Source organism: Paenibacillus sp., from assembly GCF_035645195.1.
In the GTDB taxonomy this organism is placed as follows: domain Bacteria; phylum Bacillota; class Bacilli; order Paenibacillales; family YIM-B00363; genus Paenibacillus_AE.
This window is the reverse complement of the sequence record NZ_DASQNA010000042.1, coordinates 57672-102435: the sequence shown is the minus strand read 5'-3', so window position 1 is coordinate 102435 and position 44764 is coordinate 57672. Positions and strand designations below refer to the sequence as shown.

Annotated in this window: 50 protein-coding genes, 1 pseudogene and 1 riboswitch (1 of these 52 running past the window's edge); of the genes and pseudogenes, 32 read left to right on the top strand and 19 right to left on the bottom strand. The window is 61.1% G+C overall.

Features of this window, described 5'->3' with window-relative positions; all coding sequences use genetic code 11:
* Positions 1 to 384: 384 nt before the first annotated feature.
* The 4 genes from VE009_RS24505 (at position 385) to VE009_RS24490 (ending at position 3009) form a co-directional block, all read left to right on the top strand.
* Positions 385 to 1053, top strand: a complete 669-nt coding sequence (locus tag VE009_RS24505; protein WP_325012321.1) for an NAD(P)H-binding protein — start codon at positions 385 to 387, stop codon at positions 1051 to 1053.
* Between the two features lie 135 nt (positions 1054 to 1188).
* The gene (locus tag VE009_RS24500) at positions 1189 to 1689 is read left to right on the top strand and encodes a VOC family protein (protein ID WP_325012319.1); all 501 of its coding nucleotides are present in this window, start codon (positions 1189 to 1191) and stop codon (positions 1687 to 1689) included.
* Positions 1690 to 1760: 71 nt separating this feature from the next.
* Positions 1761 to 2675 (top strand): alpha/beta hydrolase, encoded by a 915-nt coding sequence (locus VE009_RS24495; protein WP_325012317.1) that lies wholly within the window; start codon positions 1761 to 1763, stop codon positions 2673 to 2675.
* A gap of 103 nt (positions 2676 to 2778) precedes the next feature.
* Complete coding sequence (locus VE009_RS24490) at positions 2779 to 3009, top strand: hypothetical protein (protein ID WP_325012315.1); 231 nt, start codon at positions 2779 to 2781, stop codon at positions 3007 to 3009.
* Between the two features lie 14 nt (positions 3010 to 3023).
* Here the strand turns inward: VE009_RS24490 and VE009_RS24485 are convergent, their stop codons facing one another.
* The 3 genes from VE009_RS24485 to VE009_RS24475 all read right to left on the bottom strand — a co-directional run bounded on the left by VE009_RS24485 (position 3024) and on the right by VE009_RS24475 (position 4418).
* The gene (locus VE009_RS24485; protein WP_325012313.1) at positions 3024 to 3419 is read right to left on the bottom strand and encodes a hypothetical protein; all 396 of its coding nucleotides are present in this window, start codon (positions 3417 to 3419) and stop codon (positions 3024 to 3026) included.
* Positions 3420 to 3532: 113 nt separating this feature from the next.
* Positions 3533 to 3826 carry a hypothetical protein gene (locus tag VE009_RS24480; RefSeq protein WP_325012311.1) on the bottom strand — a complete coding sequence of 98 codons (294 nt, stop codon included), beginning with the start codon at positions 3824 to 3826 and terminating at the stop codon, positions 3533 to 3535.
* Positions 3798 to 4418, bottom strand: coding sequence for a DUF3990 domain-containing protein (locus VE009_RS24475; protein WP_325012309.1), 621 nt, complete (start codon positions 4416 to 4418; stop codon positions 3798 to 3800). The genes VE009_RS24480 and VE009_RS24475 overlap by 29 nt, the downstream gene beginning before the upstream one ends.
* 311 nt (positions 4419 to 4729) lie before the next feature.
* Between VE009_RS24475 and fucU the strand changes: the two genes are divergently transcribed.
* Entirely contained in the window at positions 4730 to 5164 is a 435-nt protein-coding gene (gene fucU, locus VE009_RS24470) for an L-fucose mutarotase (protein ID WP_325012307.1), read from the top strand.
* A 54-nt stretch (positions 5165 to 5218) separates the two neighbouring features.
* On the opposite strand, the gene VE009_RS24465 is transcribed toward fucU, so the two are convergent.
* Entirely contained in the window at positions 5219 to 5788 is a 570-nt protein-coding gene (locus VE009_RS24465; protein WP_325012305.1) for a 5' nucleotidase, NT5C type, read from the bottom strand.
* A gap of 233 nt (positions 5789 to 6021) precedes the next feature.
* Here VE009_RS24465 and VE009_RS24460 point away from each other — a divergent pair, with 233 nt between their 5' ends.
* The 7 genes and pseudogenes from VE009_RS24460 to VE009_RS24430 all read left to right on the top strand — a co-directional run bounded on the left by VE009_RS24460 (position 6022) and on the right by VE009_RS24430 (position 11907).
* Entirely contained in the window at positions 6022 to 6720 is a 699-nt protein-coding gene (locus VE009_RS24460; RefSeq protein WP_325012302.1) for a nuclease-related domain-containing protein, read from the top strand.
* Between the two features lie 77 nt (positions 6721 to 6797).
* Positions 6798 to 6938 (top strand): DUF6904 family protein, encoded by a 141-nt coding sequence (locus VE009_RS24455; protein WP_325012300.1) that lies wholly within the window; start codon positions 6798 to 6800, stop codon positions 6936 to 6938.
* A gap of 695 nt (positions 6939 to 7633) precedes the next feature.
* Positions 7634 to 7708 (top strand): annotated as a pseudogene (locus VE009_RS27305) (SEC-C metal-binding domain-containing protein); the annotation flags it as partial.
* A 273-nt stretch (positions 7709 to 7981) separates the two neighbouring features.
* Positions 7982 to 8707 (top strand): NAD-dependent deacylase, encoded by a 726-nt coding sequence (locus VE009_RS24445; protein WP_325012296.1) that lies wholly within the window; start codon positions 7982 to 7984, stop codon positions 8705 to 8707.
* 12 nt (positions 8708 to 8719) lie between these two features.
* Complete coding sequence (locus VE009_RS24440; protein ID WP_325012294.1) at positions 8720 to 9568, top strand: transporter; 849 nt, start codon at positions 8720 to 8722, stop codon at positions 9566 to 9568.
* Between the two features lie 84 nt (positions 9569 to 9652).
* Positions 9653 to 10654, top strand: a complete 1002-nt coding sequence (gene dapF / locus VE009_RS24435; protein WP_325012292.1) for a diaminopimelate epimerase — start codon at positions 9653 to 9655, stop codon at positions 10652 to 10654.
* A 155-nt stretch (positions 10655 to 10809) separates the two neighbouring features.
* Complete coding sequence (locus VE009_RS24430) at positions 10810 to 11907, top strand: GRAS family protein (protein WP_325012290.1); 1098 nt, start codon at positions 10810 to 10812, stop codon at positions 11905 to 11907.
* 59 nt (positions 11908 to 11966) lie between these two features.
* On the opposite strand, the gene VE009_RS24425 is transcribed toward VE009_RS24430, so the two are convergent.
* Positions 11967 to 12140: a hypothetical protein gene (locus tag VE009_RS24425; protein WP_325012288.1), complete on the bottom strand. Its 174-nt coding sequence runs from the start codon at positions 12138 to 12140 to the stop codon at positions 11967 to 11969.
* 188 nt (positions 12141 to 12328) lie between these two features.
* On the opposite strand from VE009_RS24425, the gene VE009_RS24420 reads away from it, so the two are divergent.
* Together VE009_RS24420 and tynA are read left to right on the top strand one after the other, a co-directional pair.
* On the top strand, positions 12329 to 13201 hold the full coding sequence (locus VE009_RS24420; RefSeq protein ID WP_325012286.1) for a hypothetical protein: 873 nt from the start codon (positions 12329 to 12331) through the stop codon (positions 13199 to 13201).
* A 247-nt stretch (positions 13202 to 13448) separates the two neighbouring features.
* Positions 13449 to 15467 carry a primary-amine oxidase gene (gene tynA, locus VE009_RS24415; RefSeq protein ID WP_325012284.1) on the top strand — a complete coding sequence of 673 codons (2019 nt, stop codon included), beginning with the start codon at positions 13449 to 13451 and terminating at the stop codon, positions 15465 to 15467.
* A gap of 61 nt (positions 15468 to 15528) precedes the next feature.
* Here tynA and VE009_RS24410 read toward each other — a convergent pair whose 3' ends face one another.
* The 3 genes from VE009_RS24410 to VE009_RS24400 are packed head-to-tail and all read right to left on the bottom strand — an operon-like array spanning position 15529 to position 19314.
* Positions 15529 to 16404, bottom strand: a complete 876-nt coding sequence (locus VE009_RS24410) for a VOC family protein (protein WP_325012282.1) — start codon at positions 16402 to 16404, stop codon at positions 15529 to 15531.
* A 32-nt stretch (positions 16405 to 16436) separates the two neighbouring features.
* On the bottom strand, positions 16437 to 18629 hold the full coding sequence (locus tag VE009_RS24405) for a sensor histidine kinase (protein ID WP_325012280.1): 2193 nt from the start codon (positions 18627 to 18629) through the stop codon (positions 16437 to 16439).
* On the bottom strand, positions 18607 to 19314 hold the full coding sequence (locus VE009_RS24400; RefSeq protein WP_325012278.1) for a response regulator transcription factor: 708 nt from the start codon (positions 19312 to 19314) through the stop codon (positions 18607 to 18609). Before VE009_RS24400 ends, VE009_RS24405 begins: the two co-directional genes overlap by 23 nt.
* A gap of 298 nt (positions 19315 to 19612) precedes the next feature.
* Between VE009_RS24400 and VE009_RS24395 the strand changes: the two genes are divergently transcribed.
* From VE009_RS24395 to VE009_RS24375, 5 genes are all read left to right on the top strand, one after another.
* Entirely contained in the window at positions 19613 to 20830 is a 1218-nt protein-coding gene (locus VE009_RS24395) for an MFS transporter (RefSeq protein ID WP_325012276.1), read from the top strand.
* Position 20831: 1 nt separating this feature from the next.
* Positions 20832 to 21497 carry an exopolysaccharide biosynthesis protein gene (locus VE009_RS24390; RefSeq protein ID WP_325012274.1) on the top strand — a complete coding sequence of 222 codons (666 nt, stop codon included), beginning with the start codon at positions 20832 to 20834 and terminating at the stop codon, positions 21495 to 21497.
* Complete coding sequence (locus VE009_RS24385) at positions 21494 to 23086, top strand: M1 family metallopeptidase (RefSeq protein ID WP_325012272.1); 1593 nt, start codon at positions 21494 to 21496, stop codon at positions 23084 to 23086. The genes VE009_RS24390 and VE009_RS24385 overlap by 4 nt, the downstream gene beginning before the upstream one ends.
* Before the next feature lie 52 nt (positions 23087 to 23138).
* Positions 23139 to 24200, top strand: a complete 1062-nt coding sequence (locus tag VE009_RS24380; protein WP_325012270.1) for an aldose epimerase family protein — start codon at positions 23139 to 23141, stop codon at positions 24198 to 24200.
* A 131-nt stretch (positions 24201 to 24331) separates the two neighbouring features.
* Positions 24332 to 24586, top strand: a complete 255-nt coding sequence (locus tag VE009_RS24375) for a hypothetical protein (RefSeq protein WP_325012269.1) — start codon at positions 24332 to 24334, stop codon at positions 24584 to 24586.
* 74 nt (positions 24587 to 24660) lie between these two features.
* On the opposite strand, the gene VE009_RS24370 is transcribed toward VE009_RS24375, so the two are convergent.
* Together VE009_RS24370 and VE009_RS24365 are read right to left on the bottom strand one after the other, a co-directional pair.
* A complete protein-coding gene (locus tag VE009_RS24370; protein ID WP_325012267.1) occupies positions 24661 to 25071 on the bottom strand; it encodes a (deoxy)nucleoside triphosphate pyrophosphohydrolase in 411 nt (136 codons plus the stop codon).
* A 17-nt stretch (positions 25072 to 25088) separates the two neighbouring features.
* Positions 25089 to 26003: a phosphatidate cytidylyltransferase gene (locus VE009_RS24365; RefSeq protein WP_325012265.1), complete on the bottom strand. Its 915-nt coding sequence runs from the start codon at positions 26001 to 26003 to the stop codon at positions 25089 to 25091.
* A gap of 90 nt (positions 26004 to 26093) precedes the next feature.
* Between VE009_RS24365 and VE009_RS24360 the strand changes: the two genes are divergently transcribed.
* Positions 26094 to 26642: a hypothetical protein gene (locus VE009_RS24360; RefSeq protein ID WP_325012263.1), complete on the top strand. Its 549-nt coding sequence runs from the start codon at positions 26094 to 26096 to the stop codon at positions 26640 to 26642.
* A gap of 41 nt (positions 26643 to 26683) precedes the next feature.
* Here the strand turns inward: VE009_RS24360 and VE009_RS24355 are convergent, their stop codons facing one another.
* Positions 26684 to 26893 (bottom strand): hypothetical protein, encoded by a 210-nt coding sequence (locus tag VE009_RS24355; RefSeq protein WP_325012261.1) that lies wholly within the window; start codon positions 26891 to 26893, stop codon positions 26684 to 26686.
* 120 nt (positions 26894 to 27013) lie between these two features.
* On the bottom strand, positions 27014 to 28216 hold the full coding sequence (locus VE009_RS24350; protein WP_325012259.1) for a GGDEF domain-containing protein: 1203 nt from the start codon (positions 28214 to 28216) through the stop codon (positions 27014 to 27016).
* 158 nt (positions 28217 to 28374) lie between these two features.
* On the opposite strand from VE009_RS24350, the gene VE009_RS24345 reads away from it, so the two are divergent.
* Positions 28375 to 29508 (top strand): glycosyltransferase family 4 protein, encoded by a 1134-nt coding sequence (locus VE009_RS24345; protein ID WP_325012256.1) that lies wholly within the window; start codon positions 28375 to 28377, stop codon positions 29506 to 29508.
* 2 nt (positions 29509 to 29510) lie between these two features.
* Here VE009_RS24345 and VE009_RS24340 read toward each other — a convergent pair whose 3' ends face one another.
* Positions 29511 to 30302 carry a glucose 1-dehydrogenase gene (locus tag VE009_RS24340; protein WP_325012255.1) on the bottom strand — a complete coding sequence of 264 codons (792 nt, stop codon included), beginning with the start codon at positions 30300 to 30302 and terminating at the stop codon, positions 29511 to 29513.
* A 110-nt stretch (positions 30303 to 30412) separates the two neighbouring features.
* Here VE009_RS24340 and VE009_RS24335 point away from each other — a divergent pair, with 110 nt between their 5' ends.
* Positions 30413 to 30820 (top strand): hypothetical protein, encoded by a 408-nt coding sequence (locus VE009_RS24335; RefSeq protein WP_325012253.1) that lies wholly within the window; start codon positions 30413 to 30415, stop codon positions 30818 to 30820.
* A gap of 21 nt (positions 30821 to 30841) precedes the next feature.
* Positions 30842 to 31252 (top strand): hypothetical protein, encoded by a 411-nt coding sequence (locus VE009_RS24330; RefSeq protein WP_325012251.1) that lies wholly within the window; start codon positions 30842 to 30844, stop codon positions 31250 to 31252.
* Here VE009_RS24330 and VE009_RS24325 read toward each other — a convergent pair.
* Positions 31199 to 32242 (bottom strand): hypothetical protein, encoded by a 1044-nt coding sequence (locus VE009_RS24325; RefSeq protein WP_325012249.1) that lies wholly within the window; start codon positions 32240 to 32242, stop codon positions 31199 to 31201. The genes VE009_RS24330 and VE009_RS24325 overlap by 54 nt on opposite strands.
* A gap of 128 nt (positions 32243 to 32370) precedes the next feature.
* Between VE009_RS24325 and VE009_RS24320 the strand changes: the two genes are divergently transcribed.
* Positions 32371 to 33327, top strand: coding sequence for a copper amine oxidase N-terminal domain-containing protein (locus VE009_RS24320; protein ID WP_325012248.1), 957 nt, complete (start codon positions 32371 to 32373; stop codon positions 33325 to 33327).
* Positions 33328 to 33399: 72 nt separating this feature from the next.
* Here VE009_RS24320 and VE009_RS24315 read toward each other — a convergent pair whose 3' ends face one another.
* Complete coding sequence (locus VE009_RS24315; protein WP_325012246.1) at positions 33400 to 34137, bottom strand: hypothetical protein; 738 nt, start codon at positions 34135 to 34137, stop codon at positions 33400 to 33402.
* Between the two features lie 313 nt (positions 34138 to 34450).
* Here VE009_RS24315 and VE009_RS24310 point away from each other — a divergent pair, with 313 nt between their 5' ends.
* The 5 genes from VE009_RS24310 (at position 34451) to VE009_RS24290 (ending at position 37643) form a co-directional block, all read left to right on the top strand.
* Positions 34451 to 35026 (top strand): xanthine phosphoribosyltransferase, encoded by a 576-nt coding sequence (locus tag VE009_RS24310; RefSeq protein WP_325012244.1) that lies wholly within the window; start codon positions 34451 to 34453, stop codon positions 35024 to 35026.
* Positions 35027 to 35173: 147 nt separating this feature from the next.
* On the top strand, positions 35174 to 35506 hold the full coding sequence (locus tag VE009_RS24305) for a hypothetical protein (protein ID WP_325012243.1): 333 nt from the start codon (positions 35174 to 35176) through the stop codon (positions 35504 to 35506).
* 91 nt (positions 35507 to 35597) lie between these two features.
* A complete protein-coding gene (locus VE009_RS24300; RefSeq protein WP_325012335.1) occupies positions 35598 to 35852 on the top strand; it encodes a hypothetical protein in 255 nt (84 codons plus the stop codon).
* Positions 35849 to 36646, top strand: coding sequence for an adenosylcobinamide amidohydrolase (locus VE009_RS24295; RefSeq protein ID WP_325012241.1), 798 nt, complete (start codon positions 35849 to 35851; stop codon positions 36644 to 36646). Before VE009_RS24300 ends, VE009_RS24295 begins: the two co-directional genes overlap by 4 nt.
* A 775-nt stretch (positions 36647 to 37421) precedes the next feature.
* Positions 37422 to 37643, top strand: a complete 222-nt coding sequence (locus VE009_RS24290; RefSeq protein ID WP_325012239.1) for a YqzE family protein — start codon at positions 37422 to 37424, stop codon at positions 37641 to 37643.
* 29 nt (positions 37644 to 37672) lie between these two features.
* On the opposite strand, the gene VE009_RS24285 is transcribed toward VE009_RS24290, so the two are convergent.
* The 3 genes from VE009_RS24285 to VE009_RS24275 all read right to left on the bottom strand — a co-directional run bounded on the left by VE009_RS24285 (position 37673) and on the right by VE009_RS24275 (position 41613).
* Positions 37673 to 38608, bottom strand: a complete 936-nt coding sequence (locus VE009_RS24285; RefSeq protein ID WP_325012237.1) for a hypothetical protein — start codon at positions 38606 to 38608, stop codon at positions 37673 to 37675.
* Between the two features lie 117 nt (positions 38609 to 38725).
* Positions 38726 to 39775, bottom strand: a complete 1050-nt coding sequence (locus VE009_RS24280) for a YqhG family protein (RefSeq protein ID WP_325012235.1) — start codon at positions 39773 to 39775, stop codon at positions 38726 to 38728.
* On the bottom strand, positions 39772 to 41613 hold the full coding sequence (locus VE009_RS24275; RefSeq protein ID WP_325012233.1) for a DEAD/DEAH box helicase: 1842 nt from the start codon (positions 41611 to 41613) through the stop codon (positions 39772 to 39774). Before VE009_RS24275 ends, VE009_RS24280 begins: the two co-directional genes overlap by 4 nt.
* 227 nt (positions 41614 to 41840) lie before the next feature.
* Here VE009_RS24275 and VE009_RS24270 point away from each other — a divergent pair, with 227 nt between their 5' ends.
* Together VE009_RS24270 and VE009_RS24265 are read left to right on the top strand one after the other, a co-directional pair.
* Positions 41841 to 42686, top strand: a complete 846-nt coding sequence (locus VE009_RS24270; RefSeq protein WP_325012231.1) for a biotin/lipoate A/B protein ligase family protein — start codon at positions 41841 to 41843, stop codon at positions 42684 to 42686.
* Positions 42687 to 42757: 71 nt separating this feature from the next.
* On the top strand, positions 42758 to 43192 hold the full coding sequence (locus VE009_RS24265) for a DUF4362 domain-containing protein (RefSeq protein WP_325012229.1): 435 nt from the start codon (positions 42758 to 42760) through the stop codon (positions 43190 to 43192).
* 70 nt (positions 43193 to 43262) lie between these two features.
* Positions 43263 to 43346: riboswitch (cyclic di-GMP riboswitch) on the top strand.
* A 199-nt stretch (positions 43347 to 43545) separates the two neighbouring features.
* Here VE009_RS24265 and VE009_RS24260 read toward each other — a convergent pair.
* Positions 43546 to 44100: an HD-GYP domain-containing protein gene (locus VE009_RS24260; protein WP_325012333.1), complete on the bottom strand. Its 555-nt coding sequence runs from the start codon at positions 44098 to 44100 to the stop codon at positions 43546 to 43548.
* 82 nt (positions 44101 to 44182) lie between these two features.
* Here VE009_RS24260 and VE009_RS24255 point away from each other — a divergent pair, with 82 nt between their 5' ends.
* On the top strand, positions 44183 to 44764 hold the 5' portion of the coding sequence (locus tag VE009_RS24255; protein WP_325012228.1) for a tyrosine-type recombinase/integrase. The gene runs 357 nt beyond the window's last position; 582 of the gene's 939 nt are visible here — the first part of the coding sequence; it begins with the start codon at positions 44183 to 44185; the stop codon falls past the right edge of the window.

The following is a 44764-nucleotide window of genomic DNA, read 5'->3' as shown; positions in this document are numbered from 1 at the left end:
AATGGGCGCGAGCGGGGTCCGCCTGCGGCGAATAGCCGCAAAACTGCGCCAAATGGGCGCGAGCGGGGTCCGCCTGCGGCGAATAGCCGCAAAACTGCGCCTAATGGGTGCGAGCGGAGTCCGTCTGCGGCGGATAGCCGCACATCTGCGCCTAATCGGCGCGAGCGGGGTCCGCTTGCGGCGAATAGCCGCAAAACTGCGTTTAATGGGTGCGAGCGGGGTCCGCCTGCGGCGAATAGCCGCAAAACTGCGCCTAATGGGTGCGAGCGGGGTCCGCTTGCGGCGAATAACCGCACATTTGCGCCTAAACTCCGCCGTCCGCGCCTCCTTTTTGCGAAGCCTCCTCCCCATGCTATGATGAGGAGAACAAAGGAGGCCCGAACCATGGAGCAAACGAAACACGCGGTGCTGCTCGGCGCGACCGGGCTGATCGGTCGGCACGTATTGGAGAGGCTGCTCGCGTCGCCGGCGTATGACACCGTCACGGCGGTCGTCCGCAAACCGCTGACCGAGCATCCCAAATTGCGGCAAATCGTTCTCGAGCATTTCGATGCGATGCCGGCGGACGCGTTCGAAGGCGCGGAAGACGTGTTCTGCGCGCTGGGCACGACGATGAAGCAGGCGCGGACGCGGGAGAAATTCCGCCAAGTCGACCACGACTATCCGCTCGCGGCGGCCGAACGCGCGAAGGCGGCCGGCGTGAAGCGCTACCTGCTCGTGTCGGCGATGGGGGCGGATCCGGCATCGAAAATTTTCTACAACCGGGTGAAAGGGGAAACCGAAGCGGACATCCGCGCGCTTCAGATCCCGATGCTGACGATCGTCCGCCCGTCGCTGCTGCTGGGCCAACGAGAGCGATTGCGGCTCGGCGAAACTTTCGCTGAATGGTTGAGCCGCCCGCTGTCCCCTTTATTCCGCGGCCCGCTATTCAAATACCGTCCCATCGAAGCGGCCGCCGTCGCCGCCGTCCTCGTGCGCGCCGCCCAAATGTACACCCCTGGGACGCACGTGTACGAAAACGATCAACTGCACCGCATGGCGCCGAATTCGTGATCGATTACAATAAAGTCCTAAGACTAATGTTGCAGCGCCGCCTCGGCCTTCTTGCCGATGAGCGGCGCTTCTTCTTTCTATATCATGAAGGTATCGAAACATTGATGCGCCTGTAGAGAAGGAAGGAGAACAGACATGGAAACTATTAGACTTTCCAAGAGGAGAGCGGAACAACAAGGACAGCCGATTCGGCATTACGGACTATTCGAAGCGCATTTGGCCGTAGCCGATTTGGAACGTTCGGCGGCTTTTTACGAGCAAACGTTGAATTTGCCCTTGGCGCATACGGACGCCCGCGGCGCTCGATTCTATTGGATCGGGGGACCCGGCGCCACGATGCTGGGGCTTTGGAAGACGGAGCCCGGGCTGATCGTGCGGAGCCATATCGCGTTCCGCACGACGCCGGAGGAGCTGCCGGACGTCATGGACTCGCTCCGCAAGCGCGGCGTCGCGCTCCGCAACTTCCGGAACGACGGGGAAGAGCCTCTGGTCTTCGCCTGGATGCCGGCCGTATCCATATATTTCGAGGACCCGGACGGACACTCGTTGGAATTCATCGCGATGCTTCCCGGACGACCGGCGCCCGAGCTGGGAGTCGTGACGCTCGAAGAATGGCATCGGCACACGGCGGGTTGACTCGGATTCATTTCCGAGGAAATGAACGAAACTGAAAAATTGTTAAATTACATAAAGAGAGGAACCGTACGATGAACACGTTAACTGCCGCGACGGCGGCAACCCCTTTATTCAAGTCGATACAACACGAACTCGATTACATGGCCGCCTACGAAAAGACCTTGGAACTCTGGAACGTCCCGGTCGAATCGATGCGCGTCCGAACCTCGTACGGCATTACGCATATGCTCGTGTGCGGCCCGAAAAACGGACAGCCTATACTGCTGTTCAACGGCTTCGGATTCAGCGCCGCGATGTGGTACCCGACGGCCGAAGCGCTGGCCGCATCCGGGCGCCGGGTGTATGCCGTCGACGTGCTCGGCGAATTTAACCGGAGCGCGGCGTCGCGGCATTTCCATGCCAAGCTCGATTACGTAGGTTGGCTCACCGAGCTGATGGATCGACTCGGTCTGGAGAAAGCCGTCTTCGGCGGACACTCGAACGGCGGCTGGCACGCCTTAAACTTCGCGATCCATGAACCGTCCCGCGTCGAAAAGCTCATCCTGCTGGCGCCCGCCGCCTCCTTCACGAAGTTCAACAAACAATTCGGACTTCGCTTGTTCGCCGCCAGCCTCATCCGCACGCGAAGCATGATCGTCGACTCGTTCTGTTCGTGGTTCGTCGGTCCGGGCAAAACGGTCGATCCGAGGCTGTTCGAGCAATTTTACCGCGGTCTCGTCGGCTTCGGTTGGAAGCACAAGATTGTAATCCCGTCCGTCTTCTCCGACGAGGAGCTGTCGCGCGTGACGATGCCCGTATTGCTGCTGGTCGGAGACCGGGAAGTCATCTACGACTACCGCAAAGCGATCGCCGGCGCGAAACGGACCGTTCCCCACGCGCGAGCTTGCGTCGTTCCCGGCGCGGGGCATGCGCTGTCGATCGAATGCGCGGACCAAGTGAACGGCGAGATCGCCGCTTTCCTGACTAACGAATCGAACAATCATTGACTCGCCGGCGGCGGGTCTTTTTTGGCTAATAACAGAGAAGGGGTTCATGCTATACTGGGAAAATAAGGATTATGGTAGATTGCTAGATGAGAGGGGGGAGATGATGGCACGAACTTACAAATCGGAGGGCAGGCGGCTTGCGCACCTCGTGCGCGCCGCGTTCGCCGCGATCGCGGTGCTCCTGTTTATGTACGCATTCCCGACTTGGGATCGGGAGTACATGGCCATCGTGCTCGCTATCGGCTGGATCGCCGGGGAATTGGCGGGAGCCTGGTGGATCCGTCGGCGCCGGGCGTACGCGAAGCGGACGCAGAGCCGAAATCGAACCGTATAGGCGGAACCCGTGCATTACGCGTTCAACGCCACGAACAAGCAAGCGGCGAAAGCGGTTCCCGACAGCGGGGTCATGACCCGTTTTTCTTTGACGCTTTGCGAAGCGAGATTACCCAGCGTATTGAGCCCCAGGAGTCCCGTGATCGCCCAAACGAAGCCCTGCGTCGGCAGCGCCGCCCCGATGTCCAGCACGCGTGCGTGTACGAGAAAGACAAGCCCCATCGTCACGAGGACAAAGGCGGACAGCAAGCTCATTCTGCGCAACCGATTCGGCAGCACGCCGCGATGCCGGCCGCCCCAGCTGTACTCCGCCATCGGGAAGCCGAGGAAGAGCAGCACTTGAAAACAGGCGATGCCGGCCAATAGAACGGCGATCGCAATCGATGCCGCATACAGCGGAATGTCGTTCATGCGAGAATCTCCTTTGCAGCCGAATAAAGATACGATTCGCGGGCTTCCGGCGAGAATCCTTTGGAAGTCCTCTCCAGTCGGTCAAAAAAACCCGCCTTAACCGGCGGGTCGTTTTAGTGAAGCGCGCTTTTCGATTTTCGCACCGGCTTCTTCGCGCTCTGCGCGGGGCGATCCAACTCCCGGATCCGCTCGATCCAACGCTCCGGCGTCAGCCCGTTCGCCTGCGCCTCGTGAATCCAGTCCGCGTAATCCTCGCAGTTGTAATGCTTCTGCAGCAGCTCGAGCACCGGCGCGTAGTCGGCGCACAGTCGGACGGCATCTTCATGACGGTACTTCTTCTTGTCGACGAGATGCTCCACCATCCCTTGCTCGAAACGATCAAGCTCTTCGTACGCTTTGATAGTCATGATACGTCCACCTGCCTTCCGTACGCAAATAATAGCCGACGAGCCGGAGACTGTCCTCCAGCCGTTCGTTCGCGAAGACGACCTGGTTGCCGAGCCGCAGCGGATCCAGCTTGCGCCCGCGTCGATCTCGCGTAATTTTGTCGCTGAACCAATGGACGTCTTTCCCTAATTTTACCGCATCCCTCACGATCATGCCAGTGTCATTGTCCGCCATCGGCCCGATAATGAGGTCCGGATGCTTGCGGCACGGATCCGCATCCTTCCGGTCGTTCGTTCGATGACGGAAGACGAACTCGGCCCACTCCAGCTCCGGCGACATGAAAATACGGGGAAACACGTCGATCCGTTTCGGCAGCAGCTGAATTTTGAGCACGCACGGCACCGGCGTCTCAAGCCCTATGTAATTCCTGGCCCCCTGGATGGCCCATTTCATCGCTTGCTGCATGCTGATGGTCGTGTAGAACCCTTCCCCGAAATCGCGATTCGGACGCCAATACGCCCGATTCAGCAGCTTGTCTTGGAACGAAGACAGGTACAAGTCCAACGTTCCATGATATAACACGGTCGGAAATCCGACTCGGTCCCGATCCATTATGTACCCCCTTTGGCAATTGTTTACCATATTATAACACGAAGGTCCGGTTCTAACGGTACGCAGTGTCCATTAATTGGGGCAAACGGGTCGTTTGCAGAGGAACGGGTTTCCGCAAACGGGGATAGAACCGATCGCACGAAAAATAACGGACAACCGGATGCGTTATTTACGGTGCGGAGGCATTTACAGTCGGCCGCGCCCAGGATAAAATGAGATAATAGAATATGATAACAAACGATAGATTACGGTATTAGTGGTTTCCGTCCCCGATGCGGGACCCCATGAGCGAATAGGAAGGACGGATCGTTATGTTGAAACACATCCCTCCGATCATTTCCCCTGAACTGATGAAGATCATGATGGAAATGGGTCACGGCGACGAACTCGTGCTGGCCGACGGCAATTTCCCCGCCGCGAGCAGCGCTCGACGTCTTCTTCGCGCCGACGGTCACGGCGTGCCCGAACTGCTGGACGCGATTCTCGCCTTTTACCCGCTCGACACCTACGTCGCACATCCCGTGACGCTGATGGCTGTCGTCCCGGGCGATTCCGTCGGGCAGCCGGCGATTTGGGACGAATACCGCTCCATCGTGAGCAAGCACGGCGACGACCGCGGGTTCGAATACGCGGAGCGGTTCGACTTTTACGAACGGGCGAAAGAGGCGTATGCGATCGTCGCGACGAGCGAACGCGCGCTGTACGCGAACATCATTTTGAAAAAAGGCGTCATCCCCTCGCAGTAAGCCAAAACAACCTTAGCCGGCAGCGGACTAAGGTTGTTTTCATGAAAGGGACGTTTACATAGCAGCGCGCGTTTGCAGCATTTCGTCGACCCGTTCCTTAGCGCCTTGCCAAGACGTCATGACCGGGAACGGATATTGCTCCCGCGCTTTCAAATTCCAAGGATGCGGAATGCACAGCACCTGCTTGCCGCGCTCCATCGCGGGCAACAAATTGTGCGCGCCGTCGTCGATCAGCAAATCGAACTCCAGCAAATACTTCCGTTTGCATACGAAAAAGTTGTCGAACGGGATGAACGGCATATGGCGCTGCAGCCAGTTCCATTTCTCGTGCACCGTCTTCGGCCTCGCCGCCGTCACGATGATTACGTCGTAGTCGCGGTGAAGCTTCTCCATTTCTTCCACGACATGCTCGTCGAACAGCTCCAACTCCTCGTACAACCCCGGCCGCTGGAAAAACACTTCCTCCGTGCATTCCGGATGCCGCAGATGGTCCGTGTTCCACTCCAGCATATCCTCGTATCGGAGAGGGTGGGTCGGAAAGTGGATGTTGTTGTAGTGAATAGCGCGTTTGACAAGATGGCAAATCGTATCGTCCATATCTACGGCAATGATGGGCTTCCTCATCGGCTTCGGCTTCCCTCCCTTTTTCTGTAACTTCAGTATAGCATCTGAGATTGCGATTCGCTTCTTTTTGGGTGCGGAGCAGGGGATTCCGGTCTTGCGCTTATCTTCCTGGTGCGAATGAACCGCCTGCAAGCGGATTGTTTGTGGTAATATTTTACTAAGTTAATAGCTGGGAAGTTACAAGTCGAACGCATTTGTCTAACTTATTCTTAATTCATAAAAGGAGATGCAGCATGCTATCGAAACTACTACGTATTTTCGGACTCGGACCGAAGGCTGCCCCGGAGACGGACAAGGCGCGCAAACCGAGGAAAGCGAAGCCGAAAGTCGCTCCAGAACGCATCGGCGAACTTGGCGAACATAAAATCAATATTCAATTGGACCAATTGCCGAAAGCATGTAAATTCGTTTCCGACCTGATGGTTCGCAACCCAAAATCAAGAACCGGCTTTGCGCAGATTGATCACGTCGTCGTGACGCCGTACGGCTTGTTCGTCATCGAAACGAAAAATTACAACGGCGAAATCAAAGGCGGTCGCGAGGACAGGCAATGGTCGGTCGGCGGCCGATTCAAAATGTACAATCCGTTAAAGCAAAATCAAGGACATATTAAGGCGCTGGAGAACGTACTAGCGAATCATGCGCCGCTCTCGTTCATCTCCCTTGTCTCCTTCACTATGCGCTGCCGATTCAGCATCGACCCGGCGCTGCGGAAAATCGAATCCGACGAGTTAGTCGTTTACGACGTAGAGTTAAGCGAATTTATTCAACGCAAGCTGCTTCGCCAAAAGGCGATCCATGCGGAACCGCTCCTGTCCGACGCCCAAATCTTGCACATCCATCAAGCGTTGATCGAAGCGAATGTCACCGATCCCGCTTTGCGTCGGGAGCACGTACTAAAGCTGCAAGGCAATGCGGCTGGGAAACCGTAAGAGAACGCAAGGTTAACGGACGCTGTGTTATTATTAAGGGAAATTCCGCCCTATGCTTACGAAGGAGCAGTAGACAGATGGCGAAACGGTTCGCCGATCGGAATGACGATTATTACGACATGAAGAATGCTGTCCAGGAGGCGGCGGCCGAATTCGGGGTTCCTCGGGATGCGATCGAATTGGAAGGTTGGACGTACCCGGACGAGATCGACTGGTGAAAGACTGACAGCATAAACGAGAAGGAGCGGCCAATATGACGCTGACGGCGCTGAACGAGCAAATGCAAGAAGGGTACAAGCTTTCGCTGGAAGGCGAGCTCGCGGCGGCGTGCGACGCTTGGATGCGGTTGTGGCGCGGCATCGAGTGGGAGATGGAAGCGCGAGGAATCGGCTCGATCGAGGAGTTCGAGCCGATCTTCGACGGGGATCAATATCTTACGAAATGGGCGAACGATTTCGATATCGCGCTTTATAATGCCTCGTTGGAGGATAAGGCGTACGCGAAGCTGCGCGCGGATTTCTGCACCGCGTATTTGCGGAGAATCCCGGAGGACGGTCCGGACGGGTTGAATTTCCGCAAAGCGATCGCGGAAGCGTATTTTCGGCTCGGGAAGGCCGGCGAAGGCGAGGCGGCGTACCGCGCGCTGACGGAGGATCGTCCGACTTGGGCGTGGGGCTGGATCGGCTGGGCCGAGCAGTACGGCAGTTACGGCGAAGAGGAGAACCGGGATCCGGAACGGGGGATCGCCCTCCTCAAGCGAGCGCTCGAGGTAGACGGGCTGGAGGATCGGGAGTTCGTACTGGAGCGGCTGCAGGACATGTACGAAGAAGCGGGGATGATGGAAGAGGCGGAAGCGATCCAGCCGCTCCTCCCGCGCCGCCAGTCGGACGAGCCGATTCCGTCGATTGCCGCGAAGGCAGGCCGGAACGACCCATGTCCATGCGGAAGCGGGAAGAAGTATAAGAAGTGCTGCGGCGCGGCGGAGTAGACGTTGCAGAAAAGTAATGCAGGCCCAGCGGAGGCTTCGCCGGGCCTTTCGGCTTATCGCTTCGAGATCCTATCCCGAGCGGGAGGTGCGCGACGGGAGATTCGTACGCTGGCGAATCCGCCGCGGGCGTTGACGGAAATCGAAGAGTACGCTTCGTAGTTGAGGAAACCCGCAATCGCGCCGCCGCAGGCGGTACGTTTGCGGGTTTTCGCCGCGTGAGGGGAGGCTCCGGTGTATAATGGAACCAACGATACGAGAACGGGGGCATCGAGCATGAGCGAAAACGCGCTTGAGCGGGCGGCGGAGTGGCTGCGCACGTCCCGGCGCACCGTCGCGCTGACGGGAGCGGGCATGAGCACGGAGTCGGGGCTGCCGGATTTTCGATCCAAGGACGGCTGGTGGCGGAAGCTCGACCCGCACGCCGTGGCGAACGTCGATACGCTGGAAGACAACTACGAGCTGTTCCGGGACTTCTACCGGTACCGGATCGAGACGCTGGCGAAGCATGCGCCGCACGAAGGGCACCGCGTGCTGGCGCGCTGGGAGCGGGCGGGCCTCTTGCAGGCGATCGCGACGCAGAACGTCGACGGCTTCCACCAAGCCGCCGGGAGCGAGCGCGTCGCGGAGCTGCACGGCAGCCTGCGCTCCGCGCGCTGCCACGGCTGCGGCCGCCCGGCGGAGACGGCGGCCTTCGCCGGCGGCGCCGCTTGCGCGAGCTGCGGCGGGCGGCTTCGGCCGAACGTCGTCCTGTTCGGCGAGACGCTGCCGGAGCGCGCGTGGCGCGAGGCGCTCGGGTGGTTCCGCGAGGCGGAGCTCGTGCTCGTCATCGGCACGAGCCTGCAGGTCGCCCCCGCGAGCGCGCTGCCGCAGTACACCGACGGGCGGACGGTGTACTTGAACATGGAGATCGGAGGCGCGGCCGAGCGGTTCGATCTCGCGATCGCCGGCCGGGCCGGCGAGCTGCTGCAGGCGTTGGATCGAATGGTTACGCCGGGATAAGGGGGACGGAAGATGAACCGCAATGTGGAGAGCCTGCTGGAGACGATCGACGTCAAAACCGGCGAAAGAACGGTGTTGGCCTCGTTCGACGGCGTCATCGAAGCGCCGAACTGGACGCGCGACGACAAACTGATTTATAACAGCGGCGGCAACTTGTTTTCGTTCGATATCGCCGCGCGAACGAGCGTGCGGATCGACACCGGGTTCGCGAACGCCTGCAACAACGATCACGTGCTGTCTCCCGACCATACGCGCATCGCCATAAGCCACCATTCCGCGGAGGATGGGAAATCGCGGATTTACATCGTGCCGATCTCCGGCGGGGAACCGAGACTCGTCACGCCGCAAGGGCCCTCGTACCTGCACGGGTGGTCGCCCGACGGGAAGCGGCTCGCGTACTGCGCCGAACGCGGCGGGCAATACGACGTATACACGATTTCGGTCGACGGCGGGGAGGAAGCGCAACTGACCAACCTTCCGGGGCTGGACGACGGACCGGAATACGCTCCGGACGGGCGTCACATTTGGTTTAACTCGACGCGGTCCGGCCTGATGCAAATATGGCGCATGAACGCCGACGGCGGCGAACCGACGCGCATGACGTTCGAAGAAAGCAACGATTGGTTTCCGCATGTATCCCCCGACGGGAGACTCGTGCTTTACCTCGCGTACCGCGCCGGGGACGTCGAACCCGGCGACCACCCGCCGAACAAAGAAGTCGAACTGCGCGTCATGCCGTCCTCCGGCGGACCGTCCCGCACGATCGCGGCGCTGTTCGGCGGGCAGGGCACGATCAACGTCAATTCGTGGTCGCCCGACAGCAAGAAGGCCGCGTTCGTCAGCTACCGGCCCAAACGGTAACCTGCCCCGCCCCCTTGCGCGCTCCGCGCGGCTGGCATAGAATAACGGATAACGAATGCAACCCCGCAGGGAGAGAACGAGCCAATGAATATCAAGCTGCTGAAATGCCACGGGTCGGGCAACGACTTCGTGTTGATCGACGAAATTTCGAACGACTACGCCATCGACGAGTCGCTGCGCGTGAAGCTGGTCACCGAGCTGTGCGACCGGGAGAAGGCGTACGGCTCGGACGGGCTGCTGTACGTGCAGAAGAGCGACAAGGGCGACGCGCGGATGCGCTTCTTCAATACGGACGGGTCCGAAGCCGAAATGTGCGGCAACGGCGTCCGCTGCGTAGGCCGGTACGTCATTGAACTGCTCGGCAAAGACGAGGTCGACATCGAGACGATGAAGCGGAACATCCCGATCAAGAAGGTCGCCGATCTGTTCCCGGACGTGCCGACGTTCGACGTGACGATCGGCGAGCCGAATTTGTCGCCGGCGTCGCTGCCGATGAACGCGGACGCGGAGCCGTTCGTCGATCGAGCGATTCCGGCGCTGCACGAGACGCTGCGCTTTACGGCGCTCAGCATCCCGAACCCGCACATCGTCGCCGTCGTCGATACGTTCGAGCCGGAGCTGATCGAGATCGCGGGGCGGGCGAATGCGGACAAGAGCGTGTTCCCGCGCGGCGTGAACGTGAGCTTTATCAAAATTTTGGGCCGCGATTCGATTTTCGTGCTGACGTACGAGCGCGGCGTCGGCGTGACGAATTCGTGCGGCACGGCGATGTCGGCGTCGTCGTTCACGGCTTGCCTGCTCGGCCATTGCGATCCGAACGTCCCGATCAAGGTGTATAACAAGGGCGGAATGGTCAATTGCTTCGTCGACGGCGAGCCGTCCGCGCTCGCGAACGGAAACGCGATCGTTCACTTGATCGGCAACGCGACGTGGGTGTTCGAGTCGACCCTCGAGGTGCCGTCCGCGAACCCGGCGGAGTGGAAGGCCGGCGGCCGGACGTACTTCGACGAGGAGAACCGCCAGTACGATCGATTGGTGGACACGGTGCTGACGGAGATCGACGCGAAGTCGTTTTATAAAATCTAATGCAGGAAAGGACGGTCGAGCCGACGCTCGGTCGTCCTTTTTTTGCGCGCAAAGGAACCTTCTATTTCCGCATCCCGTTAATATGATGAAGCATAGCCCGCGGGCAGCACTGGCGCGTACATCGAAGCGGGGCGAACGCACGGAAGGGGAGAAGGATGAGAACGTATCAAACTGAATCTTATGCAACGCTGCGCTCGCTGCTGGACGCTGCGTTGAACGGCGGAGGGGCGGAAGTCAGGGAGAGGCTTGCCCGCTTCGCCGGGGAGCTGAAGGTCGCTGAACGGCCGGACGACCTGCTGCCGTATTTGTTCGCCGCCGCGACGATGAAACGACTGGATCCGCAAGAGAACGAGCAAATGAACTTGTACTTGAGACAGTACGATGTGCCGCAGATCGTGCTGTTCAACGTGCTGGCGCGGAAAGTGCCGTTCGTGACCTGCGTGACCGAAATCGCGAACGAGGCGCTGACGCGGCGCATCGCATGCGGGGAAGCGGCCGCGCTGCTAGAGATCGGAATCGGAACCGGGCGCCAAATCGTCGCGCTGCTGCGCGAACTGGACCGCCAAGGGAGGCGGCCTTCGCTTCTGACAGTGTACGCGGTCGAGCCGAACGAGACGTTCCTGGAGCAAGCCGGGAAGCAGGTGCTGGAGGCCGCCGATCGATGCGGCATTCCGGTCCAATTCGTGCCCGTCCCGAGCGTCATCGAAGAGATGCCGGAAGCGATCTGGGAACGAATCGGCCGGACCCGAGAAGCGCTGCTGGTGAATGCGGCTTTCGCGCTCCACCACGTGCGCGGCTCGGAAGGGGAATCGGACGCGAAGGATGCGGTGCTGCGGCGCATATTTTCGCTGGCGCCTCGGATCGTGACGCTCAGCGAGCCGGATACCGACCACCAGACGCCGAATAATCTGCTGCGGTTCGATCATAGCTGGCATCATTTTTCGTCGGTGTTTCAATTGCTGGATACGCTCGAGATGACGCCGGAGGAGAACCGAGCGGTGAAAATATTTTTCGCGCGGGAGATCGAAGACATTATCGCTTCCCCGGAGCATCTGCGGTGCGAGCGGCACGAGCGGACGGAGGATTGGATCGCGCGATTGCGCAAGGCCGGCTTCGCCGCGTCCCCGGAGCTTGCGGCCGTCCCGGTTCCTGGGCTCGCGGGCGTTACGTTCCATCGCGGGGAGTGGCATATCGGGCTTGCGACGGCCGGCGGAGTCAACCTGACGTCGATGATTTGCGCCGAAACGCCGTGACGCCGTGACGAAATAAGACCGCCAAGCGGATGCGCTGTATCCGAATCTTGGCGGTCTTGCTATGCACACATGAAAACAGCGCCGTCGTCTTGGCCTTTGTTCCGGCAAAACGTGCGGCGCTGCTGCGCTTTTCGATTCGGCTGAACTTGCGTAATCGGCTTGCGGGTCCACTGCCCGCGGTGCGCGTCCGGGTTCGTCCGCCGGCTCGCGGGGGCGTTCGGTTTCTTCTTCATGTCTGCGTAAAACCTCCTGAAACGGGATTCCTACTATTGTATGCCGCTTTCGTCCGTTCGGCAAGCCGGCGCGCCTTATCCTCCGGTTCGCCGTTATTTTACCTTCCGTTTACCTGGACCGGACCTCAGGCTTTACGGGCTTTCTCTACAATGGCAAGAAAAGGCCAGGGCCCTGAAGGAGGAAGCCGATGAGAAAACGATGGTTCGCGCTGGTCCCGGCGCTGGCGGCCGGCTGCGCGTTCGGCGCGATGCAGCTTATGCCGAACGAGGCGGACGACGCCTTCGCCGATCCGTATCTGGACCCGTACGCGTTCACGATGGCGCATGCGCATGCCGCTTCGGGCGAAGAGGCGACGGAAGCGGAGAAGGGCGTCGCGATGACGCTCGATTGGCCCGATGGGAGCCCGTCGGCGGGGACGCCGGCGAAGCTGGAACTGCGCGTCCAAGACGGCGGCGGGCAGCCGATTGCGCAGTACGATATCGTGCACGAGAAGCCGCTCCACCTGATCGCGATCAACGAAAATTTGGAGCATTTCCTGCACGTACACCCCGAGCCGGTCGGCGAAGGACGGTTCGCGCTCCCGGCGATGACGTTCCCGACCGGCGGCGCGTACAAGCTGTTCGCGGATCTGAAGCCGGCGGGCATGAACGAATTGACCCGGAGCGAGGTCGTCGCCGTCGCGGGCGACGCGCCGGCGGCGAAGCGCCTCGCGCCGAGCGAGAACCTGACGGCCGACATCGAAGGCATGCGCGTGACGCTCGATTTCGGCGGCCATTTGATGGCGGGCATGCAAACGGAGATGACGTTCACGTTCGCGGACGCGCGCAGCGGGAAACCCGTTAAAGATTTAGAGCTGTACTTAGGCGCCGTAGGTCACGTCGTCGCCGTCGACGAGGCGATGGACGAATTCATTCATGTGCATCCGCTCAATTGGGCGTCCTCCGGACCGCAGGCGGTGTTCGGCGTCACGTTCCCGAAACCGGGCCTCTACAAGCTGTGGGGGCAGTTTCAACGGGACGGGGAGCTGCTGCTCGTCCCTTTCGCGATCGAAGTGCCTTGATCGCGCGCGTCGCCGTTCATCCCGCATCCCTCGGCTGAGGGGGCGGGATTTTTTTACCTCGATTTTACCGAAATCGCCCGCATATTTTCCTTCCGCGCTACCGAACCGGGCTTTGCTGTTTACCTTCGTGCGTTACGCTATGTGACGTAGATCGCAGACGGAAGGGTTGTCGCGGGATGTCGAAGTGAGGTTCCGTGACAGCGATTCGAAAGCGAAACATCATATTCGTCGGACACGGAGGGATCCCATGGAAAGAAAAAAACGCGTGCTGTTGGCCGCGGCGGTCGCCGCCGCGGTGGCGACGGTAAGTCTGGCCCCGGCGGGGCTGCTCAAGGTGCCGCTGACGTCGGCCGCCATCGAAGAGCTGGTGTACCACCCGCTGAACCCGCTGACGCCGGACGAAATCGCCGCGACGGCGGACATCGTGAAGAAGTCGAGCTACGGCAAAGAGGGGATGTACTTCCCGGAAATCAAGCTGGATCCGCCGGAGAAGACGAAAGTGTGGGATTGGGACGACGGGAACATTGCGGAGCGTCTGCCGCGGCGGGCCGAGTTCATCGCCATCATCGGCAGCAAGCCGTACGAAGGCATCGTCGACTTGGACGAAGCGAAAGTCGTCGAATGGAAAGAGGTTACGAAAGGGTGGCCGTTCTACACCGAGTGGGGGCAAACGGAGGGAATTGTCGAGAAGGATCCGGGGGCGGTCGCGGCGCTCGCGAAGCGGGGCATTACGGATCTGGAGCAGGTGACGTTCGCCGACGGCCCGCTGGGCGACTACGGTCCGGAGCTGACGCCGCCGGGTTCGAGACTGGCCATGTCCGTGCCGCGTCCGAAAGTGGAAGGCGCGTTCGACCGCTTTTTCCACCCGATGGACGGCCTGGCGTTCCTCGTCGACCTGAATGCGAAGAAAGTCGTTAAAATTTACGATTACGGCACTCCTCCGGTCTCCGAGGATCCGAACAATTACAGCATCGTGAAAGAAACGAAGCGGACGAAGGAACTGAAACCGCTCGTTATTACGCAGCCGAAGGGCGCAAGCTTCTCGGTCAAGGGCAATACGGTCGATTGGCAAAACTGGAAGTTCCAGTTCCGGATGGACCCGCGGGTCGGTCCGATCGTCTCGACGGTATCCTTCGACGATGAAGGCGAGAAGCGGAAAATCATGTACGAAGGATATATCGGCGGCATGATGGTGCCGTACGGCGATCCGGATCCGGCGTGGCTGTACAAGATTTTCATGGACGCCGGCGAATACGGCATCGGGTTGTCGGTGCGCCCGCTGAACCCCGGCTCGGACGTTCCGAGCAACGCGACGTTCTTCGGCGCGGCGTTCAACAACACGGACGGCACGTCCAAGGTCGTCGATCGAGCGTTCGCGCTGTTCGAGCGGTACGCCGATCCGGAATGGTCCCACAACGAATACGCGCGGGAGCGCCGCGAGCTCGTGCTGCGCTCCGTCGCGACGATCGGCAACTACGACTACATTATGGACTGGATTTTCCTGCAAAACGGTTCGATCAAGCTGGCCGCCGGCGCCACGGGCCTCGCGCAAGTGAAAGCCGTGCACAGCGAAACGATGGACGACATCACCGCCAGAAAAGATACGCGCAACGGCGTCTTGGTCGACCAGCATATCATGGCGCCGACGCACCAGCACATTTTCAACTACCGGCTCGATTTGGACATCGACGGCACGACGAACACGGTCGGCGAAATCAAGCCGACGGCAATTACCGTTCCGAATCCGGAGTTCGCGCGCAGCGAAATGATCAACGTCGAGAAAAAATATAAATCCGAGCTGGAAGCGATCCAAAAGTACGACCCGGATAAAATCGTTCTCGTTCAGAATCAATCGAATGAAAACAAGCAAGGATACCCGACGGGCTATCAGATCATGCCGTTCGCGGGCGGCACGCATCCGTTCATGGAAGAGCCGCTGTTCACGGAGACGGATTACGTCTTGAAGCGCGCCGAATTTATCAACAATCATATCTTCGTAACGCCGTACAAAAAAGACGAATTGTATTCCGAGGGCAAATACACCGCGCATAACACCGACACGGGCCTCGGCCTCTGGACGAAGCAAAACCGCAATATTTACAAAACGGACACGGTCGTCTGGATGACGACGGGCACGACGCACGTCATGCGCGCGGAGGAGTTCCCGATCATGCCGACGGAGTGGGTGACGGCGATGATCAAGCCGTTCAACTTCTTCGACGAAACGCCGACGCTCGATTTGCCGAAGGCGGAAGACGTGAAGTAAAAGCTGCTGCACCCCTTAGAACGGCCATCGGTGAAGCCGATGAATGCTAAGGGGTGTTTTTTTATACAAAACAACTTACATTGAAACGATTCCCATCCGGATCATAGAAGTGGAACATGGACATGCCGCGACCCGTAAACCCTCCGATTTCGCAGACATCCACCCCGCTATTCTTCAGAAATGTATGGTACCCGAAAAATTGTTCCCGGTTTTGAATATAGCAGGTCGGACGAACGGGGCCGTCTACTTTTTCTGTAATAGCGCCATCCGAGAGTTGTTCGAGGACCCACATGGATTTCCCGTTAGGATGATGATTTACCCCCAGCGACATGATTGCGTATCCATCGCCGCCATGTAGAGACTCAACTTCCATACCGACATATTGTTTATACCACTTGATTGCATTTTCTAAATTTTTAACGCCGATACGAACGCAAGTATCCCGAAAATTATCGCAGTCCGGAAAGGCAATCGGCGAATGCTCGAGTTCGTCTTGAAACGTGAACCTCGTTCCTTCCATAGTAAGCCATGCGTCGAAATAGGAGTGACCGCCTGGACCGTTGTAGATTTCCGATACGCGGATCCCTTTCTTTGAAAAATCATCGTGTGTTTGTTTAATGTCCTTAGCCTTCAGACAAAGACGAACATGGGGGTCGATCGTACCGCGTTCTGCATAATGGAACGGAAGCTTCTTCTTTGTAACGTACGAAGTCAGCCAGTACCCCCTTCCCATATGAGTCATTTTCCCTGCGGCGACTCTGGGGTCCGGTTTCCAATTTTCTTTTTGTTCAACCTTCCATCCAAGATGGTTTTCGTACCATTTGATAGCATCTTCATGGTAATCGTAAAGAATATCGATGCTGCCGCCGTCATACAACAGTTTTGGCACAACTCCTGCCGGTCCAGGGGATTCAGTGGCGATGATTTGTTCTTCCATTCGCAAATTCCACCTTTACAGATATAAGTTTATTACTTTATTCGCTGATCATCCAAAAATTCCCTCCTTTTAAGTATTGCTGCCTGCTCGGGCGGCGGCGCCGGGAGGGACAGCGTAAAGACGCATCCCCGCCCCGCGGGGTTCGCCGCGACGGTCAGCTCGCCGCCGTGGATCGCCGCGATTTCTTTGGCGATGGACAGTCCGAGGCCGCTGCCGGGTACGTGGCTGTTGCGCGACCGGTCGACTCTGTAGAACGATTGAAAAATGTACGGCATCGCTTCCTCCGGAATGCCGACGCCTTCGTCGACAACCCGAAACCGCAGCTCCGATCCCGCGTGTTCGAACTCGAACGCGATCGGCGAGGAATCGTCCGAGTATTTCGCTGCGTTATCGATCAAATTGTCGAGGGCGCGCGTGAGCAAGTATTTATCCCCCTGCACGTCGATTCGCCCGCCCTCCAGCTTCGCCGCGAACCGCCGCTGCCCGAGTCCGAAATAATCCCGCCATCGAGACGCGACCTCGTCTGCGAACGCGGACGCATCGAGCGGAGCGAAATTGACGACGGCCTCCCGGTTCTCCAGCAGACTTAAATCCGTTAAATTTCGGATAAACCTCGTGATCGTTTGGATGCCTTCATGGATCCGATCCAGGAACATACCGGCATTTTCCGCGGGGATCGTTCCGTCCCGGATCGCCTCGATATAGCCTTGGATTAACGTGATCGGCGTTTTCAAATCGTGCGAGATATTCATGAACAACGATTTGCGCCACTGCTCCATTCGCAGCAGCTCTTCGATCCGACGCTCCAGCTCCTCGTTCGTTGCGCGAAGCTGAACGGTGCGCCGCTCCACGATGTCTTCCAGCCGGTGATTCAGCGCCGTTTGCTCGTCGATCAGTCGGCGAATTTTCCGGTTCATCTCGTTGAACGAATGGAGCAGCCGGTTGAACTCGTAGGAGCGGGTGTCCTGCAGCCGTTCGGTAAATACCCCCTCGCGAGCCTCCGAGAACGCGTGCATGAGCAGCTTCACGGGACGGGTGACGCGGGAGCGCAAATAGAAGGCGACGGCGACGCAGACTGCCGCGCTGAACGCGAACAGCGCCGCCAGCTGGAGAAACAGCTTTTTCCGCGCTTCTTCGGAGGCCGCTCGCGCGGCGCTGAAGACGGGCTCCAGCATTTCGCGCTCCGGCACGATATAGCCGAGAATCCAGTCGGTCGACGGGATGTATCGGCTGAACACGGCCTTGGCTTCGCCGTTCAACGTCATGCTGCGGTACCGGTTCGGCGCCTCGCCGCCGAACAGCTCGGCGAGGTTGAGCGTTCCCAGCTCGGCGAGACCTTGACGCTGCGCGGCGATCAGCTCGTGCTGCTGATCGAGCAGGAAGGCGTACCCGTCTTCGTCTTGGAACGCCCGGTCGAGCACGTTGCCGACGAAACGGTCGATCGTCACGTCCGCGGCGACGGTGCCCCTCAATCGCCCCTGTTCGTCGTAGACGGGCGCCGTCGCCGTGAACATCCATCCCCTCGGCGTAATGTCGAGATAAGGAGACGTCCACGCGACTTGATTGACGCCGGGGGGGACCTGCAGCGCGTCGGTGTAGAACGAGTATGTCGTCAAGTTACGGATATGTATGGGGTTGGGCGACGGTTCGGGCCCGTCGTATTCCGGGTAATAGTACGAGCCGTCGTCCGGATGAATGTAATACATCAGCACGATGTTCGAATTGCGGGCGACGACCGATTCGAAGATCGGAAACAACGACTGCATCAGCGCGAAATCGCGGGCTTGCGCCTCCGTCGGCCGCACGCTCCGCGGGGATCGGATCGAGACGACGCCTTCGCCGCTTTGATGCCGGTTCACGAATCTGCCTTGGGAGACGTCGTAGTCGAACTCGAGGATCGGTTCCGTCCCGTTCCCCTCCTTGCCGGCGAACAGCGCCTCCGCGTACGACTTGGCGACGAGCACGGCGTCCTCGACCTTGCGCATTTCGGAATCGATCGATTCCGCTTGCTCCTCGATATTGGAATCGTACATTTGCAAATAGACGCGTTCCGTCGTTTGCGAGGTGACGTCGCTGATTTCCTGCATTTGGGTGCGCAGCGTATGGCCGGCCGACATGGACAGCAGCAGCAGCGGCAAAATCGAGGCGGCCAGCATGGCGGCCAGCAATTGGAAGGCGAACGTTTTGGGCGGTTGGAGTGGTTTACGCTTCTTGGACGCGCTCATCGAATTTATAGCCGACCCCCCGGACGGTAATGATACGTTTCGGTTGGGACGGGTCGTGTTCGATCTTTTTGCGAAGATGGCCGATATGGACTTTTAACGTTTTCGTATCGACGGAGCTGTCGTACCCCCACACGTGCAGCAGCAGTTGATCCGGCGTAAGCACTTGTTTTGCGTGATGCATCATATACGACAATAATTGGAATTCCTTGGTGGTCAGTTCGATTTTTCGGCCTTCCACGAACACTTCGTGGGCTTCCGGATGCAGTTGAACGTGCCCGTTGGAGAGGACGAGCTTCGGGGGCTGCGGCGCTCGTTGCGCGCGGAACCGGCGGAGCTGCGCTTTAATGCGGGCGATCAGCTCGATGGGGCTGAACGGTTTGCTCATATAGTCGTCGGCGCCGACGGTCAGCCCGACGACTTTGTCGACGTCCGTATCTTTGCAGGACAGGAACACGATGGGGACGTCCGTCTTCGTGCGGAGGCGGGAGCATAATTCGTAGCCTTCCATATCCGGGAGCAGGACGTCCAGTACGATCAAGTTCGGGCGTTCTTTCTCGGCGAGCTCCATCGCTTGTTTCCCGTTCGTGGCGGCAATGTGCCGGAATCCGTCCTTCTGCAAATACATGCCGACCAATTCCCCGATGCGTACCTCGTCGTCTACGGTCAATATCAGCTCGCCTGGCATGCGGAGCACCAACCTTTCGCACAGCTCACGTAACCGCAAAGGATGAATCTCCCTGAGTTAATATATATGACATTATGTTTGATGGTTAGTTAAATTTCAAGAGAATTTTAAATATTAGGTTGCATATTTGTCAATTTACATGACATCAACTTCGGAAAATTGTCTGATGTAAAGTTTTGGTGGACCGCGACGAGGGAAGAGAGTTTCGGCGCGATTTTTGATATGATGAAAGAGGTGTTTTTTCAGCTATATTCCTAATATTCTTGGCGTTTGTCCGCGACGCATCGGAGGAATCGGTTTGCAGCAATTAGAGGAAGCTAGGCTTGGGAAGCTCGGGCAATCCCGGAATTATTATTTATTATTAGGCGTCGTGTTCGGCGGGTATTTGATTTTCGGTATTTCAGAGAATATGAAGGGGCCTGCGCTGCCGCGGATGCAGGACGATTTCCGGCTCGAGGAATGGCAGCTCGGCCTGCTGCTCGCGTTCAATTCGATCGGCTTCCTGCTGGCGTGCTCGTTCGCGGGGGGCGTCATTCGGCGCATCGGCCTCCGGACGGCGCTGCTGCTGTCGTTCGGGTTCATGGCCGCCTCGGGCTGGTTGATCGGCTCGGCGCCGGGGTTCGCGCTGTTCGCGGCGGCGTTCTTCTTCTTGTATTTATGGAACGGGCTGCTCGAGATCGCCTTGGCGGTACTGAGCGCGAAGCTGTTCACGCGCAATACCGGGTTCATGATGAACCTGTCGCATTTTTTCTACGGACTTAGCTCGACGGCGGCGCCGCTGGCGGCCACCGCGCTGATGGGATGGGATCCGGGCGGCGGCGCGCTCGGCTGGCGGGGCATGTACGCCGTGCTGCTGGCGCTGTGCGTCCTGCCGATGCTGCCTTCCTTGCTCTCGAAGTTTCCGAGGGAGGAAGGGGAGCCGGGGCAGGAGCGCGTGACGTGGCGGGGCTTCGCGAAGGACAAAATCGCTTGGTGCGTCGTCGTCATGCTTTCGTGCGGCGTAACCGCGGAGATGGCGGCCGGCGGCTGGCTCGTCAACTTCCTCGAACGCGCGTACGGCTGGGACAACGCTCGCGCGTCCTGGATGCTGTCCTCGTTCTTCTTCTGCTTCATGGCCGCTCGTCTCGTGCTCGGGCCGCTGACGGATCGGTTCGGCTTCGTCCGGTCGGTCATTGCGTTCGCCGGCTTTTCCGGCCTATGCACGTGCACGGGCGTGCTGCTCGGGGAGCCGGGCGCCGCGCTGCTCGCGCTCGCCGGGGCGGGCATCGCGCCGGTGTACCCGACGGTCATGGCGTTCCTCGCCCGCCGGTACCCGGTCGGCACGGAAGCCGCGATCACGTTCACGGTGACGACGATCGGCATACTCGGAGTGGCGGGCAATTTCTTAATCGGCGCGGCGACCGACGTGTTCGGCTTCCGCGCGGGATATTTCATGATCGGCGTCAATGCGTTCGCCTGCGCCGCAGCGGGCGGGCTGCTGTATCGTTGGCTGCGCCGGGAGGGTCGGGTGATTTAATATGGATATGAAACTTAGCGAGCGCCGCGCGAAGCCGGCCCCCGCTGGGGAGCCGAACGTTTCGGACGTGCTCGAGGAGCTGCGGCGCGAGCTGGAGCGGGAGCAGCTCACCGTCGGCGAGCTGCTCGGGGCGCTGAATCAACGCGGATCGTATTTTATCCTGCTGGTGCTGAGCGTGCCGTTCCTGCAGCCGATCGCGCTGCCGGGCGTCAGTACGCCGTTCGGGCTGCTGCTCGCGCTGCTGGCGATCGGGCTGCTGCTCGATCGGGAGATGGCCGTGCCGAAGCGGATCGCGCGGTTCGCGCTGCCGCGCAAAGGCGTGTCGATGCTGTTCGGCGGCTCGATTCGGCTGTTCCGCAAGCTGGAGCGGCGCTCGAAGCCGGGGCGCATGGCCGCGCTCGTCGGTTCGAAGGGGATGCTGCGCTTCCATGCGCTGCTCGCGCTGCTCGCGGCGGTGCTGCTGATGCTGCCGCTGCCGATTCCGTTCTCGAATTCGCTGCCTGCGTACGTGATCGCGTGCGTCGCGCTCGGCTACTTGCTGCGAGACGGGGCGGTGCAGCTGTTCGCGTACGGCTTCGCCGTGCTGACGGGGCTGTATTTCTCGTTGATCGCGGCGCTCGGCATCGAGGGGCTGCAGCTGCTGTTCCGGCGGCTGTGGAGCGAATGAGGCGCCGGGGCGCCGGGCTGCGGGCCGCGGCGCTAGCGCTGGCGCTTCTGGCGCTGCTGGCGCTGCTGGCGGCGGGCTGCGGGACGGCGGACGGCGGTTCGCCGGGGCGTGAGGCCGCGGGCGGAGATGCGGCGCAGGCGGCGTCGGAGCCGGGCGCGAGCGGGGCCGCCGCGGCGGAACCGGCGGCAGCGGAGCTTGCGGCGCCTGGCGTCGCGCGGGAGCCGGCGCAGCCGAGCCCGCCGCCGGAGCGGACGACTTACGAGGTCGACGTCGTCTTCCGGCCGGACGAGCGCCGGCTCGAGGGCGTGACGACCGCGATCGTCCGCAACGACGTGGCGTCGCCGACCGGCGAGGCGAGGCTGCTCGCGCATCTGAACGCGTTCGAAGGGGATGCGGTCGCCGCGAGCGATCCGGTGCTGCCGGAGTTCCGCGAGCGAGCGTACCCGGACGACTTCGCCGGCGGCGGACTGACCGTCCTCCGCGCCTCCGCGAACGGCCGTCCGGTCTCGTTCGACGCGCGCGGAACGTCGATCGCGCTCGCCCTCCCGGACGCCTGGGAGCCGGGGGAATGGCTTCGCCTCGAGCTCGCGTGGGAAGCGCGGCTGCCGAACGTGCGCCATCGGTTCGGCGCGGACGGCGGCGCCTATTGGTTCGGCAACGCGCTGCCGACGATGGCGGTGTTCGACGGCGTCTGGCGTGATTACGCCTACGAGCCGGTCGGCGATCCGTTCTACACGACGGTCGCCGATTACCGGGTGCGGGTGACGGCGCCGAGCGAATTCGAAATCGTCGCGACCGGCGACGAGACGGCCGTCCCGGCGGACGGGGGGCTGACGGTCACGACCGTCGACGCGCCGCGGGTTCGCGATTTCGCATTCGCGGCGACATCCGAGCACCGGCTGCTTCAAGCGGCGTCGGCGGGCGGCGCGCGGGTGAACGTGTACGTGCGGAAGACGTCGGAGGCGCGCGCGAAGGCGGCGCTGCGCGATGCGGCCGGGATGCTGGACTACCTGGAAACGCGCGTCGGCGATTACCCGTACGGCGAACTCGATTTGTTCGAGAACGAGATGTTCGTGACCGGCATGGAATATCCGGGGCTCGTCTTCGTCCGCGCCGATCGGCTGAACGAGGAAGCGGGACGCGAAACCGTCGTGCACGAAGTCGCGCACCAGTGGTTTTACAACGTCGTCGGCAACGATCAAGTCGCGGAGCCGTGGCTCGACGAAGGCTTCGCGACGTACATGACGGACGCGTATCTGCTGGGCGGCCGGCTGGACGCGGAGTACGAGCGGCGCCTCGCCCGCCTCGGCGGGAACGCGCGCATCGGCCCCGTCACCGACTACGACCGCTGGAGCGACTACTGGCGCGGCAATTACCGCAAGGGCGCCCTGCTGCTGCATGCGCTTCGCGGCGAGCTGGGCGCGGAGACGTTCGACGCGTTCTTGCGGTCGTACTACGACGCCTTCCGGTACGGCGTCGCGACGACGGCCGGGTTCGCGGCGGCGGCCGAAGCGGCTGCGGGGCGGGAGCTCGACGAATGGTTCGCATCGTGGCTCGGCGATCAATTCGCCGTTGGCGCTTCGCCTTGAATCCGCTATGATAAGAAGCAGCGGACAAGAAACCCCAAAGGAGAGCGAGAACATGAGCATTGCGGTACAACCGTTCGGCACGACGCCGGAGGACCGGCCGATCCGGCTGTTTACGTTGACGAATGCATCCGGCATGAGCGCGGACATCAGCGATTTGGGCGGCGTCATCGTCGCGCTGCGCGCCCCGGACCGGAACGGCAAGCTGGAGGACATTACGCTCGGGTACGAGACGGCGGAGCGCTATTTGGAGAAAGGGCCGTACTTCGGCGCGCTCATCGGGCGCCACGCGAACCGGATCGAGGGCGCGTCGTTCGAGCTGAACGGCGTCGAGTACAACCTTGCGAAGAACGACGGCGGCAACCATCTGCACGGCGGGCTGCGCGGCTTCGATAAAGTCGTGTGGGACGCCGACATCGTGCCGGCGGCCGGCGGCGGGGAAGCGCTGCGCCTCGCGTACGTCAGCCCGGACGGCGAGGAAGGCTACCCGGGAACGCTCCGCACGACGGTGTTGTATACGCTTACGGACGACAACGAGCTGCGCATCGATTACGAGGCCGTGTCGGACCAAGATACGGTCGTCAATTTGACGAACCATGCGTACTTTAATTTGGCCGGCCATGCGGCGGGCGACATCGGCGGGCACGAGCTGATGATCGACGCGGACCGGTTTACGCCGATCAACGCCGAGTGCGTGCCGACGGGGGAAGTGCGCGGCGTCGCAGGCACGCCGATGGATTTCCGCCGGCTGACGCCGATCGGTCCGGGCTTTGCGAGCGGTGACGAACAAATCGCCAATGGCGGCGGCTACGACCATAACTGGGTGTTGAACGCGGGCGGAGGTCGGTTGGCGAAGGCGGCGGAAGTGTACGAGCCGACGACGGGCCGGGTGATGGAAGTGTTCACGACGAAGCCGGGCATTCAATTTTATTCCGGCAACTTCCTCGGCGGCTCCGACATCGGCAAGGGCGGCGCCGTCTACGGCAAGCGCTCGGGGCTTTGTCTCGAGACGCAATATTTCCCGAACGCGCTGAAGCATAAGCATTTCCCGTCCCCGATCCTTCGGGCGGGCGAAACGTACCGGCACACGACGACATACAAATTTTCGGCGCGCTGACGCGTCACGACCGGCTCCCGACTTTGGGGGCCGGTTTTGTTTCGGCACAGGCGTCGGATAAAACGAGATTCCCTCGGGGACAGTACCCGTGAGAACGAAGATGCGCTTTGGCGGAACGCGAGGGGAGACGCATGAACAAGGACGTACCGGATCGGTATGATTTCGACTATAGGGATGTATCCGTTAATCGGGTCGCTTCCGGAATCAAAGTCTTCTCATGGCTGCTGGCGGGCTCAGGCGTCGTCTCGCTGTTGATCCCGCAGTTCCGGGAGGCCTTCGGGCCGCTGCTGTTCCCGCTGGCGCTGACCGCCGCGGCAGCCGGCGTCTGTCTGCGAGGCGTTGCGGAAATCGTCGCGCTGCTCGAAACGATTTCGCGGAAGCTGTAACGACGAAGAAGCTGTCGGTCATTCAGCCGGCAGCTTCGTTTTGTCGAGCGTAAACCTGTAATTTCCCCGCAACGCTACGGCCGGCCGGCCGGCCGCCGCCCCCGGCGCAGCGCGTCGACCGTCGGCACGTCCGCGGGCGCCCAGGCGAGGCCGTCGAGCGCGTCGATCGGCAGCCATTCGAGCCGTTCGTGCTCTCGAGCGGCAGGCTCGCCCTGGATGACGACGGCTTTGTACGTGATCAGCCGGACGACGGCGTTCTCGTACGCGTGAACGTGGTCCGCCACCAGCTCGCCGACGTCGATGTCGCAGCCGAGCTCTTCGCGGATTTCCCGCCGCAGCGCCTCTCGCGGCTCCTCGCCGGGCTCGATTTTGCCGCCGGGGAATTCCCACATCCCCGGCAGCGACATGCGGGACGAGCGCAGCGCGCACAGCACGTCCCCTTTCTCGTTGCTGATGACCGCTCCTACGACGTCGATGACGCGCATGCGCATCCCCCTTTTCCCTACATAAAGTCGAAATAGTATCGAATCACGTGGAAGAACACCGGCGACGTGTACGTCAAGCTGTCCACGCGGCTCAAATAGCTTTGTTTCAGCGCCTCGAACTTGTTGTCGTCGCCGATCAGCAGATCGCGCTTCAGGACGGAAATCGTCAGGCTCCCGAAAAAGCCGCTGACGCCGACGAGCACGCCGGAGACGACGCCGAACGTCGGGTCGAGCGGGGTGAGATACGGGTAGATCGCCCACGATGCGGCCGTCGTCGCTAGCAGCGCCACGGCGAAGCCTTCCCACGTCAGCAGCGGGTTCGCCGTCGGGACGACCTTCCTTTTGCCGAAATAGAGCGAAACCAAATAGTGAACGACGTCGTTCAGCTGCGTCAGCACGACGAGGAACAAGACGAGCCCGGCGCCGTACTCCGGCGTCGCGAACGGGAAATGCGCCAAATGGCTGAGGCCGAACACCATCAGCATCAGCCCCCACTGCGTCGAACTGACGGAGCGAAGGAAGCCGACCGTTCCTTTGTTGATGAGGCGCGGCAGCGGCAAAAACAGAAATACGTAGATCGGTATAAAGATGATGAACATGCCGTACCAGCCGATGTAGATCCAATAGAACTGAATCGGAATCGACAAATACGCCCACAGGAACAGTCTCCGGTCGGCCTTGCGCGTTTTGATCATCGAGAAATATTCCTTCAGCGCGAAAAACGTCAGCACCATCAAAGAGAGCAGCGACACGATCGGGTTGAACAGCGTGGCGAGGCAAAAGATGAAAAACATGCCCCACCACGTCTTGATCCGCTGCGCGATCGCGGTGAAATCTTTGTTCGGCTGCTTCGCGCGGACGATGGCGAACGCGACATTCGCGGCGGCCAATCCGCTAAAAATGAGGCCTAACGTCCAGAGCGAGCTGCTCATGCGGGACACCAACTTCTGCAAGGGAGTAGGAAAGCGGGCAGGACAGCGGCTATACTATGAAGTATAGCCAATTCTGAAGGGGGACGCGCCATGGATGCCGACCGTTCGGTGTTCATTCTGCTCACGAATACGGGCACCCTGTTTACGAAATCGATCCAAAGCTACACGAAAGCCCCGTACAATCACGCGTCCATTTCGTTCGACCGGGAATTGACGGAGCTGTACAGCTTCGGCCGCAAGCATCCGAACAATCCGCTCAGCGGGGGCTTCGTCAAAGAAAGCATCCAAACCGGCACGTACAGCAAATTTCCGAATACGACCTGCGTCATCTACGAGCTGAAAGTGACGGAGCGCGAGGTCGCGAAAATGAAGCGCGTGCTGAACATTTTCATTCGGAGCCGACAGAAATATTTATACAATATTTTAGGCATTTTTGGAATCGTGCTGAACGAGCCGATCGAATTCAGCAATTCGTATTTCTGCTCGCAATTCGTCGCCGAAATGCTGCAGCGCTCCGGCATCAAGCTGTGGGATAAGTTGCCGGCGCTCGTGACGCCGGACGACTTCCGGCAGTGCGGCAGGCTTCGGTTGATGTACGAGGGGAAGCTGAGCGAATACGATCCTGCGCGGGAGCCGTAACAGCAAACGGCGGCTCGCAGAACGAGCCGCCGGGACGCCGGTTATTCGAAATGCGCGCTGATGAGCGGATGGGCTTCCAGCTGCTTCTGCCGCTCCGGCGATTGCGCGCCTTTGTACACCCACCGGTCGCTCTCTTTCTCCCACCGTTCGATGGACCGTTCGTACGGAGCGTCATCGCCTGCGCGAAAACCGACGCCTGCCGTAATGACGTTCGGCTGCTTCGTGCCGACCCAATACACTCGTTTTAACATAGCGCCTCCTGTGCGTCCCGTCGGAATTTGGACAGTCTCTTAGTAGAGCCTATGACGGAACCTTGCGGCGCATGATGATTTTGTGGGCGAAGAAAGCGCAGCGTCTCGCGACGGCTGCGCTTATTCGACTGGAAGCTTCTTCGGGGCGGCGCCTGCGAGGAGGCCGGGCTTGTACGCGGTGACCCGATTTTTGCCCGATTTCTTAGATATATACATCGCTTCGTCCGCCTGCTTCGTCAGCTGCTCGGCCGTTACTCCCTTGCGGGCTTTCGCGTAGCCGACGCTGATCGTCACGCCGGCTTCGGCTTCGACGCGGGCGCGCAGCCGTTCGGCGACGGAGGCGGGATCGATTTTCGGCTCGGTGATGACGAGGACGATTTCTTCTCCGCCGTACCGCCCCGCGAGGCCGATCTCTTCCGCGACGTCCGCGGCGATGGCCGCGACGCGGCGCAGCGCTTCGTCGCCTTTCTGATGGCCTTGCGTGTCGTTCAGCTTTTTGAAATTATCGATATCGGTGAAAATGACGCTGACGGGCATGCCCGACTGCAGGCACTGCTGCACCCTGCGCATGAAGAGGCGCCGGTTGTACAGCCCGGTAAGCCCGTCCGTTATGGAGGAATGATAGACGGCCTGCATCAGCTCGAGCACCCGTTCGAAGATAAAGAGAAATACGATAAAAAAGAAGACGACCGGCAGAAAATGCGTCGCGAGCTCCAAACCTTCCGAGGCGTCGTTGTAGACGTACCCGTTCAGCACCTCCGCGGAATGCGTCAGGAAATACACGATCAGCGCGGTTTGGTACTTCAGCGTTTGGCCGACGACCGGCGTCACGAAATAGTAGCAAACGAAGATCAAAATATATAAATAGATGTCCATCCAAATGTTCAAGAACGCGTTCGCCAGCGGCGCGGAGGCGTCTAAGGCCGCGTCCGGGAGCCAGTTCGCCGCCGCGTAATGCCGCGCGCCGACGAGCAGGAGCGTCACCGTTACGCCGAGGAACGTCAACCATTTCACTTTGCGCCGCGTCGTGTTGTAGAGCTGGTACAAGCCGACGTTCAGCGCGATGAAGGACAACGTTTCCAAGCTGGTGACGAGGAACAGGTCCATGCCGCCGCTTGCCGCGCTGAACCGCGTGCCGAGCGCCGCGATGAAGACGTATTGGATGGAGATCAGGAGGAGCGACAACGTAAGCGAGAAGTAGGCTTTCTTCTTGCGGGAGAGCATCAGCCGAATCGACATGCTGAGCATCAGCATCAGCATGAGCAAGATCATCAGCGCCGAAATGAGATCGCCGGATGCCCCCAGGAACAATTCGCGTGCCAAGGCGGGGTCCTCCTTTATTCTTCCATACCCCATTGTAACAGAAAAAGGGAATACCGTCTCTCCCCGCGCCCGCGCCGCTCCGGCGACTTTTCGTTGTCCCGGGCGCCGTTTTTCGGTATCCTTAAGATAGTTTTAAGGCAACTGGGAGGGGACGGCCGTTGAACGTTTTGCAGGCGCTGTTTTTTCCGCCGGAGCAGCCCGGCGGGGTATCGTCGATGGTACCGTATGTGCAAGATCGGTTCGTCCGCATGGGTTGGAGCATGGAATTGTTTTCGATTCCGAAGCGGGTTCGGGGGAAAGGTACCGGAGAATTCGAATTTACGACGTTCGATTGGCGTGAGTTTCAAGGCGTGCCCGTCGTCGAAAAATATATCCAAACGCTGAAAGATTACGAATGGTGGACGAAGCTGAGGCTGAAGGGCGGCTACGACGTCATTCACGCTCACCATCCGGTGGCGGCGCTCGTCATGAAGCGGCAGTTCCCGGATACGCCGGTGCTGATGACGGTGCATTCCAGCTTCGAGAAGGAATTGATTTTGAACGGGCGCATCAAGGAAGGGGGGCCCGAGGAGCGGTTTTTGACGTCGCTGTACGGGGAACTCGAAGCGCAGGTCGACCGGCTCATGACGGTGTCCGAGGCGTTCAAGTCCTATATGTCTTCCTATGTGAAGCATCCGGAGCGCATCTTAGTCATTCCGAACGGCTTCGACGAGAAGCGGTTTAAACCGATGGCGCACGAGAACGAGGTGCCGCAGCTGATCACGATGTGCCGCCTCGTCCCGGCGAAAGGGCTCGACGTGCTGCTGCGCGCTTGCGCGGAGCTGAAGCGGAGAGGCTTGCCGTTCATGCTGCACATTATCGGCGACGGGCCGATGCGGGAGGAGCTCGAGGAGCTGGCGCGGACGCTGGGCGTGTACGACGATATCGTGTTTTACGGGTACATGCTGCATCCGGAGGAATTCATGCCGTTCTTCGACGTGTTCGTGCTGCCGTCGCGGGCGGAGGCGTTCGGCAACGTGTTCGCCGAGGCGGCGCTCTGCTGGCTGGCGCTCATCGGCACGGACGTCGGCGGCATCAAGGAGCAGATCGACCACGGCGCGAACGGCTTGCTCGTCCCGGTCGACGACGTCGGCGCGCTCGCCGACGCCCTCGAGCAAGTGGTGGTCGACCCGGCGTTCCGTTACGAGCTGTCCCGCGCCGCGTGGGAGAAAGCGAAATCGAAATATTCGCTCAACCGGGTCATCCGCCAGTTGAAGCGGCTGTACGTCGGCGCGGCCGAGAAGGGGGACTAGGTCTAGTCCTCTTCGTAAATCATTTTGACGGTCATGCCGCCGTCGATCACGAGGTTTTGGCCGGTCATGAAGCCGGCCTTCCGGTCGTCGGCGAGGTACAGGCACGCCTCGGCGATGTCCTCCGGGCGGCCGACGCGGCCGACCGGGTGCTGGAGCCGGTCCCGTTCGGAATGGACCGGCTCTGCGGCGCGCGCGCTGTACTGCCAATCGCGCGTTTCGATCCAGCCGGGCGAGATGGCGTTCACCCGGATGCCGTGCGGCCCGAGGCTGACGGCCAGCGCGTGCGTCAAGGCGAGGATGCCGCCCTTCGAAGCGGCGTACGCCTCTGTATGCGGCTCGGACATGAGCGCGCGCGTCGAGGCGATGTTGACGATCGCGCCCCGGCGCTGCTTTTTCATATAGCGCGCGGCGACGCGCGAGCACAGGAACGTTCCGCGCAGGTTGACGCCGATGACGCGGTCCCACTCCGCGACGGGCAGCTCCGTCGGGTCGCCCCCGCGGCCGATGCCGGCGTTGTTGATCAGAACGCGGACGCCGCCGAATTCTTCGGCCGTGATGCGCAGCCACCGCTCGACGTCTTCCTCGCGGCTGACGTCGGCGGCGAGGTAGAGCCCTTTGCCGCCGATGCGGCGAATTTCGCGGATCACCTCGAAGCCGGCGTCCTTATCGGGATCGGCGATCGAGACGAGATAGCCCTGCTGCGCGAATGCGTAAGCGAGCGCGCGCCCGATGCCTTGCGCGCCGCCGGTGATGGCGACCGCCGGGGACGGAGCCGCGGCTTGATGGCTTGTCATAACGTTCACCGCCTTATCGTAATAGTAGATAATATGTATTCTCTTGAACCTATTGTAACCTATTGTATCCAACCGTTTCGAATGCTTTCAAGAAGGGAGGCGCAGCCGCCATGAACGACGATTCCTCGCCGCCGCCGAAAGGCCCGAATCCCGACCCTCGGAGAATTACGTATCGCGTCGGGTGGAAAAGCGGCACCATCCACCTAGGCGAATCGGGAACGCAGGGCGCGGCATCGGGGAAGTCCGGCGGGACGTCCGCGATGCCCGGGAAACGCGGCAAGCCGAGAAAGGCCGCAGCCCCGAAGCCGAAGCCGCTGCGCAGGAAAGGCGTCACCGTCGCGCGGACGGCCTCTTCCCGCGAAGGCGAGGGGCGTCGAACCGAGGCGTACCGGCTCGCCGCGCTGCTGCTTCGGCCGGCGCCGCTGCCGTCCGAACGGGCGTGGGCGGTCATCCTCGCCGCGCTGCCGGCCGCATCGTTCGCGCTGCTGCTGTGGCTGGCGTACCGGCTTAATTCCTAACGTAGAAAGGCGGGAGACCTCATGTACTTCATTCTGTCCGCTGCGGCGGCGCTCGCGGCGCTCGTCGTCGCCGGGTTCGCCGTGTTCGCCGCTTACGCGTACTTTCGCGGGGAGCGCGAGTCGTTCCGGGCCGCGCTCGCGCGCTGGACCGCGTTCGATTACGTCGTGCTCGGCCTGTTCGTCCTCGGCACGCTGTTTTTGCTCGCGGACGCGGTCGGCGTGCTGCGGGAACGCGACGCGTACCCGTTCTACCATTACGGGTACCTGCTTTCCGGCCTCGTTTACAATGCGCTGGCGGGCGTATTTTTGTTCGTGCGTCTCGGCCTCACGCTAAAGCTGCTTTCCGCGGAGGGCAAGGCCGGCGGCGCGCCGGCATCCTCAACGGGGGAAGCTGCGGCGGGCGACGATCATCGCGAACCACACCAGGCTTAACGCGCCGAACAGCGGGTACAGCGTGGACAGCAGCGCTTTGAAGCCGACGAAGCTGACGGCGAAGCACAGCAGCAGCGCGCCGATCACGATCGTCTGCCGCTTTAGGCGCAGCCGCTGTTCCAGCTGCAACGACAAGCCGAAGACGTTCGCGATGAACGTCGTAAAAATTTCGGCGTAGATGAGCAGTAAATAGAGCAAATGAATGACGGTCCCCATGCCGGCCACGACGAGGCCCATGGGGATTTCGTATTTGAAAATGACCGGTGCGTGCACCGACAGCGACACATGCCCGATCAAGAGCAGCGCGCCGAGACCGATGCCGCCGAGCAGCCCGCCGAGCCGGATCGCCGTGCGATCCCGGATCGAGGCGCCGAGCGGCACGAGCACCGCCTGCGCCGACGCGAGGTTGAACGCGGCGTACAGCAGCGGCGCGATCCACGCCCGTCCCGGCGGGTACGGGTCGTCTTGGCGGAGCCAGTCGAACGCGAGGAAGTCGGCGCTGCGCGTCGTTTGGTAAAACACGACGGCGCTGAACACGAGCATCAGCGGCACGACGACGGAGTTGACCGCCATGATGCCGCGCATGCCCCGCGAAATGACGAAAAAGCCGAGCAGCAGCGTTACCGTGATGCCGAGCAGGAACGGCTGCCCGAGCTGCTCGCGGAACACGGAGCCGGCTCCGGCCAGCATGACGATCGCGACCGAGAACAGCTCGACGAGCATAAAGAGCGAGAACCACTCGCCGAAGCGGGGTCCGAATAGGAGTTTGTTTAAGTCCTCGTACGATTTGGCGCCGATGTCCTGAGCCAGCAGCATGATTTTCGTGCCCAGCACGATGAACAGCGCCGTCGCAACGACGATGGTGAACAGCGCGATGCTTCCGTATTGCGTGAAAAATTGCAAGATCTCTTGTCCCGTCGCGAAGCCGGCTCCGACTACCGTCCCGATATAGGTAAAGGCGACCTGCAACGTGGCGGCCGTTCGCTTCATATCGTCCCCCCTGCCTGTACCGTGCATAGTACAAGGTATGCTCGTCCGGGGGGAAGTAGTACAGGCAGCGCGGAGGTCGGTTCCCGGCGGCGAAGCGCAGCCTCCGAGGGGGCTGAAACGTCAACGTAATGGACACCGATCTGCTGGTATTTCCGATCGACCCTGTATCGAGCTCCGCTGCCCGCGGGGACCCGGAGGTGCGGGTGTACGTCAATACGGAACCGATCGCTGCGGCAGGCGCGGTCATCCGGGGCGGCCGCGCGCTCGTGCCCTTACGCGTCGTTGCCGAGGGGCTCGGCGCGGCCGTCGACTGGGATCCCGCCGACCGGAAGGTGACGATCCGCGACGCTCCGAACGTCGTCGAACTGCGAGTCGGGAGCCGAACGGCGAACGTGTACGGTCTTATCGGGAACCCGGTCCGCGTCGAGCTCGATGAACCTGCGGTCGTCGAGGGCGGAAGGACGCTCGTGCCGCTGCGCTTCGTCGGCGAAAGCTTGTACGTCGATGTCGCTTGGTACGAGCGGGACCGAAGCGTCTATATTTCCGAGACCGGCGTCAATCTAACGCCGGACGTTTGGGCGGAGGCGGTGTATTCTACGAAATTGGAGAGCGTCGAGGAGTTCGGCAAGCCGACCGTCCGATACGAGAAATTCATCGCGATGGAGCTGGAGTCGATTAGCATGGAAGAGGTGCGTCTGCTGTTCGCGCAAGAACCAATTTATCATTACGAGCTTGGAATGTACGAGGTGAAATCGTATATCGGCGGCGCTCGCGACCGCATCATTTTCTTCGACGAACGGTTCCGATGGGCGGAGTACGCGGGGGACGGCCTGCCGTTAGCCGACACGCCTGCGGTGACGGAGGACCGTTTCGCGCGCCTTGAGACGGGCATGTCGTACGAATCCGTCCGGGAGCTGCTCGGGGGGGATGGCGTCGTGACGCGGAAAGGCGCGGATTTCGAACTGCATCGTTGGAGGAGCGCGAGCGAGGAACGCGATGCCGTTCTGCGGTTCGGCACGTTCGGCGGCGGCGGTCGGAAGCTCGTCGGATTCGAGTGGGAGAAGGCGAATGGATACGACGGGTAACCAAAGGCGGCAAAGGGCAAGCTAGGACGATCAACAAGCAGGCCGCCCCATCGTCCGGGGCGGCCTGTCGAATTATTCCTCAGGAAATAGTTTGATCGAATGAATTTGGCCGGTTTCGGGATCGAGATCGAGCTTCAGCACGGAGCCGTTCGCCACGTAGCTGATGACGAACTCGGAATCCGCCGTCGGTTCGCCGAGCTTCGCGAACGCTGCGTCCCTGCCGTCGCCGAGCCGCAGGCCGTTGAGGCCGGGGTTGACGCTCCGCGTGCTTACTTCGACGAACAGCACCTTGTCGTCCCGGACGCCGATGGAAAACCCCGGATACGACAGCACGGACGCACTCACCTCGTCGTCCGGCAGCGGATACGTTCCTGTCGGCTCGCCGAACCGTTTCTTCACGCCGTCGGCCGCGGCGCCGATCGAGATGCCCATGAGCGTCGGGTGCAGCGGGTCGAACGCGCCTTCGACGTCGTAATTGCGCCGATTGAACTCCTGGCGCGCTTCCTCCGCCTGCTTCATTTGCCGGCGATCGTCCTCGTTCATATACAAGTCTTCTTCGGCCGAGGGATCGATCGTTTGCGTTTGCGGGGAGGCGACCGCGATGTTGTTTTTCTGCTTCGTTTCCTCCGCGTTATCGGCCGGCTTCGCCGAATCGTCCGCTTCTTGCGCAGGGGCCGCCGCTACCGGGGCGGGCGCGGCGGAACTTTCCGGTGCCGGATCGGGTTCGCCGGACGTGCCCAAGGCGGAGCAGCCGACGAGCAGCGCAAGCGCGGCGGCGATCGTCAGACCAAGCCATTTCATCATATTCATCCTACCCATCTCTCTATCCGAATTCGTTCGCGTTTTTATCTGTAAAGGTACTTTCTTACTATACGGCATCACGGCACTCCCTCACAAAGACGAATTTACACCAATTTCTCCCGAATTTGCGGTAAAAAATGACGTTTTCGTTTCTACCGTCGAGCGTCACGTGTGCGCAAACAACATTTCGTACGTTCTTATATTATTAGACTGGGGAAGACTGGGAAAAGTTGCGTGCTTTTTCCGGTTGAATCGATTTTTCCGTTATGGTATTTTATTCAAAATGGTTCGAACCCATGCGAAACGGCGGAGGGATTTCACAATGGAGCTTTTGAAGCGTCGGATTCTGGAAGAAGGGCGTGTATTGTCGGATCAAGTGCTCAGTGTCAACACGTTCTTGAATCACGGTGTCGACCCTTCGTTGATCGCCGCCATGGGGCGGACGTTCGCGGAGCGGTTCCGGGATTTGAACGTGACTCGCGTGCTGACGATCGAATCGTCCGGCATCGCGATCGCCTACGCGACGGCGATCGAATTGGGCGTGCCGCTCGTCTTCGCGCGAAGACGCAAGGCGCTGATGAACGAGGGCGAGTATTTTTCGGAGCGCGTTCCTTCGTTTACGAAAGGGATCGTTACCGACATCGTCATTTCGCGGGAGTTGCTGAAGCCGGACGACCGGATCTTGTTCATCGACGATTTTATCGCCAACGGGGACGCGGCGCGGGGGCTCATTCGCATCGTCGAGCGTTCGGGCGCGACGCTGGTCGGCGCGGGCATCGCGATCGAGAAGGCGTTCCAGCCGGGCGGCTCGTATTTGCGCGAGCTCGGGCTGCCGGTGCTGTCGCTTGCGAGAATCGCTTCGCTGGCGGACGGGCAGGTGCGGTTCGCGGAAGACTGAGGATCGGGCGAAATGTTCGGGCGCCGAATTTTCGTTGAAACGGTTTCAATCGCGTATTTTACAGCATTTTTCAACCTGTCTAACTCTTTCATCCTGCTGGATCATGCTTTATAATGGGGAGTAAGTTTTGGAGAGGAGGGCGTCGCGATGGGGAATCAACCGTTTACGAATGAATATTTGGCGAAGAAGCTCTTGGATGCCAAAACGCACTTTGAGCGAACGGTCGACTGTAAGCATACGGAATTTGATGACCTCTACCCCTACATGGTGGAACATCCTCAATTTTTCTGGTACAAACGTTACGTCGCCTGGTCGGAGCTGTTGACCATTGTTAACATATGTCAGGATTGCGAGTTCGACTGGACTTCCCAGTTTACCGAGCAGCAAGCGGACTATGTCAGAAAGCGCGTCATGTCGGCGAAGGTGCTCGATCATTGGTTCGAGAACCAGACGAACGACTCGAAGGAGCACGTCGGCTAAGACGGAACGGAGCGGAAAGAAGGACCTCGGCGGCGGCCGGGTCTTTTTTCGTTTCTTGATTGATACCTACATAAGGGGGCGCATGGCTATCGTGATTTCGGAGGAACAACTGGATCGGTACCGCATTGACGGGACGCTGCTGCGCGTCGTCCGCGACGCGAATCGGGACAACGACGTGCGCGGATACGTCGTCGCGTGGGACGAGTCGTCGGTGCTCATTCGCAAGCGGAGCACGCGGCGGCTCGTGAAGCTGGATCGGCGCTATGTGTACCAGCCGATCGAGGAGGAGCGGGCGCTGCCGCCCGCGCTGGTCGACGCCATCGGGCGTGAGGAGCCGGGCGAGTGAGTTCGAAGTTCGGGAACGGGTGTTTCGACTCGGACTCCGGCTATGGTTTCGGCTCGGGCTTCGGGTCCGGCGGAGGGGAAAGCGTCTTGGCGCCCCCGCCGCGAATCGAGGGCGTGAGGGCCGCGCTGCGGCGATTGGACGACGGAAGTCCGTGCCTGGTCGTCCAATTCGGCGTGCCTTGCGCAGCGCTCAGCTCGGGCGTCGTCGGAGGCGGGTTTCTGGCGGATTGCAGCGCCGTCGTCAATCGACAGGTGCTGAAAAGCTACATGTCCGACGACCCGGAAGCGGAACTGCAGTCGCTGCTCGCGCGGAACGGCTTCGACCGGTACGGCACGCTCGGGTTCATGACGGCGGCGTACGTAAGCGACGTCGGGTTCGCGGAGCATGAAATCGGCTCCGGCACGGGCCGGTACGCCGCCGTTTGGGCGACGGTCGGCCTCGGCAACGCGGCGAGGGCCGGCCGTCTGCGGGAGCCGTCCGGGGGGCTGTTCCCCGGGACGATCAACATCGTCGCCGTCGTTGACGGCGACCTCGCGCCGGGCGCCTTCGTCGGGGCGGCGGTCGTGGCCGCCGAGGCGAAGGCGTCGGCGCTGGCGGAGCTCGGCGCGCGCGATCCGGACGACGGCGGGGCCGCCACGGGCACGACGACCGACGCGCTGGCGATCGTCGCGACCGGCCGGGGCGCGCCGTCGCGCTACGCGGGCACGGCGACGCACGTGGGCCACGCGGTCGGCCGCGCCGTCTACGACGCCGTGCTGGCCGCCGGCCGGCGCTACGCCGCTCGCGCGCGCTGAGCGCGGTCCGCCGGCTGCGCCAGCGGGGCGCGGCTGGTGCCGGCGGTGGCTAGCGCCTCTGTGCCGCCTGACCGCCGGATAAGGGACATTTGTTCCTTACTGCCCGCCTCTGCGCCGCATAACTGCCGAATAAGGGACATTTGTTCCTTACATCCCGCCTCTGTGCCGTGCAACCGCCGAATAAGGGACGTTTGTTCCTTAAAGCCCGCTTCTGCGCCGCTTTACCGCCGAATAAGAGACATTTGTTCCTTACATCCCGCCTCTGTGCCGCCCAACCGCCGAATAAGGGACATTTGTTCCTTACCGCCCGCCGTTGTGCCGTATAACCGCCGAATAAGGGACATTTGTTCCTTACGCCCGCCTCTGTGCCGTGCAACCGGCGAATAAGGGACAATTGTTTCTTACAGCCCGCCTCTGCGCCGCTTTACCGCCGAATAAGAGACATTTGTTCCTTACCGCCCGCTAACCACGAAATAGCCGCAATTTTACGTCTAATGCCCGCCATACCGCCCGCTAACCACGAAATAGCCGCAATATTAAGCCTAATGCCCGCCATACCGCCCGCTAACTACGAAATAGCCGCAATTTTACGCCTACAGCCCGCCATACCGTCCGCTAACCACGAAATAGCCGCGATTTTACGCCTAATGCCCGCTATCCCGCCATAAACGAGCGATCGCCACCATCCACCATCCCGTTTAACGGACAGCCGCCTCGGTCATACTAGCTATTGGTGCGCAAAGCGATACTCCCATGACAGGAGGTGTGTCCGACCGTGGCCAAAGGCGAAGAAATCGTCAAATACGTGACCCAGCGGGTCGTCCAATATCTCGATACGCCCGCCGAGGATCGCAAACGGCAGCGGGAGCTGCGCAAAAGCGCGAGCGAGCCTTGGACCGTGCGGTGGTTCGGCATGATCCCGATGTCGCTGTCCATGATGTTCGGCAGACGCAAAAAAGCGCCCTCGGAAGGAAATGAATCCCGCCAAGGGCAATAGGTGTATATGAAGAGGAGAGAAACCATTCGTCAACGGAAGGAGCCGGTCGCCAGCAGCGCCTCCAGCGGCGCGTACCGCGTCACCCCTTCCTGCTTCAGCGCGACAAAACCCTGAAGCTTGGAGCCCGCATCGTCGAGGCCGTCCGCGACCGGCCACCAATGGTAGCCCGCCACCCCGACGGGGTTCAATACGGCGCCGCCGAAAGCGGTCCCCGCATACATCGCTTCGCCGCTGCCGGATCGATCCAGCCAGGCGACGAAGTCCGACCAATTCGCAACTTGAGCATCGGAGGCGTCGAGCCAAGCGAGGCTCATGTAGGGATCCCCCGGTTCTTTCATTATATGCAAGCGCTTCCCAGAAATGTACTCCCCAGCGGAATTCATCGCCCGCAGTTGGGCGACATTCGATTCCCCAATAGGAAGCCACGCGCCGGTCGCGGCGTCGGCGTACCGGACAACCCCCGCCTCCGACACCTTCCAGAACGCATGCATCGCATCGTAATACAGAAGCTCCACCGCCGCATTCGCGCTGAACGGCGCATCCGCCAGCTCCTCGGAGCGCATCGCACGCTCCAGCGTCTCCGGCGCGAACAAAGGCGCGTCGCCGGCGCCGTATTCCAGCAGCGCATACCCGCCTTCCGGCTTGGCGCCCACGATCAAATAACCGACCGGCGTACCGGTCTTGCCGTTGACGAATACGACCCACCCATGCTGGCCGGGTCCGAGCGGCGCCTTGCGCCACGTCGCGCCTCGCCAAGAGACGAACGCCTCGTCCTTCGCCAGCTCGGCGATCCATTCATCCACTTGCGCCTCCAACGAGACCTCCGGCGCCGAAAGCACCTCCACCGCAGCGGACGGCGCTGCCGACGTCGCCGAAAGCGAGAGCGAAGGCGAAGGGGGAACCGCGCCCGCCGACGCGGTCGCGCCGATCGCCAGCGCCGTCGCCCATATCATCCAACGTAACACGGGATACGTCACCTTCCTTTGTTCGAAAGCGCGGACAAGCCCGACCGCAACCTTAGTGTATCGGAAAGGGCGCGAAAAGTTTGTCCCTTCTTGTCCGCGAAATATTAGAACTTTTGTCTAACGCGACAACGGCGTGTCGGATGCGAGATGGAAGATGCCGGCGTTGACGACATTCGCCTCAATGCGTGGCGAATATTGCCATTCCAGCTCGCGCCGGCGCGCCTGGTATTGAGCTTCCGCCGCCGCGCGCTGCTCCGGATCCTCGATCGTCGGCAGCAGCTCGCCGTAATATTCGTCGACGCGGGCGAGCTCGTCGTCGAGCCGCGCTTTCGCGGCGGCCGCCCAATCGTGGTTGTAGTTACGGATGTCGCGCTCGACATGCTGCTCCAGCGCCGCAATCGCCCGTCGGATCGACCAAACGGGACGCTGTACGAGCACGTTCGGCGGCAATCGCGGCGTCAGCGACAGGGAGGACAGCGCTTCTTGGAAATCCTCCACGATTTGCCCCGTCAGCAGCGAGATGCCGAGCGAGTGCAGCTCGTCCCGTTTCATGTCGCAGCAAAATTCGACCTTGTAATTGACGCCGAGCCACGTCGTGAACGCCGCCGGGGGAGCGCCGCGCGGGACGTGGACGTCTTCGAACATTTGGACGTATTTGCCCTTGGTCCGGACGATGCCGAACAGCTGCTCGAGCCGCCGGCTGCCGTACGTCACTTCGTCGAACGGCGTGCGGCCGACCATGGAGGGGGCCGGCGTAAACCCGAAGTACCGCCCTAAAATCGAATCGCCGCCAGGAGCCCCAGGAGCGCCGGGAGCCCCAGGAGCCCCAGGAGCCCCAGGAGCCCCTGGAGCATTGCCGCCTCCGGAAGCACCCCCGGGAGCTCCCCCGGGGACGGCCCCCGGCGCCGGAGCGCCGGCGGGTCCTCCCGCGGACGGCGCAACCGCCGCGGCCCGCGCCTCCGGATCGAACACGAACGTCATCGTCATCGTCTCCGGCGTCGCGCCCGTCCGTTCGATGAAGCTCCAATAATAATGGCGGTTCGTCAAATCCTTGTCCGCCTCGGGCGACAGCCGCACCGTCACGTGCGCGGGCGACTTCTCCGTCACGTGACACTCCGTCGCCTCCAAATACCGCATAACGAATCGTTGCACGTCTTTCGGATTCACAGCGGCCGCACCTCCGCTTCCGCCGCCGAGCCGCCCGGCGCCGCAAGAGCGCCCGCCGGCGGCACGTCGACCGCCACGCGGTCGAGCAGCGCGCCGATGCGCGCCTTCCGCTGCGCCGCCGCCGAACCGCCGCCTCCGGCCGAACCGCCGCGCGAGCCCGCGAACGACGACCCGAGCGAGTCCAGCTTCGCCCGCAGCTCGCGATCGTCCCGCGACTCGAGCACGATTTTCGCAAGGCTCGTCTCCAGCGAATCGCCCCGCTCGATAATCGTGTCCAGCTCGCCGATGACGAGCTCGAACATGTTGATCTTCTCGTGCAGCAAATGCAAAATATGCTCCTCGATCGTCCCGCGCGTCGACAAATTATAAATCTTCACGTCCTCGGTCTGCCCGAGACGATGGACGCGGCCGATCCGCTGCTCGATCCGCATCGGATTCCACGGCAAGTCGAAGTTGATCACGTGGTGGCAAAACTGCAGATTGATGCCCTCGCCGCCCGCCTCCGTCGCCACCATCACCTGCGCCCGGTTGCGGAACAAGTCCATCATCCAATCCTTCTTCCCGCGGTTCATGCCGCCGCGATACGGCACCGCCCGAATGCCGTGCTCCTTCAAGAAATGCAGCAAATACTCCTGCGACGCCCGGTACTCCGTGAAAATAATGACCTTCCCGTCGATCCCGCGGATAATGTCCATCGCCTGCTCGGCTTTCGTATTCGCTTTGATTCCGCGGATCAACTCCACGAGCTCCCAAATGCGCGCGCGAACCGGCGAATCTTCCGCCGTCTTCTTGAACAAATTGACGAGCGTGATGAACACCGCGTCCCGCGACGAGCAAACCTCCCGCTGCAGCGTCAACATCGCCAAGCCGCTGCCGATGTCGCCGCCGGCTTCCTCGTATCGCTGCTTCACGAACCGCGTCACGCCGTCGTACAGCGCCTGCTCCTCGTCGGACAGCGTCAGCAGCACGTTCTGCACCTGCCGCTTCGTGAACTGCACGCCGCCGTCGCTGCGCCGGTTCCGAATCATCACCTTCTGCAGCTCCTGCTGCAGCGCGCCTTCGTTTTTCGGAATCCGTTTGTCCGCCACGTAATTCGCGAGGAAGCTGCCCTGCGCGCCGAGCTGGCCGGGCTTGAGCAGCGTGATCAAGTTGTACAGCTCGCTGAGATCGTTCTGCACCGGCGTCGCGGTCAGCAGCAGGCAATACTTTTTCCGAAGCTGGTTCACGAATTGATAGTTCGTCGTCTTCTTATTTTTCAGCTTGTGCGCCTCGTCGATAATCAGCATGTCGTAGTCGATGCCGAGCACGATATCGCGGTGCGGATCGCGTTTCGCCGTGTCGATGGACGCCACGACGACGTCGCACGACTCCCACATGTACGCCTTCTTCTGCGCCGCGGCCGAGATGCCGAACTTCGCGTTCAGCTCGCGCACCCATTGCAGCACCAAGGACGCAGGCACAAGAATGAGCGCCTTGCGCACAAGCCCGCGGATCATATATTCCTTCAGGATCAAACCGGCCTCGATCGTTTTGCCGAGACCGACCTCGTCGGCGAGTATGGCGCGCCCGCGCATGTCGTGCAGCACACGCTTCGCCGCGTCCAGCTGGTGGGGCAGGGGCCGCAGCTTCGGCAAATGGCGCAAACACTGCAATTCTTCGAAACTTTGAATGAGCGCCGCTTGCTCCGCCTCGTAGGCGAGCTGATAATGCGTGTAGTTGTCCCAAGGCCCGTTCTTCGCAAGCCGGTCTTCGAGCGCCTCGTGCCAAGATCGGTCGAACGTCAGCGCGAGGTGGTCGTTAATGGAGCGCGTCGGCTCCGGCAGCACGGTTTTTCGCACAGTTGTTCGCCCCCTCGGATGTAAAAACCGCCGTCTCTTTGAAAACGTTACGACTTAGTATGCACGAATCATTCGCCGTTCATAACCGAAGCCGAGGCGCATCCGCGTCCAAGGGGAAATCACAAGCATTCTCTTCGAAAAAGGTCCTCGCGGGGGCGAAATCGGCGTCGTTCTTCTTGCTACAGAGGGCGGGGGAAGTGGTATGATGGAAGACGGGTGATGCGAAAATGACGAATGAATGGCGATTGGTACGATCGGGGGCGTGCGCCCCCGACTACAATATGGCGGCGGACGAAGCGATGATGAAGGCGGTCGGGGCCGGCGAGGCGCCGCCGACGCTCCGGTTCTACGGCTGGAATCCGGCGACGCTGTCGATCGGCTACTTCCAGAAGGCCGAGGACGAGGTCGACCTCGAGGAGGTGCGCCGCCGCGGGCTCGGCTTCGTGCGCCGGCCGACGGGCGGCCGCGCGGTGCTGCACGACGTCGAAGTGACGTACTCGATCGCGGTGCCGGAGAAATACCCCGGCCTGCCGACGTCCGTCACGGAGTCGTACCGGGTGCTGAGCGAAGGGCTCGTGCACGGGTTCCGGGCGCTCGGGCTGGATGCGGCGATGGTGTCGCTGGCGAGCGAGGAGGAGAAGGCGAAATACGCGTCGGCGGGCTCCGCCGCCTGCTTCGATTCGCCTTCTTGGTATGAGCTCGTCGTCGACGGCCGCAAGGTGGCGGGCAGCGCCCAAGTGCGCCAGCACGGCGCCGTGCTGCAGCACGGCTCGATCCTGCTCGATCTCGATATCGAGCAGCTGTTCTCGCTGCTGCGGTTCCGCAGCGAGCGGCTCCGCGAACGGCTTGCGGCCTCGTTCGCCGACAAAGCGGCGGCGATCAACGACCTGCGCGCCGCGCGGGGGCTCGCCGGCGTCGCCGCGTCCGACGCCGAGGCGGCGTTCGCGGACGGCTGGGCGCGCTCGCTCGGCGTCCGGTTCGCGCCGCAGCCGCTGAGCGCCGCCGAAGAAGCCGAAACGGCGCGGCTCGTCGCGGAGAAGTACGGCACGGACGAGTGGAACCTTCGCCGGTAGCGCCGCGTCCGCGGGAAAGTGAAACTTTTTCCAAAGCGAGTGCGTTAATGATAGTCAAGAGGTGACGCGGTGTGAGAACGGGATGGGGAGCGGCGCTGGCGCTGATCGCGGCGCTGGCGGCAGGATGCGCCGCGGTGCCGGCGACGGCGCTGCCGCCGCCGATGGACGAAGGGGATATCGTATATTCCGGACTTGGTCCGAGGGAAGCAGGCAATTTGGACCGATTCGACGCGTTCTTGGCCGTGACGGCCAGCGGCGGCGAAGACGCCGTCCGCATCGTCAGCTACACGGAAGAAGGCGCGGCGATTTACACGGACGTGATGTATGAGGAAGGCAAGTATATCGTCTATGTGGACGCGTCCGAAGACGGCTATGCCGCCGAGGAGGACCGCGAGCGCCGCAAAACGGCGGAATGCTTGGAGCTGGTGACGACGGACCGGCCGGACGAATTCGAGGCGTATACATGCGCCGAGTATACGTTCTTGGTCGCGGATATTCAGGAGTGAAGAGATATTCCATTTCGCTGCCCATTATTGTAAGATGCAGTTACATGGATGTACAACACATACGGATGTCGTCGGCATAAGGCAAACCCGCCTGAAAAACGGGAACGCAAAGCCACGGGCCTGCAGCGAAAGCGATGGCGGCCGGGTTACCCTGAAGCGAATTGTACAGCGGCGCTATCTTTTCGGGATAGCGCTCTTTTTTTTAGGGAAAAGAGGAGGGGGAGTTGGCTGCGGCAAGGCCCGGCGGGAGAGCGGCAACCGGATGGAACGAATGGGGGTGAATGATATCGGAAGACGATGCGAGCGGCCGCAGGCGCGGGATGCCGCGGCCGCTCGCGCGCCGGAGGGAGAGGCTAAACGGTCAGCGCCTCCGGCAAGCTGAGGAACAACTCGACCAGATCGCCGTCGAATTGCGTGCCGCGGTGGTTCGCCAGCTCGCGCCTCGCGGCTTCCGCGTCCAACGCGGGGCTGTAGGGGCGATCCATCGTCATGACGTCGTAAGCGTCTAGGACCGAGCAGATGCGCGCGAACAGCGGAATTTGATGCTTCCGCCGGCCGTGCGGGTACCCCGTGCCGTCCCACCGCTCGTGGTGGAACTGCACGGTGTGCAGCGTTTTGACGTCTTTCACGTAAGCGGCTTGCAGCAGCAGCACTCCGTAATTCACGTGCGTCTTCACGGTTTCGACCTCGTACGAGGTGAGCGGGGAGGGCTTATGCAGCAGGGACTTCGGAAGCAGCAGCTTCCCGATGTCGTGGAACAAGCAGCCTTGAATCAGCGAGTGGGTGTCTTCTTCGGTCAAGGAAATGGAGGCTGCCATCGCTCGAGCCAATCTGGCGACTCGCCAGCTATGCTCGTAAGTCGTCGGATCTTTCGTAAGCAGTTGTACAAGCAAGTCCAATGCCAGCATCACTGCGAATCACCTCCTAGAGTCCTGCGTTGGCGAAGTGTCGAACAATAAGGATTGTTCGACGAACGAAGGAGGTTACCGAATGCACTCCATTGTAAATACCCAACTCTACAGCGCCGACGGCAGGGAGACGGACGACCAGATCGTGGCCATTTACTTGTCCGCTTTCGAGCGGTCGCGCTACACGTACCGGAACTACAAACGGTCTCTCGACTTGTTCCGGCGCTTTATCGGGGACAAACGTTTGTCGCACGTCACTTGGCGCGACATCGAGGCGTTCAAGCTGGCTCTCAACCGCGGCGCGCTCGGCGGCAGCGGCAAGCCGAAGTCGAACGCGACGATCGCGATGTTCGTTTCCGCGCTGCGTTCCTTCTATAAATGGGGAAGCGACGCGAACATCGGCATTTTTCGCATCAATCCGACCTCGTGCATCCGATCGCCGAAAGTGTCCGTCACGAGCCGGAACCATTATTTGACGAAGGACGAGCTGGCGAAGCTCCTCTCGCAGCTGCGGAGCCGGAGCTTTCGGGACTACTTGATCGGTCTGACGCTCGTCATCCTCGGGCTCCGGGTGTCCGAGCTCGTCCAGATCCGAAAATCCGATTTTCATAAGGACCCTACGGGGGCCTCCACGTGGCTCGCCGTCCGGAAGGGCAAAGGGGAT

Bases quoted from the DNA above. Each gene is read 5' to 3' on its own strand.
- VE009_RS24375 (WP_325012269.1), top strand. From the start codon at position 24,332: ATGAACAAGGACGTACCGGATCGGTATGATTTCGACTATAGGGATGTA.
- VE009_RS24270 (WP_325012231.1), top strand. From the start codon at position 41,841: ATGACGAATGAATGGCGATTGGTACGATCGGGGGCGTGCGCCCCCGAC.
- VE009_RS24485 (WP_325012313.1), bottom strand. From the start codon at position 3,419: ATGAACGACATTCCGCTGTATGCGGCATCGATTGCGATCGCCGTTCTA.
- VE009_RS24320 (WP_325012248.1), top strand. From the start codon at position 32,371: ATGGACACCGATCTGCTGGTATTTCCGATCGACCCTGTATCGAGCTCC.
- VE009_RS24380 (WP_325012270.1), top strand. From the start codon at position 23,139: ATGAGCATTGCGGTACAACCGTTCGGCACGACGCCGGAGGACCGGCCG.
- VE009_RS24475 (WP_325012309.1), bottom strand. From the start codon at position 4,418: ATGGATCGGGACCGAGTCGGATTTCCGACCGTGTTATATCATGGAACG.
- VE009_RS24390 (WP_325012274.1), top strand. From the start codon at position 20,832: ATGGATATGAAACTTAGCGAGCGCCGCGCGAAGCCGGCCCCCGCTGGG.
- VE009_RS24490 (WP_325012315.1), top strand. From the start codon at position 2,779: ATGGCACGAACTTACAAATCGGAGGGCAGGCGGCTTGCGCACCTCGTG.
- VE009_RS24315 (WP_325012246.1), bottom strand. From the start codon at position 34,137: ATGAATATGATGAAATGGCTTGGTCTGACGATCGCCGCCGCGCTTGCG.
- VE009_RS24405 (WP_325012280.1), bottom strand. From the start codon at position 18,629: ATGAGCGCGTCCAAGAAGCGTAAACCACTCCAACCGCCCAAAACGTTC.
- VE009_RS24385 (WP_325012272.1), top strand. From the start codon at position 21,494: ATGAGGCGCCGGGGCGCCGGGCTGCGGGCCGCGGCGCTAGCGCTGGCG.
- VE009_RS24410 (WP_325012282.1), bottom strand. From the start codon at position 16,404: ATGGAAGAACAAATCATCGCCACTGAATCCCCTGGACCGGCAGGAGTT.
- VE009_RS24360 (WP_325012263.1), top strand. From the start codon at position 26,094: ATGGATGCCGACCGTTCGGTGTTCATTCTGCTCACGAATACGGGCACC.
- VE009_RS24370 (WP_325012267.1), bottom strand. From the start codon at position 25,071: ATGCGCGTCATCGACGTCGTAGGAGCGGTCATCAGCAACGAGAAAGGG.
- VE009_RS24340 (WP_325012255.1), bottom strand. From the start codon at position 30,302: ATGACAAGCCATCAAGCCGCGGCTCCGTCCCCGGCGGTCGCCATCACC.
- VE009_RS24505 (WP_325012321.1), top strand. From the start codon at position 385: ATGGAGCAAACGAAACACGCGGTGCTGCTCGGCGCGACCGGGCTGATC.
- VE009_RS24465 (WP_325012305.1), bottom strand. From the start codon at position 5,788: ATGAGGAAGCCCATCATTGCCGTAGATATGGACGATACGATTTGCCAT.
- VE009_RS24420 (WP_325012286.1), top strand. From the start codon at position 12,329: ATGAGAAAACGATGGTTCGCGCTGGTCCCGGCGCTGGCGGCCGGCTGC.
- VE009_RS24500 (WP_325012319.1), top strand. From the start codon at position 1,189: ATGGAAACTATTAGACTTTCCAAGAGGAGAGCGGAACAACAAGGACAG.
- VE009_RS24400 (WP_325012278.1), bottom strand. From the start codon at position 19,314: ATGCCAGGCGAGCTGATATTGACCGTAGACGACGAGGTACGCATCGGG.
- VE009_RS24460 (WP_325012302.1), top strand. From the start codon at position 6,022: ATGCTATCGAAACTACTACGTATTTTCGGACTCGGACCGAAGGCTGCC.
- VE009_RS24480 (WP_325012311.1), bottom strand. From the start codon at position 3,826: ATGACTATCAAAGCGTACGAAGAGCTTGATCGTTTCGAGCAAGGGATG.
- fucU (WP_325012307.1), top strand. From the start codon at position 4,730: ATGTTGAAACACATCCCTCCGATCATTTCCCCTGAACTGATGAAGATC.
- VE009_RS24425 (WP_325012288.1), bottom strand. From the start codon at position 12,140: ATGAAGAAGAAACCGAACGCCCCCGCGAGCCGGCGGACGAACCCGGAC.
- VE009_RS24445 (WP_325012296.1), top strand. From the start codon at position 7,982: ATGAGCGAAAACGCGCTTGAGCGGGCGGCGGAGTGGCTGCGCACGTCC.
- VE009_RS24365 (WP_325012265.1), bottom strand. From the start codon at position 26,003: ATGAGCAGCTCGCTCTGGACGTTAGGCCTCATTTTTAGCGGATTGGCC.
- VE009_RS24330 (WP_325012251.1), top strand. From the start codon at position 30,842: ATGTACTTCATTCTGTCCGCTGCGGCGGCGCTCGCGGCGCTCGTCGTC.
- tynA (WP_325012284.1), top strand. From the start codon at position 13,449: ATGGAAAGAAAAAAACGCGTGCTGTTGGCCGCGGCGGTCGCCGCCGCG.
- VE009_RS24430 (WP_325012290.1), top strand. From the start codon at position 10,810: ATGAGAACGTATCAAACTGAATCTTATGCAACGCTGCGCTCGCTGCTG.
- VE009_RS24310 (WP_325012244.1), top strand. From the start codon at position 34,451: ATGGAGCTTTTGAAGCGTCGGATTCTGGAAGAAGGGCGTGTATTGTCG.
- VE009_RS24355 (WP_325012261.1), bottom strand. From the start codon at position 26,893: ATGTTAAAACGAGTGTATTGGGTCGGCACGAAGCAGCCGAACGTCATT.
- VE009_RS24495 (WP_325012317.1), top strand. From the start codon at position 1,761: ATGAACACGTTAACTGCCGCGACGGCGGCAACCCCTTTATTCAAGTCG.
- dapF (WP_325012292.1), top strand. From the start codon at position 9,653: ATGAATATCAAGCTGCTGAAATGCCACGGGTCGGGCAACGACTTCGTG.
- VE009_RS24455 (WP_325012300.1), top strand. From the start codon at position 6,798: ATGGCGAAACGGTTCGCCGATCGGAATGACGATTATTACGACATGAAG.
- VE009_RS24260 (WP_325012333.1), bottom strand. From the start codon at position 44,100: ATGCTGGCATTGGACTTGCTTGTACAACTGCTTACGAAAGATCCGACG.
- VE009_RS24305 (WP_325012243.1), top strand. From the start codon at position 35,174: ATGGGGAATCAACCGTTTACGAATGAATATTTGGCGAAGAAGCTCTTG.
- VE009_RS24325 (WP_325012249.1), bottom strand. From the start codon at position 32,242: ATGAAGCGAACGGCCGCCACGTTGCAGGTCGCCTTTACCTATATCGGG.
- VE009_RS24335 (WP_325012253.1), top strand. From the start codon at position 30,413: ATGAACGACGATTCCTCGCCGCCGCCGAAAGGCCCGAATCCCGACCCT.
- VE009_RS24440 (WP_325012294.1), top strand. From the start codon at position 8,720: ATGAACCGCAATGTGGAGAGCCTGCTGGAGACGATCGACGTCAAAACC.